Below are 55,257 nucleotides of genomic sequence, written 5' to 3' on the forward strand. Positions count from 1 at the left end.
TCCACCCGCCCGCGCGACCCCCACCGGCCTGCCCCGAGGAGACGCATGTTCGGCCTCACCCGCGCCAGACGGACCGCCGCCGCGGTCGCGTTCGGCGCTGCCGCGGCCGCGCTGCCCACCACCCCCTCCGCGGTCGCCGCCCCCCGGCCCGTCGTCGGCGGCACGCCGACCACGACGGCGGAGTACCCGTTCGTCATGCAGATCACGGACGCGACCGGCGGCCAGTTCTGCGGCGGCACCCTGGTCGCACCAACGAAGGTCGTCACCGCCGCGCACTGCGTGGTCGGCGAGACCGCGGGCAACGTGCGGGTGGTGGGCGGGCGCACCCACCTCAGCGGTACCGACGGCACGGTCGGCGAGGTCAGCCGGATCTGGTTCGACCCCGGCTACACGGACGCGGTCAACGGCGGCGACGTGGCCGTGCTCACCCTGGCCAAGCCGATGCCGTACGCCACGGCGGCATACGTCTCCCCCACCGGCACCGGCGTGTACGCGCCCGGCATGACGGGCCGCATCCTGGGCTGGGGCACCACGGGCAAGAACGGCGGCTCCTCCGACCAGTTGCGGATGGCGACGGCGCCCGTCGTGTCCGACACCGAATGCCGCGACTCCTACGGCTCCGACTTCGTCGCGAGCGACATGGTTTGCGCCGGATACCCGTCCGGCGGCGTCGACACCTGCCAGGGCGACAGCGGCGGTCCCCTGCTCATCGGGGGCGTCCTGGCAGGGATCACTTCCTGGGGCAACGGCTGCGCCGAGGCGGGCCAGCCGGGTGTCTACACCCGGCTGGCCTCCTTCTCCAGCCTCGTGACCGAGCAGGTCCTGACCTGAGCCGTGCCCCGGTGAAAGCCAGGGGGCGTTGCGAGCCACCACGAGCGGCCCGCAACGCCCCCTTTCCATGTCCCCCCATGACCCCCATGACCCCCATGACATCCGTGGTCCCGGCACCCCCACCGCCGGAGTCTCAGCGCCCTACGACGGTCCCGAACCGTATGTCGTACGACGCGCCCGGGTGCAGGGTGGTGAGCATGCGCTCGGCCTCGGCGGTCACGTCCTGCCGCTGGGCCCTGGTCAGCCGGCCGAAGGGCTCGACCACCAGCGTGTCGCCCTCCGGTTTCCACAGCCCCGCCAGGAAGCCGTCGACGAGGAGGGCGCGATGGACCTGGTTGCCCTGCGCATTGCGGCCCCGGTACCGCTCGGGCACCACGCGGGCGCGGTCGGCGTGGGCGAGGAGCAGGTTGTCGAACTCGGGCAGGAAGCGGGGCGGTGCCGGGGTGTCCGGGTCGGGGCGGGGAGCGTCCGGAAGGTCGAACAGCTCGGCGCCGGCGTCGTCCCGGAAGGTGACGAGCCGGGGGCGGAGGCGTTCGAAGACGGGGCGCAGCCGGGTCAGGCCCGCCCAGGTCTGCATGTCCCGGACGGAGGCCGGACCGAAGGCGGCGAGATAGCGCAGGACGGTGGCTTCCAGGGCGACGAGGCCCTCCCCTTCCGAGAGCCCTGGAGAGGAGCCCAGGGGCCGGCCGAGCCAGTGCTCGGCGGTGGTGAGGGCGACCTGTCCGCTTCTGTCCCACAGTCCGCGCGGGGTGACCTGCACCAACGGGAGCCGGCAGCGGGCGGCGATGCCGAGGGCCTGGGGGTCGGCGTCGGGCCACTGGGCGCCGAGGGCGGCGCGCAGTTGAGCCATCGTGCGCGGCTCGGCCTCGACGAGGTCGCGGACGAGCGCGGTGAGCCGGTCGAGGTCGACGCCGTCCAGGCCCTTGCGGAACTGGTTGAGTTCGCGCTCGCGGGCGCCCTGGACGAGCGGTCGCAGGGTGAGGCAGTCGTCGGCGGTGTGGGTGTGGATGGTCGAGCGCAGGGTGACGATGCGGACCACCTCGCGGCCGGCCATCAGCTCCGACAGCCGCTCCGGTGCGAAACCGTCGAGGCGGGCGGCGAGTGCGTAGTACGGCGGCTTGACGTTCTGCGCCTGAAGGCCCACCAGGTGCTCCACGGCAGCCTTCGCCGGCAGCGGCACGCGGCGCAGCAGCAACTGCCGGTCGAGAGTCGCCCGGTTGAGGGCGCGCACGCCCAGCACGGGGGCCGACACGGTGGTCGTCGTCTTCGTCATGTCCGCACGGTAGCGGCCCTTGAGGACAGTTTCTGTCCTCTTTCGCCTGTCCTCTCTCGTCAGGGTCCCGGCAGTCCGTCACCGGGGTCCTGGCCGCCGCGGCCGGCGGCGGGCGGTTCGGTGGCGTACCAGCCCGTCCAGTGGCGGACGGTGATCGCGATCACCGGTCCGTCCGGTGGGATCTCGCGGTACTGCGGGTACTTGCGCAGCAGCCGGGCGAGCGCGGTCCCGTACTGCACCACGGTCCGTTCGTCCTCCGCGTCGGGCGGCACGATCAGGGCGTCGCCGTCGGCGCGGGCCCACCACAGGCGGTTCCAGTCCTCGTCGTAGTCGTCGGCCAGCAGGGACACGAACCCGGTGGCCTCGATGTTTCGCAGGCGCCTGAGCCGGGTCGTGGTCTTCGGCTTGCGGTCGACGGCCGTCACGACGCCGTCCTCGCCGAGGGCGGCGAACACCGTGGGCACCAGGTGCGGGCGGCCGGCCGCGTCCACGGTGGCCAGCCTCGCCACCCGGGCGGCGAGGAACCGGCGGCGGGCCTCGCCGGGGTCCATGCGGGGCACGGGCGTGGCCTCCTCTCAGCCGTCCGTTCAGCCATCCGGTCAGCCGTCTGTCAGGGCCCGCAGCACCTCCTCGTCCGTCAACTGCTCGAAGTCGTCGTACCAGACGCCCACGGCGGTGAAGGTGGGCGGCTGGTGGAGGCAGATCAGTTCGTCGGCCTCGCCGCTCAGCGCGCGGACGGCGTCGGGTGCCCCGACGGGGACGGCGAGGACGGTGCGCGCGGGTGCGCCGCGCCGGACGTGCCTCAGCGCGGCGCGGGCGGTGGAACCGGTGGCCAGGCCGTCGTCGACGACGATCGCGGTGCGTCCGCGCAGGTCCGGGGCGGGACGGCCGTGGCGGTAGCGCCGGGCGCGGCGGCGCAGTTCGGCGCGTTCGCGCTCCACCGCCGGGGCGAGGTCCTCCTCGGTCAGGCCGAGCAGGTCCAGGGCCGTCTTGTCGAACAGCGGCGGGTCGTCCCCGGCGATCGCGCCGAGGCCGTACTCCTCCTGCGAGGGGGCGCCGATCTTGCGGACCACGACCACGTCCAGCGGGGCGTCCAGCGCCCGCGCGACCTCCTGGGCCACCGCGACGCCGCCGCGGGGCAGCGCCAGCACCACGGGGTCGGGCAGTGCACCCTCCTCGTACCGGGAGCGCAGCCGTTCGGCCAGTTGCCGGCCGGCCTGCGCACGGTCGCGGAACCTCATGGGCGTCCCTCCTTCCGCCCTGGTTGCCGGGTACCCCGCGGGGGTCCGGCCGACCACATCCCGCCGGCGCCGTCGGCCCGGCCGGTTAGGCCGAGGTGTGAGGGGCAGTCGGAGAGGACTCACGGCAGACCGGTTCCCCCGTAGGAGCAACAGTGTCGACAGGCCGACTCCCCGATCGCGAACAGCGGATCCTGAACGAGATAGAACGCGCCCTCAGCCGTGACCGCCGTCTGGTCCGGCGGCTGCGGTCGGCGCGCAGACCACCGGCCCTCTCCCGGGTGGCGTCCTACGCTCCTCGACTGTGGACCGTGGTGCTGCTGGTGGCGGCCTCCGCCGCCCTCCTGGCAGCCGGTGCGGTCACCTCGGAGCCGGGCGTGATCTGGGCGTTCGCGGCGGTGTGGCCGGTGGCGCTGTTCTCCGTACTGCGGCTGCTGTGCCGCCGGGCCGAGTCCTGACGCGCCGCCGAGAGGCCCGGATCCCCGCCGTGGCCGCCGTGGCCGCCGTGGCTGCCGTGGCTGCCGTGGCTGCCGTGGTGCCCCTCCGACCGGCCTAGGCCTGCACTTCGATCAGTTATTTCGACCCCGCTATACACTGCGTCTATACACGCTGCATATAGTCCCGGCATGCCTTGTGTGACCAGGAAGACGACGAAAACGGGGGCCCGGTTCCGGGCATTGACGGCACTGACGGCATGGGCGGCCGCGTGTCTCACGCTGGCCGGCTGCGCACGCGACGGCACGGCGCCTAGCGCGGCCCGCGCGCACCCCGCGGCGGGTGCGCCCGCCGCGTTCGGCACGGTGGACTGCCGTCACGCCAAGTGCGTCGCGCTGACCTTCGACGCGGGGCCGAGCGAGAACTCCGCCCGGCTGCTCGACATCCTCAAGGAGGAGCAGGTACCGGCGACCTTCTTCCTGCTCGGCGCCCGGCACATCGAGAAGTACCCGGAGTTGGTCGTCCGCATGGCCGCCGAGGGCCACGAGGTGGCGAACCACACCTGGGACCACCAGATCCTGACCCGGATACCGGCGGAGCGCGTACGCGAGGAGATACAGCGCCCGAACGAGGAGATAGAGCGGCTGACCGGGCAGAAGCCGACTCTGATGCGTCCGCCGCAGGGCCGCACCGACGACACCGTGCACCGGATCTGCAAGGAGCTGGGCATGTCCGAGGTCCTGTGGAGCGTGACCGCCAAGGACTACACCACGACCGATTCCGAGCTGATCACCCGACGCGTCCTCGACCAGACCTCCCGGGACGGGATCATCCTGCTGCACGACATCTACGCGGGTACGGTGCCCGCGGTTCCCGGGATCATCGACGCGCTGAAGGAGCGGGGGTACGTCTTCGTCACCGTGCCGCAGTTGCTGGCACCGGGCAGGGCGGAGCCGGGCAAGGTCTACCGGCCGTAGGACGACCCGCGAAATTGCTTCCCACCGGGCCGCGCTCTCCAGGCGCGCGGCCCGGTTCAGCCGCCGTCGGCAAGGCGGAGCCGGTAGCGCCTGCCCGGCCGCCCGCCGACGATCTCCTCACCCACCGCCCTGAACCCGGTGCGTGCGAGCACGGTCATGGAGGCCGCGTTGTCGAGGGTGGTGACCGCGGTGAGCCCGGTGAGCCGGTACGTCACGACGGCGAGCCGGCTCACCTCCCGCACGGCGGCCGTCGCCACGCCCCGGCCCGCGGCGCGCTCGCCGATCCTGTACCCGAGTTCGGCGCACCCGTCGGCGACGTCGACGAGGTTGACGCGGCCCATCAGTTCGCCCTGTTCGTCCACGACGACGTGGAAGTGACAGACGCCGGCGTCCTGTTCGGCGAGGAGAGCGCGGTGGCGGGCGGCGAATCCGGTGAAGTACGCGTCCCCCCGGTCCGGCACGGAGCGGGCGAAGTAACGACGGTTCTCCCGCTCGAAGGCCAGCAGCGCCTCCGCGTGGTCGAGGCGCAGCCGTTCCAGTATCACCATGATCGGGAGCATACGCGAAAGGACCGGGCGATGAGCCAACCGTGTGAGCGGGGGACGAACCCGTAAGGCGGGGCCACCGATTGCCTACGATCGTGGCGTGGTGAACTTCTCGCTCGAACGCACCGCGCCGCTCCCCCTCGACGAGGCGTGGCGGCGGATCACGCGGTGGTCGCGGCATGCCGACGCGGTGCCGCTGACTCGTATCAACGTGGTCACGTCCGCGCCGACCCGGGAGGGCACGGTGTTCGTGGCCCGTTCGGGGATCGGTCCCCTCGGCTTCGACGATCCGATGGAGGTCACCGTCTGGCGTCCGCCGGCCGACGGCGAGCCGGGGCTGTGCCGGGTGGAGAAGCGCGGCCGAGTGGTGCTGGGCTGGGCCGAGTTCGAGGTGCGGCCCGGCCCCGGGGGCCGTACGCGGGTGGTCTGGCGGGAGGAACTGCGGGTCCGCTTCCTGCCGGGCCTGTTCGACGAACCCCTACGCGGCGCGGCCCGGTCGGTGTTCGGACGCGCACTGAACCGGCTGCTCAGGCAGCCCTGAAAAAGCTGACACTCTGTCAGGCCACTGAGCCGATCCGCTCGGTGGCCTCGGGCACGCCGTCGTGGTGGATCGGGGTGTGCGCGCCGGTGAGGGACACGCCGCTGCCGCCGCGCCGGTCGGCGACGATCTCGGAGGCGATCGACAGGGCCGTCTCCTCGGGCGTACGGGCGCCGAGGTCGAGGCCGATCGGGGACCGCAGCCGCGCCAACTCCAGTTCCGTCAGGCCAACTTCGCGCAGCCGGCGGCTGCGGTCGAGGTGGGTGCGGCGGGAGCCCATGGCGCCGACGTAGGCCACCGGAAGGCGCAGCGCCAGCTTCAGCAGGGGAATGTCGAACTTGGCGTCGTGGGTCAGGACGCACAGCACCGTGCGGGCGTCGACCCCGGTGCGGGCAAGGTACTCGTGCGGCCACTCGACGACGATCTCGTCGGCCTCCGGGAACCGCGCCCGGGTGGCGAAGACGGGCCGGGCGTCGCACACGGTGACGTGGAAGCCCAGAAACTTGCCGACGCGCACCAGCGCCGAGGCGAAGTCGATCGCCCCGAAGACGATCATCCGGGGCGGCGGCACCGCGGACTCGACGAGGACCGTGAGCGGGGCGCCGCAGCGCGAGCCCCGCTCGCCGATCTCCAGGGTGCCGGTGCGCCCGGCGTCCAGGAAGGCGGACGCCTCGCCGACGACCGTGCGGTCCAGTTCCGGGTGGCCGCCGAGGCCGCCCTCCCAGGAGCCGTCCGGGCGGACCAGCAGTGCCCTGCCCAGCAGCCGGGCCGGACCGGACACGATCCGTGCCAGGGCCGCTGCCTCTCCGCGCGCGGCGGCGGCCAGCGCGGACGCGGCCACGGTACGGGCCGGGTCGGCGGCCCGTACCGGTGTGACGAGGATGTCGATGACGCCGCCGCAGGTCAGGCCTACGGCGAAGGCGTCCTCGTCGCTGTAGCCGAAGCGCTCCAGGACGGTTTCGCCGTCCTCCAGCGCCTGCCGGCACAGCGCGTACACGGCGCCCTCCACACAGCCGCCGGAGACGGAGCCGATGGCCGTGCCGTCGGCGTCGACCGCGAGGGCGGCACCCGGCCGGCGCGGTGCGCTGCCGCCGACGGCCACCACGGTGGCCACGGCGAAGTCGCGTCCCTGCGCGACCCACCGGTCCAGTTCCTCGGCGATGTCCAGCATCTGTCGGTCTCCTTGCGGCGGTCGTGGGGAGGGCGCGTCGGCGGCGGGTGGTGGCGCGGCTAACGCACGCCCAGCCAGCTTTCCAGGGGGTTGAGCGCGAAGTACACGAGGAAGACCGCGGTCAGGCCCCACATGAAGGCGCCGATCTCCCGGGCCCTGCCCTGGGCGGCCTTGATGGCGGTGTACGAGATGACGCCGGCCGCGACACCCGTGGTGATGGTGTACGTGAACGGCATCAGGACCACGGTGAGGAAGACCGGGATCGCGGTGGACCGGTCGGCCCAGTCCACGTGCCGGGCGTTCATCAGCATCATGGCCCCGATGACCACCAGCGCGGCGGCGGCGACCTCCTGCGGGACGATCGCGGTGAGCGGGGTGAAGAACAGGCAGGCCGCGAAGAACAGGCCGGTGACGACCGAGGCGAGGCCCGTGCGGGCGCCCTCGCCGACACCGGTCGCCGACTCGATGAACACGGTCTGCCCGGACCCGCCGGCCACACCGCCGATCGCTCCGCCCGCGCCGTCGATGAACAGCGCCTTGGACAGGCCGGGCATGCGGCCCTCGGCGTCGGCCAGCTTCGCCTCGGTGCCGACGCCGATGATGGTGGCCATCGCGTCGAAGAAGCCGGCCAGGACCAGAGTGAAGACGATCATGCCGACCGTCATCGCGCCGACCTGGCCCCAGCCGCCGAACTCGACGTGCCCGAAGAGCGAGAAGTCGGGCATCGACACCGCGCTGCCGTGCAGTACGGGCGCGCCGCCCGCCCAGGCGTCGGCCTTGATGACGCCCGCCCCGTTCAGGACGGCCGCCGCCACCGTGCCGCCGACGATGCCGACGAGGATGGCGCCGGGGACGTTGCGGGCCTGGAGCACGAAGATCAGCAGCAGGGTGCAGGCGAAGAGCAGCACCGGCCAGCCGGCGAGTTCGCCGGCCGGACCGAGGGTGACCGGAGTGGTCTTGCCCTGGTGCACGAAACCGGACTTGTAGAAGCCGATGAGCGCGATGAACAGGCCGATGCCGATGGTGATCCCGTGCTTGAGCGCCTGCGGGATGGCGTTCATGATCATCTCGCGTAGGCCGGTGACGACCAGCAGCATGATGACCACGCCGTAGACCACGCACATGCCCATCGCCTGGGGCCAGGTCATCTGCGGCGCGACCTGCGAGGACAGGACGCCGGAGACGGACAGGCCGGCGGCGAGCGCGAGCGGCACCCTGCCGACGAAGCCCATCAGCAGGGTGGTGAGGGCCGCGGCGAACGCGGTCGCGGTGATCAGGGCCTTCTGGCCGAGGGTGTCGCCGGCGGCGTCCTTGCCGGACAGGATCAGGGGGTTGAGGAGCAGGATGTACGCCATCGCCATGAAGGTGGTGACGCCGCCGCGCACTTCACGCGCGACCGTGGATCCCCGCCGGGATATGTGGAAGTAGCGGTCGAGCCAGGACCGGCCCGCCGGGACGCGGCTGCCCGCGCCCGCGTCCTCGGCGGTGGTCCTCGGCTCCACTGACTGCTGGGTCATGGGGCCATCTCCCAAGGTTCACAGGGACACCCGATGCCTTCGGCGGCATGCGGGATCTGGGAATGGACGACCCGGGGGACGGCCCGAGACGAACAGTTGGGGTCCCCGGGGGGCGAACACCCCCCGGGGGTTCATCGGTTCGGACGCCGTGCGCTCACATGCCGGTGAGGTGTTCCGGCCGGACCGGCGTGCGGTTCAGCTCCAGCCCCGTCGCGTTGCGGATCGCCGCCAGGACGGCGGGTGTGGACGACAGGGTGGGGGCCTCGCCGACGCCGCGCAGCCCGTACGGCGCGTGGTCGTCGGCGAGTTCGAGCACGTCGACGGGGATGGTCGGCGTGTCGAGGATGGTGGGGATGAGGTAGTCCGTGAAGGACGGGTTGCGCACCTTCGCCGTCTTCGGGTCGACGACGATCTCCTCCATGACCGCCACGCCCAGGCCCTGGGTGGTGCCGCCCTGGATCTGGCCGACGACGGACAGCGGGTTGAGCGCCTTGCCGACGTCCTGGGCGCAGGCCAGCTCGATCACCTTCACCAGGCCGAGATCGGTGTCCACCTCGACGACCGCGCGGTGCGCGGCGAAGGAGTACTGCACATGGCCGTTGCCCTGGCCGGTGCGCAGGTCGAAGGGTTCGGTCGGCCGGTGCCGCCACTCCTCCTCCACCTCGACGGCCTCGTTCTCGAGGACGTCCACCAGGTCGGCGAGGGCCTCGCCGCCGTCGGTGACGACCTTGCCGCCCTCCAGGAGGAGTTCGGCGGTGGCCCAGGCCGGGTGGAAGGAGCCGAACTTGCGGCGCCCGATCTCCAGGACCTTCTCGCGCACGAGCTCGCAGGCGTTCTTGACGGCGCCGCCGGTGACGTACGTCTGCCGGGAGGCGGACGTCGAACCGGCGCTGCCCACCTGGGTGTCGGCCGGGTGGATGGTCACCTGCGTGACGCCCAGCTCGGTGCGGGCGATCTGCGCGTGGACGGTGACGCCGCCCTGGCCGACCTCCGCCATCGCGGTGTGCACGGTGGCGACCGGCTCGCCGCCGACGACCTCCATGCGGACCTTGGCGGTGGAGTAGTCGTCGAAGCCCTCGGAGAAGCCGACGTTCTTGATGCCGACCGCGTAGCCCACCCCGCGTACGACGCCTTCGCCGTGCGTGGTGTTGGACAGGCCCCCGGGCAGCTGCCGGACGTCGGCGCCCTCGGAGCTCTCCCACTGGCGCTCCGGCGGCATCGGCATCGCCTTGACGCGGCGCAGGAGTTCGGCGACCGGGGCCGGGGAGTCGACCGGCTGCCCGGTCGGCATGATCGTGCCCTGGGACATGGCGTTCAGCTGCCGGAACTCCACCCGGTCCATGCCGACGGCGTCGGCGAGCTTGTCCATCTGCGCCTCGTAGGCGAAGCACGCCTGGACCGCGCCGAAGCCGCGCATGGCGCCGCAGGGCGGGTTGTTGGTGTAGAGGGCGATGGCTTCGATGTCGACGTCGTCGACCTCGTAGGGGCCGATGCCGAGCGAGGCGGCGTTGCCGACGACCGCCGGGGAGGCGGAGGCGTACGCGCCGCCGTCCAGCACGATCCGGCACCTGACGTGGGTGAGCTTGCCGTCCTTGGTGGCCCCGTGCTCGTAGTACAGCTTGGCCGGGTGGCGGTGGACGTGTCCGAAGAAGGACTCGAACCGGTTGTAGACGATCTTGACTGGCTTGCCGGTGCGCAGCGCCAGCAGGCAGGCGTGGATCTGCATCGACAGGTCCTCGCGCCCGCCGAAGGCACCGCCGACGCCGGCCAGCGTCATCCGGACCTTCTCCGGCGGCAGGCCGAGCACCGGCGCGATCTGGCGCAGGTCGCTGTGCAGCCACTGGGTGGCGATGTAGAGGTGGACGCCGCCGTCCTCCTCGGGCACGGCGAGCCCGGACTCGGGACCGAGGAAGGCCTGGTCCTGCATGCCGAAGTGGTACTCGCCCCTGACGACGAAGTCGGCTCTCCTCGCGGCCTCTTCGGCGTCGCCGCGGACGATCGGCTGGCGGTGGACGATGTTGGGGTGCGAAACGTGGGCCGCGTGGTGGTCGGTGCGGCTCTCGTGGACGAGGACGGCGTCGGGTGCGGTCGCGGAGGCCTCGTCGGTGATCACCGGCAGTTCCCGGTACTCCACCTTGATCTTGGCGGCGGCGCGGCGGGCGGTCTCCGGGTGGTCGGCGGCGACGACGGCGACGGGCTCGCCGTGGTGGCGGACCTTGCCGTGGGCCAGGACCGGGGTGTCCTGGATCTCCAGGCCGTAGTTCTTCACCTCGGTGGGCAGGTCGTCGTACGTCATCACGGCGTACACGCCCGGCATGGCGAGGGCCTCGGCGGTGTCGATCGAGACGATCTCGGCGTGCGCAACCGTGGAGCGCAGGATCTGGCCCCAGAGCATGTCCTCGTGCCACATGTCGGAGGAGTACGCGAACTCGCCGGTGACCTTGAGGATGCCGTCGGGGCGGAGGGTGGACTCGCCGATGCCGCCCCTGGTCTGCGAGCCCTGGGTGACTTTGGTGGGAGCGCCGGTGGGGGTACCACCCTGCTCGAACGTAGCGGATAGCTTGGGGGCCGTCATGCTCAGACTCCCTCGGACTGCCGGGCGGCCGCCAGGCGGACCGCGTCCATGATCTTCTCGTAGCCCGTGCAGCGGCACAGGTTGCCCGACAGGGCCTCGCGGATGTCCGCGTCGGTCGGGTTGGGGTTGCGCTCCAGCATCTCGTCGGCGGCGACCAGCAGGCCCGGGGTGCAGAATCCGCACTGGACGGCGCCCGCGTCGATGAACGCCTGCTGGACCGGCGAGAGTTCGCCCTCCACGCCGGTCTGCGCTCCGGGGCCCCGCGGCTGCCACCGCTGCGCGTCCTCCAGCGCCGTACCGCAGGCGCCCGTGCCGCAGGACCGCTGTCTGGCGTAGTCCGCCAGGCCCTCGACGGTCACGACCTCGCGCCCCTCGACCTGCCCGGCGGCGACCAGGCAGGAGCACACCGGCACGCCGTCCAGGCGCACCGTGCAGGAGCCGCACTCGCCCTGCTCGCAGGCGTTCTTGGAGCCGGGCAGCCCCAGGCGCTCGCGCAGGACGTACAGCAGGGACTCGCCCTCCCAGACGTCGTCGGCCTGCTGGGGGCGTCCGTTGACGGTGAAGTTGACGCGCATCACGCGGCTCCCTCGTTCGTTCGGCGGGCGCCGCGGTACGACTCCCAGGTCCAGGTGAGCGTCCGGCGGGCCATGACGCCCACCGCGTGGCGGCGATAGCCCGCAGTGCCCCGGACGTCGTCGATCGGGTTGCAGGCGGCGGAGCACAACTGCGCGAACTGCTGGGCGACGGAGGGGGTGATGATCTCCCCGCTGTCCCAGAAGCCGCCCTCGTCGAGCGCCGCGTTCAGGAACTCCTCGGCGGCCCTGGCCCGGATGGGCGTGGGCGCGGCCGAGCCGATGCCGGTGCGCACCGTACGGGTCTCCGGGTGCAGGGCGAGGCCGAAGGCGCACACGGCGATGACCATGGCGTTGCGGGTGCCGACCTTGGAGAACTGCTGCGGTCCGTCGGCCTTCTCGACGTGGACGGCGCGGATCAGCTCGTCGGGCTCCAGGGCGTTGCGCTTGACGCCGGTGTAGAAGGCGTCGATCGGGATGCGGCGGGAGCCGCGGACCGACTCCACCTCGACCTCCGCGCCGGCCGCCAGCAGGGCGGGGTGGGCGTCGCCGGCCGGGGAGGCGGTGCCGAGGTTGCCGCCGACGCCGCCTCGGTTGCGGATCTGCGGGGAGGCCACCGTGTGCGAGGCGAGGGCCAGGCCCGGCAGCTCGGCCCGCAGGTTCTCCATGATCTTCGAGTACGGAACGGAGGCGCCGAGCCGCACGGCGTCCTCGCCGACCTCCCACTCGTAGAGGTCTGGGACGCGGGTCAGGTCGAGGAGGTACTCGGGCCGTCGGTGGTCGAAGTTGATCTCGACCATCACGTCGGTGCCACCCGCAATCGGCACAGCGGAGGGGTGCTCGGCCTTCGCGGCGAGCGCCTCCTCCCAGCTGGCGGGGCGAAGGAAGTCCATGACCGGCTCTCTTCTTCCGTCTCGTGAGTCGTACAGATTGAGCCAATCCGTGTGCGGCGGGCCCGGCTCGTTCCTGTCCCTTTTACGCGGAGTGGAGTCAGTACACCGCTGACCGCTCCGGCTCGGTCAGTCACCGAAAACATGAAGGGTTTGGCTGGTCGGCGCGGGCATCTTGTAGATTCGTATGAACCGAGGTCATCAGGAACCTCTTCGGTTCCCCTGGAAACAGAGGCGGCCGAGGGGACGCGGACTCACCTCTTGGCAGAGCTGCTGCCCGGCCGCGCGGCCGGGCCCTCGCCACTTGACCCATCGTAGTTTTCGAGACACAGAACGGCGGCGACGAGAATGCGGCTGCGCGCACTGCTGGACACCGATGCGCTGGGCCTGAAGCTGCTCGGCGGGGAGGACGAGCTGGACCGCACCGTCCGGGGTGTCATGACCACCGACCTGCGCGACCCCAGCCGCTACCTCTCCGGCGGTGAGCTGGTGCTGTCGGGGCTCGCCTGGCGCCGGGACGCCGCCGACTCCGAGCCGTTCGTGCGGATCCTGGTGCGGGCCGGGGTGGCCGCCCTGGCGGCCGGCGAGGCCGAGCTGGGGCCCGTGCCCGACGACCTCGTGGTGGCCTGCGCCCGGCACCGGCTGCCGCTGTTCGCGGTGAACGAGTCGGTGGCGTTCGCGACGATCACCGAGCACGTGGTGCGGCAGGTGTCCGGCGAGCGCGCCGGTGACCTGGCGGCCGTGGTGGAGCGGCACCGCAGGATGATGACGGCCGGCCCGGCGGGCGGCGGCCCGGACGTGGTGCTGGACCTGCTGGGCTCCGACCTGGACCTGCGGGCCTGGCTGCTCTCCCCCACCGGCCGGCTGATCGCCGGGCCCAAGGTGGGGGGCCCGGCGCTGCCCGCCGACGCGTGCGCCCGGCTCGCCGCCGAACACCTGGCGGCCGCCCGCACCGGCCGGCCCGGCCCGCACCGGGTGGCGCTGGGCCCGACGACGTACTCCCTGTTCCCCATCCGCGGCGGCGGCCGCTCCCCGCAGGCCGCGCGGGACGCGCGCGAGACGGTGCTGTCGGACTGGCTGCTGGCCGTGGAGGCGGACGCGGGCGAGTGGCCCGAGGAGCGGCTGGATCTGCTCCAGGGCGTCACCCAGCTGATCGCGGTCGAACGGGACCGCCGGGACGCGGCCCGCACGGTGCGCAGGCGGCTGGCCCAGGAGGTGCTTGAGCTGGTGCAGAGCGGCGCGCCGCCCGCGGAGATCGCCGCGCGGCTGAGGGTCGCCGCGCCGGTGCTGCTGCCCGGCCTCGGGGCGGCCCCGCACTGGCAGGTGATCGTGGCCCGCGTCGAGTGGGACGACGGGCGGAGCGAGGGCGGGCCGATCGCCCAGTCGCTGCTGGAGGAGATCCTCGTCGACCCCCACAGCACCGGTCCCGAGCCCTCCGACCGGATAGCAGTCGCCCACACGGGCGACGAGGCGGTCGCGCTGGTGCCGCTCCCGGCCGTCTCGGCCGAGCACGACGGCTCCGAGACCGGGATGCTCGCCGACGCGCTGCTGGAGGCCGTACGCGACCCGTTGTCGGCCGGTCTCGACGGCGACGGCCGGCTCACCCTGGGCGTCAGCGCGGCCGTGCACTCGGCCGAGGGGCTGCGTGGGGCGCTGGAGGAGGCCCGGCACGCCCGGCGGGTCGCGGCGGCGCGCTCCGGACGCGTCTGCGCGGCCGGGCACCAGGAGCTGGCCTCCCACGTCCTGCTGCTGCCCTTCGTCCCGGACGACGTGCGCCGCGCCTTCACCGCGCGGCTGCTGGACCCGCTGCGGGACTACGACCGCCGGCACCGCGCCGAGCTGATCCCCACTCTGGAGGCCTTCCTCGACTGCGACGGCTCCTGGACCCGCTGCGCCACCCGGCTCCACCTGCACGTCAACACGCTGCGCTACCGGGTCGGGCGTATCGAGCAGTTGACGGGCCGTGACCTGTCCCGCCTCGAGGACAAGCTGGACTTCTTCCTGGCGCTGCGCATGAGTTGAGGCCGTGGCGGACGATCAAGGCACGCCACCTGCGGCCTCCTCCGTCCCACGACTTTGTGAAATTTTTCACCCATCCTCTTGGCCGGGCCACGGATTTCGTGCTGAGATGCCGCAACCACTCAAGGCTCGATGGCGTGCTCGGGGAGGGCAACGTGGCGCATACCGCCATGTCTGGTAACGGAACGACCCCTGGTGACGATCCACTCCAGACCGCGGTATGGCGGCTGCGCTCACGCGCGTGCTGGGCCGACGCGGCAGCGCTGCTCCAATCGGCCACCGCGGCCGCGGCGCTGCAGAGAACCACGCTGCTGGTCGAACGCTGCCTCTACACCGAGGCGGGCTGGGAGGAAGCCGAGGACGCGCTGCGCACCGCCGAGGCGCTGGCCCACACCGACGAGGAGCGGGGCGCCGCCGCTTGTGAACGCGGGTACCTTGCCTACGCGGCCACGCTGCACGGCGTACGGGACCGGGCGGACGAGGCCCGGTCGGCACTCGGCCGGGCCGCGGCGCTGATCCCGCCCGGGGTGCCGGGGCGGGCCCTGCTGGACTTCCGGCGCGGACTGATCGCCGAGAACCTCACCCGCTCCCCGCAGGCCGCGCACGCCGCGTACCGGCGCGCGCACGCGGGCGCGATCGCCCACGCCGATCCGCTGCTGCTCTCCTTCACCTGGCGCCATCTGGCCGGACTGGCGATGCGGGACGGCGAGTTGGCCGAGGCCCGGAACGGGTTCGCCGAGTCGCTGCGGATCCGCGAGGAACTGGGCTACCTCGTCGGCACCGCGCCGGCCCTGGTCTCCCTGGCCGACGCGGAGACCGAACCGGAGGCGTCGCGCCTGCGCGAGGAGGCACGCCGGCTGTTCCGGCTGCTGGGGGGCGTGCCGACCTGGCTGGCACAGCAGTTGAGCCCGGCACCCCCGGCACCGGGCGCGGCCACGGCCTGAGAGACCCACGAGGCGACTGCTCCTCAGAGGAACCTGAGAGGTTGCTGTGCCAGGCTGACCAGCCCCGACGCGCGGACTGCCGACGGTGTCCGCGCGCACCCCCCACGGTCGCTCCGGAGGATCGCCCCGATGAGCCTGGTCAACGGACTTCCCGCGCATGTGCTGCTGGTCCACGCAGTCGTCGTCCTGGTTCCCCTCAGCGCCCTGGCGCTCGTGCTCTGCGCGCTGTGGCCGCACGCCGCCCGGCGCCTCGGTCCCGTGCTGCCACTGCTCGCCCTGGTCACGCTGGTGAGCGTGCCGCTGACCACTCAGGCCGGGGAGTGGCTGGAACGCCATGTGAGCGGCGACGCGCTGGTGCGCCGGCACGCGGAGCTGGGTGACGGACTGCTCCCGTGGGCTCTCGGCCTGTTCGTGCTGGCGGCCGGCGTCTGGTGGATGTCCCGCCGGACGCCCGCACCGGACGGGGGGACGCGCGCGGGCTCGGTGCTCCGGGTCGCCGCGGTCGCCCTGTCCGTGGTGGTGGCCGCGGGTGCGGTCGTCGACGTGTACCGGATCGGCGACTCGGGCGCGAAGGCCGCCTGGCACGACGCCTACTCGAAGACGGCCACGCAGCCGGGCGGCGACGACTGACGGGCGGAACGCCGCCACCACGTGTCACCGCGCGCCGGCCCGACCCGGCCCGCACCGTATGACCGCCCGCTCAGTCCGCTCCCGCGAAGTGTTCGGCGACCAGGGCGCGTACCACGTCGACGTCCCGGGCGATGAGGGCGTCCAGGAGGGCCGTGTGCTCGGCCGCGTCGGCGACGAGGTCGGCGCGGGCGGGGCGCGCGGAGCCGCCGACGAGCGGCCACTGGGCGCGGCGGTGCAGGTCCTCGGCGATCTGGACGAGCTGGTCGTTCCCGGAGAGGGACAGCACCGCACGGTGGAAGGCGCGGTCGGCCTCGGCGTAGGTCGCCCGGCACCCGGAGGCAGCGGCCCGCACGGTGGCCTCGGCGAGCGGGCGCAGTTCGGCCCAGCGCTCGACGGGCACGCGGCGGGCCAGCCGCAGCATCACCGGCACCTCCAGCAGGGCCCGCACCTCGGCCAGTTCGGCGAGCTCGCGGTCGCCGCGCTCGATCACCCGGAAGCCGCGGTTGGGCACGACCTCCACGGCGCCCTCCAGCGTGAGCTGCTGCATCGCCTCGCGCACGGGGGTCGCGGAGACCCCGAACCGCTCGCCGAGCGCGGGCGCCGAGTAGACCTCGCCGGGTTTCAGCTCCCCCGCCACCAGGGCGGTACGCAGGGCCTGCAGGATCTGGCCGCGCACGGAGGAGCGCCGTACGAGGGGCCGGGGGTGCGGGACGGGCGGTTCGCCGTGCGTGTGCTCGCCGCGGACGCCCGTCCGGGGGAGGTCCGCGGCGGCGGGGGCCTCCTGGTCCCGCCGCGGCTCCCCGGCTTCCTGCTCCCGCCGCAGGTCCGCGACCTGCGGCTGGCGCGGCACGCGAGGCACGGCGCCCCGGCCGGCCCCGGGGGTCCGGGTGCCGGTGGAGTCCTGTGCGCCCTGCTTCACGGTTCTCCTCCGGGCTCGCGATGCTTGGGGTACTTGGGGTCATTACGGCGGCTTGTCGCTCTGCCGTCAAGCACCTTAGGCGCTGTAGGCCAAGGCTTCACATTCCGATCAACTGAAGTAAGGTAAGCCTTACCTACAGTCGAACGTGAAAACGGTGGTCCGGCATGCCTGTGCCCTCTTCGGCCGTAGCGGACGCCTACGCCCGCCTCACCGGGGTCTTCCCCGGACTCACGGTGACGGAGGCGGGCCCCGGCGAGAGTGTCCCGGACGGTGGCGGCTGGACCTCGGCCGCCTCCCTCGCGGCGGGCGGCAGCGGCCTGGACGCGTTCCTGGCCTGGGACGACGCCCAGGTGCTGCGGGACTACGGCACGCCCGCACGCCCGGACGTCGTGGCGAGCTTCGGACTGCACCGCTACGCCTGGCCCGCCTGCCTGCTGTTCACCGTGCCCTGGTTCCTGCACCGCCGGGTGCCCCGCCTCCCCGTGACCCACGTCTCCTACGACCGCTCCGCCGGCCGCATGGCCGTACGCCCCGCCGCCTTCGCCTGCCTGCCGGGCGACCCGGCGGCCGCACTGCCCGGCGCGTGCGTCGTACGCGACAAGGAGGCGCTGCGGGCCGAACTCCGCTCGGCCGTCGCCGAGCACCTGGAGCCGGTACTGGCCGGATTCGGCCCCCGTATGCGGCGGCGCGGGCGCGCCCTGTGGGGCATGGCGACCGACGAGGTCGTCGAGGGACTCTGGTACGTCGCCCATCTGCTCGGCGAACAGGAGCGGGCGGTGCGCGAACTGGAGCTGCTGCTGCCGGGGGCGACCCGGCCGTACGTCGGCTCCGCGGCCTTCCGGGAACTGACGGGGCCCGACGGCGAGTCCCTGCCCACCCGCGACCGGGCCAGCTGCTGCATGTTCTACACCGTCCGCCCCGAGGACCTCTGCGTCACGTGCCCGCGCACCCCCGACGCGGACCGGATCGCCAAACTGACCGCCACGGCGGCGGGCTGAGCTACCGTCACATCGGGCCGAACCGTCCCGGCGGTCCGCTGCACCCCCCGCGGTCGCGTAAGATCACTCGCGACTGGGACACCCACAAGGTCACAGGTGATTCACAAATCCCTCACCTGTCGCGGGAACTTTCCGCGGAACCACCAGTATGGGTAGTCTTATTCGAACTCAACTCCCGCCCCTCAAGCGGCAGTTCGAGCAGAACGCCGCCCCGGGCATCCCCTTGCACCTCCTTGGCGGCCTCTTGCCCCGAAACCCCCTGAGGGCCGACGGGATTGGGCCACTATGGCGGGCGTTACGCCCTATCCCAATGCAAGGGACCCCAGATGAGACTGACCGACATATCGCTGAACTGGCTGCTTCCGGGCGCCGTGCTGCTCCTGGGCGTGCTGGCGGCGGTTGCGGTGATCGCGCGCGGCAAGCGCTCCTCCGGGGAGAACGCGAGCGCGGACGACTCGTGGGAGCGCAGCGAGGAGCGCCGCAGGCGCAAGGAGGCCATCTACGGCACGGCCTCCTACGCTCTGCTGTTCTGCTGTGCGGCGGTCGCCGCCGCACTCTCCTTCCACGGCCTGGTCGGCTTCGGCGAGCAGAACCTCGGCCTGTCCGACGGCTGGCAGTACCTGGTGCCGTTCGGCCTGGACGGCGCGGCGATGTTCTGCTCCGTGCTCGCGGTGCGCGAAGCCAGCCACGGTGACGCGGCGCTCGGCTCCCGGATACTCGTGTGGCTGTTCGCCGCCGCCGCGGCCTGGTTCAACTGGGTGCACGCGCCCAGGGGCATCGACCACGCGGGTGCGCCGCACTTCTTCGCGGGCATGTCCCTCTCCGCCGCGGTCCTGTTCGACCGCGCGCTGAAGCAGACCCGCCGGGCCGCCCTGCGCGAGCAGGGTCTCGTGCCGCGCCCGCTGCCGCAGATCCGCATAGTCCGCTGGGTGCGGGCGCCGCGCGAGACCTACAAGGCCTGGTCGCTGATGCTCCTGGAGGGCGTGCGGAGCCTGGACGAGGCGGTCGACGAGGTGCGCGAGGACGAGCGCCAGAAGGCGGAGAGCCGGCGGCAGCGTCGCGATCAGGAGCGCATGGAGCGGGCGCAGTTGAAGGCGCTCAGCCGGGGCCACCGCGGCTTCATCGGCCGGGGCGGCCGGCAGGTCGAGCAGCAGGCCCTGGAGCGCGGCTCCACGCAGGTCACCGCGGAGCCTGCCATAGCGGCGGCGGAGCTTCCCGTACGCGCGCGTCCGTCCCTCCAGCCCGTCCGCAAGGGGTCCGAGAGTTCCACCCTCGACCTCACCGCGGAGGACGACACAATGGCCCTGCCGCGCCTCGACTCCCTGGAGCGCAAGCTCAAGGACCTGGAGCAGCAGTTCGGCTAGGAACGACTCGATTGGACCGGTGAACGGGTTGGGGGGCGCGGCCTGCGGGCCGCGCCCCCCAACCGTTCACGCGGCGTCCGCGCCCAGTTCGAACCAGACGGACTTTCCGACCCCGTGCATGCACACGCCCCAGGCGTCCGCGAGGGACTGCACCAGGACCAGGCCCCGGCCGCCGGTGCCGTCGCCCGTCCCCGGTGTCCGGGGTCTGGGCCGCCGGGCCACGAAGTCCCGCACCTCCACGCGCAGTCCGCGCGGTGACACGGTGGCTGTCAGGATCGCGTCGTCGTCGGTGTGGACGAGCGCGTTGGTGACCAGTTCGCTGGTGAGCAGTTCCGCGACCTCCGACGTGCCGGGCCTGCCCCAGTGGCGCAGCAGCGCGCGCAGCGCCCGCCGTGCCTCGGGCACCGCCTTGAGGTCGGCCCGCCCCAGCCTGCGTCTGAGCTGCGGCGGGACCGGCCGTCCCGGGAGGCCGTCCGCCTCTCCGCCCGCCGGTCTCTGCGTGTGTTCCTCCGTCGTCCGAGCCGAGGAGGCCCCGACCGTCGCGGGACCGCCCCCTCGTGCCTGCCTCTTCATGTCCCCCGTCCGCGTGCCGATGTCGGTTCCCCTCCGGTTCGAACACGTCCACGGAGATCCATGCCCCGTCGGGCGTGGGCCAGTCATGCGGAATGGCCCACGCCCAATTGTCCGGCGCTCCCCTGTCCCGACGGGCTTACGGCCGGGGCACGTTGCGCAGGTTGGAGCGCGCCATCTGCACCATCCGGCCGACGCCTCCGTCCAGCACCATCTTCGAGGCGGACAGCGCGAACCCGGTCACCATCTCGGCCTTGATCTTCGGCGGGATCGACAGGGCGTTGGGGTCGGTGACGACGTCCACGAGGGCGGGACCCTTGTGGCTGAAGGCCTCCTTCAGGGCGCCGGCGAGGTGCCGGGGCTTCTCCACCCGGATGCCGTGGGCGCCGCAGGCTCGGGCGACGGCGGCGAAGTCGGGGTTCTTCATGGCCGTCCCGTAGGCGGGCAGGCCCGCGACCATCATCTCCAGCTCCACCATGCCCAGCGAGGAGTTGTCGAACAGGACCACCTTCACCGGCAGGTCGTACTGCACCAGGGTCAGGAAGTCGCCCATCAGCATGGCGAAGCCGCCGTCCCCCGACATGGACACCACCTGGCGGCCGCGGTCGGTGAACTGCGCGCCGATCGCCATCGGCAGCGCGTTGGCCATCGAGCCGTGCGAGAAGGAACCGATGATGCGGCGGCGCCCGTTGGGCGAGATGTAGCGGGCGCCCCAGACGTTGCACATGCCCGTGTCGATGGTGAACACGGCGTCGTCGTCGGCCACTTCGTCCAGGACGGCGGCCACGTACTCGGGGTGGATCGGGACGTGCTTGTCCACCTTCCTCGTGTACGCCTTGACGACCCCCTCCAGGGCGTCCGCGTGCTTCTTGAGCATCCGGTCCAGGAAGCGCCGGTCCATCTTGTCCCGCACCCGCGGCACGAGACAGCGCAGGGTCTCCTTCACATCGCCCCACACCGCGAGGTCGAGCCTGGAGCGGCGGCCGAGGTTCTCGGGCCGGACGTCGATCTGGGCGATCTTCACATCGGTGGGCAGGAAGGCGTTGTACGGGAAGTCGGTGCCGAGCAGGATCAGCAGGTCGCACTCGTGGGTGGCCTCGTAGGCGGCGCCGTAGCCGAGCAGTCCGCTCATGCCGACGTCGTACGGGTTGTCGTACTGGATGAACTCCTTGCCGCGCAGCGCGTGCCCGACCGGGGACTTGATCCGCTCGGCGAACTCCATCACCTCGGCGTGCGCGCCCGCCGTGCCGCTGCCGCAGAACAGGGTGACCTTGTCGGCCTCGTCGATCATCTCGACGAGCCGGTCGATCTCGGCGTCGCCGGGCCGGACGGTGGGCCGGGAGGTGACGATGGCGGTCTCGGCGGCCCTCTCTGGCGCGGGCTCGGCGGCGATGTCGCCGGGCAGCGACACCACGCTGACGCCGCTGCGGCCCACCGCGTTCTGGATGGCCGTCTGGAGCAGCCGGGGCATCTGCTTCGGGTTGGAGATCAGTTCGCTGTAGTGGCTGCACTCGGCGAACAGCCGGTCGGGGTGGGTCTCCTGGAAGTACCCGAGGCCGATCTCGCCGGAGGGGATGTGCGAGGCGAGCGCGAGGACCGGGGCCATGGAGCGGTGGGCGTCGTACAGGCCGTTGACGAGGTGCAGGTTGCCGGGACCGCAGGAGCCGGCGCAGGCCGTCAGACGGCCCGTGATCTGGGCCTCGGCGCCGGCCGCGAAGGCGGCGGTCTCCTCGTGGCGGACGTGGATCCAGTCGATGGCGGCGTTGCGGCGGACCGCGTCGACGACCGGATTGAGGCTGTCCCCGACCACGCCGTACAGGCGTTTGACGCCGGCGCGGACGAGGATGTCGACGAACTGCTCTGCGAGGCTCTGCTTGGCCATGGCGCTCGGGCTCCCCTTCGGTCTGCCGCGGACCCCTCCGCCTCCATGAAGGCACAGCCCCGGCGCTCACGCCTCCCACACGGCGGCGGCCGTACGGTCATCCGCGTAGCCCTTGACCCGCACCTGGGCGTCCGCCAGGAACGCGGCGAGGCCGGGTGGGTCGGGTTCGGACCACCGTCGCGCGAGGTGGGCGCACAGCTCGGGCTCGCCGCGCAGCGGGTCGGTCAGACCGGCGGTGCACATCAGGAGCGCGTCACCCGGTTGGGCCACGGACGCGCGGAAGCGGAAGGGTTCGCGGGGCGGTTCCGGGGCCGGGTCGTACGGGTTCGGCGGGACGGTGATGCCGAGGTCCATGGTGAGCCGGTCGCCGTCCGGGGGCTCAGGCGGCGGCGAGCCGAAGCCGACCAGGGGGTGGCCGGGCGTCTCGGCGACACCGGGTTCGATGTCCTGCCACTCGCCCTCGCGCAGCCGGAACAGGCCGCCGGCGCCGACGCCGAAGAAGACCCGGACGCGGCAGTCGGGGTCGGCGGGCAGGAGCAGGCAGCGCAGGGTGGCCGTGTACTGCTCCGGGTCGACGCCCTGTTCGGCGGCGCTGGCGCGGAGTCTGCCGAGGCTGCGGTCGGTGAGGCGGTGCAGCCCCGACTTCAGGTCGCCGCGCCGGGCCGCGCGGATGTCCTCGGCCAGCCGTGCGTGGCTGCGCCCCACGGCCTCGGCGATCCACTGGCACACCTCGTCGGCCGCGCGGTGCGCGCCCGGGGTGGCGCGGGCGCCGGTCGCCATCGCGACCAGCACCAGCGCCTGATCCCCGGCGCCGAAGCGTGCGGTGAGCAGCGCGTCGCGCCGCGGCTCGCCCCGGTACCGTGCGGAGTCCCCCCGGATCGACACCGCGCGTAGCGTGCACGCCCCGTAGGCGGCCCCGTCCAGCACGGTGTCCGGCACCGCGACGTCCAGCCCGTCCGGCTCGGCCACGGGCAACGCGGTGGGCTCGGCCGCGTAGGTGGGCGGCCGGGAGCCGACATACCCGACAGGAACGCCGCCGCCCCGGACACGCGGTGCGGCGTACGCCGCGGAGGCGGGCGGTGCGACATGCGCCTCCCCGGCGCCCGGTGCGTCGTACGTCTCCGCCTCCGCGCTGCCCGATGCGGCTTGCGCCTCCTCGGCGGACGGTGCGGCATGCGCCTCCCCGGCGGACGGTGCGGCATGCGCCTCCCCGGCGGACGGTGCGGCATGCGCCTCCCCGGCGGACGGTGCGGCATGCGCCTCCCCGGCGGCCGGACCGGCCTCCGCTTCCGCGCCGCCCGATTCGGCTTGCGCCTCCACAGCGGGCGGTGCGGCATGCGCCTCCCCGGCGCCCGATACGGAGTCCGCCTTACCGGCGGCCGGCGCGTCGCACGCCTCCCTGGCGGCCGGTGCGTCGTACGCCTCCGCGCCAGACGGTGCGGCGTACGCCTCCACACCAGGCGGTGCGGCGTACGCCTCCCCGGCAGCCGGTGGCTCGTACGCCTCGCCAGCGCCCACCTCACGTCCGGAGCCGCCCACGGCTCCGACAGATGGAGGCTCCGGCGGCGAAGGAACCGCAGAAGGCGGCGGGGGTGCGGAGGAACGCGGAGAAGCGAACGGAGGTGGAGGGGCGGACGGACGTGGAGGGACGGACCGAGGTGGAGGGGCGGACGGAGGTGCGGAAGGGGGCGAGGGCGTGGACGGGGGCGGAGAAGCGGGTGCGGGCGCGGACGGAGGCGAAGAAGGTGACGGGGGCGCGGGAGGAGGCGGGGGCGTGGACGGAAGCCGCCTCGCGGCGGGGCCGGCCGGGTCAGCGGCGTCCCTGGGCGAGGGACCGCCCGAGCCGGAGCCGGTACCGGCCCAGCGGGTCGACTCGGCGGAGCCCGACGACCAGCCGTCGCCCGTCCCCTCGGAGGAGACGGGAGGCTGAGCCGGCTTCACCGGCGCGGAACCCCAAGCCGCCCCCGCGGCGGGCCCCTCAGCTGGCGCGGACGACCGAGATGGCCGCCCAGGCTCCCCCGGCCCGGAACTCCAAGCGCCCCCCGCAGACGGCCCCTCGGCCGGAGAGGGCGTCCCAGGCAACCGCTCGGACTCCCCCGGCCCGGAGCCCCAAGCAACCCCCGAAACCGGCGCGGGCGGCTGAGACGGCCGCTCCGGCGTCCCCATCCCGGAATCCCGGTCAGCCCCCGAAACCGGCGCGGGCGGCTGAGACGGCCGCTCCGGCGTCCCCATCCCGGAATCCCGGTCAGCCCCCGAAGCCGCCCCCTCCGCCGGTACGGACGACCGAGGCGACCGCTCAGACTCCACCGACCCAGAACCCCGGTCAGCCCCCGAAGCCGGTCCCTCAGCCCGTGCGGACGACCGAGGCGACCGCCCAGGCTCCACCGGCCCAGAACTCCAAGCATCCCCCGCAGACGGCCCCTCGGCCGGTGCGGGCGGCTGAGATGGCCGCTCCGGCGTCCCCATCCCGGAATCCCGGTCAGCCCCCAAAGCCGCCCCCTCCGCCGGTGCGGACGACCGAGGCGACCGCCCGGGCTCCACCGGACCGGAGCCCCAAGCAACCCCCGAAGCCGGTGCGGGCGGCTGAGACGGTCGCTCCGGCGTCTCCGTGCCGGGATCCCGGTCGACCTCCACAGCCGTCCCCTCGGCGGGAGAGGCGGACCAAGGCGACCGCTCCGACTCCACCGGACCGGAGCCCCGTGCAACCCCCGAAGCCGGCTCCGCCGGTTCGGAGCCCCGGTCGGCCGCCGACGCCGTGTCCTCGGGGGTGCTGCGCCACCAGTCCGGGGCCGGGTCCGGTGAGTGTGGGATGGGTGGGGGTGCGCCCCCGGAGGGGCCGCCGACCGTTCCGGACGCCGAGGCGAAGCGGTCGTCCAGGGAATCGGAAACCCCGGCCGCGGAGCCGGTGTCCCCGGCGGAGTCGTCGTACAACTGCCCCCACCAGTCGTCCTCTTGACCGGTGGGCCTTCCCCCCTGCTGGCTCATGCCGCCAATTGTCCACCGCAGGGGCCCGGTGGGAACGGGGCATCGGCAAATCCGGCGGACCGAACCGCCCCGCGGCGCGACGAAGTCGCCGGACGGCTCCACCCCCCACGGAGGAGCCGCCCGGCAACACCCGGGTGATCCTGGTCCGGATCACGGTCCGGTCGGCCGAAACACCGCCGTCCGGAACACCCCGACGCGGCCCGCGGTGCCCGGCCCGGACGCCGCGGGCCAGGGCCGCCAGTTGCACCGGCCACCCGCACGGGGTGCGTATCCGTGCAGGCCACGCCCATGGCTGGACACCGGGCACCCATCGGTGCTTCGGTGGCGCCACCTTGTCAGAGTGACCGGCGGTACAGCGATGATGTGCCGCGGCGGTTTTGCGCCGTGGCTGTTTCCCGCCACCGCCGACGCGCCGCGGAACGTGATGCCGGGGATCTGAAAGGGGAGGGACAGCAGCTGATGCTGGCAGCGATAGGTCTGGACGAGACGCACGAGGCGGCGTACCGGGCCCTGGTGTCCGTGGGCGCCGCCGAAGTGCCCGATCTCGCACGGCGGCTGATGCTCGGCGAGCGGGACACCGAGCACGTCCTGCGCCGCCTGGAGCGGCACGGACTCGCGGCCCAGTCCTCGGCCCGGCCCGGCCGCTGGGTGGCCGCGCCGCCCGGGGTCGCGCTGGGCGCACTGCTCACCCAGCACCGCCACGAGCTGGAGCGGGCGGAACTGGCCGCCGCGCTGCTCGCCGAGGAGTACCGGGCGGCGGCCTCCGAGCCCGCGGTGCACGACCTGGTCGAGGTGGTCACCGGCGCCCCCGCGGTCGCCCAGCGCTTCCTCCAGCTCCAGCTCGGGGCGAGCGAGGAGGTGTGCGCGCTGGTCACGGGCAACCCGATCGCCGTCTCCTCGATGGAGAACCACGCCGAGGAGCAGGCGGCCGCCCGCGGGGTCCGCTACCGGGTGGTGCTCGAACGCGCCGTGCTGGACAAGCCGAACGGCGTCACGGAGCTGACCGCCGCGCTCGGCCGCGACGAACAGGTGCGGGTCGTCGAGACCGTGCCGACCAAACTGGTCGTCGCCGACCGGACGCTCGCCATGGTGCCGCTCACGTCGCACACCCCGGAGCCCACCGCGCTGGTCGTGCACGCCAGCGGCCTGCTGGAGCTGCTGTACGAGCTGTTCGAGTCGGTGTGGCGGGAGGCGCTGCCGCTGCGGCTCGGGGCGTCCGGCGTGACCGAGGAGGGCCGGCACGGCCCCGACGCCATCGACCTGGAGGTGCTGTCGCTGCTGCTGGCCGGTCTGACGGACGCGAGCGTCGCCAAGCAACTCGACCTGGGTCTGCGGACCGTGCAGCGCCGGGTGAAGCGGCTGATGGAGCTGACCGGGGTGAGCACCCGGCTGCAACTGGGCTGGCACGCCTACGAACGGGGCTGGGTGGCCCGCGAGCGGCACGGCTGACCGCGCCGGCGTCTACAGCGCGCCCTCCAGCGTCAGCAGCCGCACCTTCCGCTCCAGACCGCCCGCGTAGCCGGTCAGGGAACCGTCCGCGCCGATCACGCGGTGGCAGGGGCGCAGCACCAGGAGCGGGTTGGCGCCGATGGCTCCGCCGACGGCCCGAACGGCGGCGCGGGGAGCGCCGATCCGCGCGGCGATCTCGCCGTACGTGGTGGTCGAGCCGTACGGAACGTCGTCGAGGGCGGCCCACACCCGCTCCCGGAACGCGGTGCCGGAGGTGCGCAACGGCAGCCGGAACTCCTTGAGTTCACCGGCGAAGTAGGCGCGGAGCTGTTCCTCCGCCTCGCGGAACGGCCCGGCGTCGTGGCGCCAGTCGGCCTGGGCCTCGCGACCGCCCTTCTGGCCGGGCACGGACAGCGAGGTCAGTGCGCCGGACGAGTCGGCGGTCAGCAGCAGGGGGCACAGCGGGCTGTCGAGGGTGGTCCAGTAGGTCGTACCGGTGGGGGTCGCGGGCACGTGCGTGGTCATGGGATGGTCTCCAGCTCTTCGGCGGCACGCAGGTGCCGCAGGGCGTACGAGCGCCAGGGGCGCCAGCTTTCGGGAGTGTCCGCGCCGGGCGGGGCCACGTCGGGGTCGCCGAGGGCCCGGGTGCGGATGGCGGCGGCCGTGGCCGGATCCAGACCGGGCAGGGCGAGCAGCGCCCTGTGCGTGTCGTCGCGGTCGGCGCCCGGGTCCAGCCGCACCGTTCCGTCGGCGAGGGCGGCGGCCAGCGCGCCCAGGGGGCCGTCCGGCTCGGCCTCGGCGAGGACGGCCGGCTCGGGGAAGAGGTGGGTCAGCGTGCCGGTGGGAGCGTCCAGCGCCTTGCCGTAGCGCCGTACCAGCTCCGCGGCGGCCGCCGGTCCCACCAGCGCCCGGACCGCCGTCTCCGGCGGGTCCGCCGAGCCCGGCGAGCGCAGGCCGGGCCGGGCGGCGACCAGTGGAGCCAGCCGCGGGTCCGCGCCGAGCCGCTCGTCGACGGCGTACGGGTCGGCGTCCAGGTCGAACAGCCGGCGCAGCCGCTGTACGGCCGTGGTCAGATCGCGTGGGTCGGTCAGGTGGAGCCGAGCCTCCAGCCAGCCGCCGGGATGCGCGCCGGATCCGGTCCGCGGTGCGCCGGAGCGCTCGTCCACGGCGGCGGTCCCGGTGCCGTACGGCAGGCGAAGGGTGCGCCGGTAGGTCCGTCGGCCGGGCGCGCCGTCGATCTCCTCGACGCCGGGCACGGCCTCGCGTTCCAGCAGGTCGAAGACGGGGCCGGCCTGGTAGGGGCCTCGGTGGGCGAGCCGCAGCGGGATCCCGGCGGTGGGCGCCGCGGGGCGGCGGCCCCGTGCCCTGCGGGCGGTGGCGCGCAACTCGCTGGGGGTCGCGGCGTAGACGGACCGCATCGTGTCGTTGAACTGCCGCACGCTGGCGAACCCGGCCGCGAACGCGATCTGGGTGACCGGCAGGTCCGTGGTCCGGAGCAGGACGCGCGCGCTGTGCGCCCGCTGGGCGCGGGCGAGCGCGACGGGCCCGGCGCCCAGCTCGGCGGTGAGCTGCCGGCGCACCTGCCGCTCGCTGTAGCCGAGCCGCGTGGCGAGCCCGGCGACGCCCTCCCGGTCGATCACGCCGTCGCCGATCAGCCGCATGGCCCGCCCGACGGCGTCCGCCCGTACGTTCCAGTCGGCGGAGCCGGGCACCGCGTCCGGCCGGCAGCGCCGGCAGGCGCGGAAGCCCGCGCCCTGCGCGGCGGCGGCCGTGGGGTAGAACCGCACGTGGTGCCGTTTGGGGGTCACGGCCGGGCAGCTGGGACGGCAGTAGATCCCGGTCGTCTCCACGGCGAAGAAGAACTCCCCGTCGAACCGGCCGTCCCGGCTGCGTACGGCCTCGTACCTGGTGTCCTCGTCCATCACGCCGTCCAGTGTCCGCCCCCGCGCGGGGATGCCGCTGGCGGAAATCGGACACCACGGCTCACATGACGGGCTGGGGTCTTTCGTTTGGATCAGGCCGGATCAGGGAGCGGGGTCTGGTGCCGTGCATCGCAAGGCGAAGGAGGGCGGCAGGGCGGAGCCCTGCCAACCGACGACAACGCGGCGAGGCACGGTGCCAGGGCCTGCGAGCCCGGCATGATCCAAACGAGAGGCCCTAGTGCCGGCGCCCCCGCTTGGCCTCCATCGCGGCCCGGCCCTCGGCGCCCTTGCGCTTCCAGTCCCGCCGGATCTCCGCGCGCAGCCGCGCGTCGGTCTTGGCGACGATCCACTGGTTCTCGCGCAGGAGCTTGCGGTAGCTCTCCAGCCGCCGCTGGGGCAGCTCACCGGCGTCGACGTCGGCGAGCACCGCGCACCCCGGCTCGCTGTCGTGGGCGCAGTCCTGGAACCGGCACCGCCCGGCCAGCTCCTCGATCTCGGAGAACACCTGTCCGACGCCGCTCTCGGCGTCCCACAGGCCCACTCCGCGCAGCCCCGGGGTGTCGATCAGCACACCGCCGCCCGGCAGCGCGAGCAGGTTGCGGGTGGTGGTCGTGTGCCGGCCCTTGCCGTCGACGTCCCGTGCGGCCTGTACGGTCATCACGTCCTCGCCGAGCAGCACGTTCGCGAGCGTGGACTTGCCCGCTCCGGACGACCCGAGCAGCACGGACGTGCCCGAGGAGACGACGGCGAGGAGTACGTCGAGCCCGTCGCCGGTAACAGCGCTGACGGGCAGCACCGGCACACCGGGCGCGCTCGTCTCCACGTCCTGGACGAGATACCCCAGTCCCGTCGCGTCCGGCACGAGGTCGGCCTTGGTCAGCACGATCAGCGGCTGCGCGCCGGATTCCCAGGCCAGCGCCAGGTAGCGCTCGATGCGGCCGAGGTCGAGTTCGACCGCGAGGGACACCGCGACGATCGCGTGGTCGACGTTGGCGGCGAGGATCTGGCCCTCGGACCGCTTGGACGAGGTGGAGCGCACGAAGGCGGTGCGCCGGGGCAGCGTCGTGCGGACGTAGCGCGGGTTGCCGCCGGGTTCGACGGCGACCCAGTCGCCGGTGCACACCACCCGCATCGGGTCGTGCGGGGTGACGAACGCGGTGTCGGCGCGCAGCACACCGCCGGCGGTGACGACGTCGCACTGCCCCCGGTCGACGCGGATCACCCGGCCCGGCAGCAGGCCTTCGGCGGTGTACGGGGTGAAGCCCGACTCCCAGCCCTCGTCCCAGCCGTAGGGGGCGAGTGGGTGCGGCGAGACGGAAGAGGGAACGGAAGAAGCGGAGGAACGCAAGGGGGAACCCTTCACGAGGGCGGCCCCGACTGCCCGCGACGGTGCGCGCGGGCGTGCAGGAGGTGTCAGCCGGTGGCCGCGGAGGTGGAGTGGATGGTCCTGTCGTTGCGGGCAGCGCCCATTACCGAGACAGCCATGGGTCACACCTCCTCTTTCTCCGCGAGAACTCAGCGCACTCAGCGCCCTCAGCGAACTCTGTGAACCGGCAGCGTCGGCCGCCGGCCTCCGCGTGATGCGAGCCTCACCGTAGGGGAGCGCGGGGAAGCGGCGCCACCGAATTACGCTGGCGCCGCCCGCCGTCACCCGATGCGCTCCCAGCCGCGCCGGGGCGGGCTTCCGCTCGGGTGAAGAGCCGGCGTGAGCGCACCAGCGCCTGCGTCACTTCACCGTCCAGGCCCGGCTTTGGGGTTCAGCATGTGCGCTTCGACACCGGGTCGGTCTCGTTGACCACCGCGCACCAAACGAAGATGTGGGCCAACAGGCCCTAACGGCGGGCCGGGTGCGCGGCGACCATGGGAGCGTGTCCGACAATGATGGCTTTCGCTCGATGGACCGGCAGGAGTGCCTGCGCCTGATGGCCGAGGTACCGGTGGGCCGTGTCGTCTACACGCGGCAAGCGCTGCCCGCGGTGCTGCCCGTCAACTTCGCCCTGGCGGCGGACGCGTCCGTGCTGCTGCGCACCTCCGCCGGTTCCGACCTCGTCCGCGCCGTGGACGGGGTCGTGGTCGCCTTCGAGGCGGACGCGTTCGACGCGGAGAGCCGGTCGGGCTGGAGCGTCGTCGTCACCGGCCGGGCCACCGTGGTGACCGATCCGGTCGAGCACGAGCGTCTCATGCGGACCGGGCCGCGCTCCTGGATGCCGATCGAGGAGGACGTCTTCATCCGCATCGAGGCCACCATGGTCACCGGACGGGAGCTCACGGATCTACGCGTCGCCAATTGAGCGGTCGCGCGTCTCCGGTTGACGGCACGGAGGTTGACGGCACGAAGGTTGAGCCCACGGAGGGGCCGGGCTGCGCGTACGGTGCGCCGCCCGACCCCCTCGTCGTGTGCGTTCAGCCCGTGGGGTCCGCCGGTGTCTCCTCCGTGGGGGTCAGCCGGGTGGCCGCGCGCGGAGTGCGGCCGCCTTCCGGGCCGTAGCCGAAGCGGATCAGCAGGTGGGGGTGGCACCGGAGCCTCGGGGCGGCGATCGCCGCCCGCAGGTCGGGCCACTCCATCGCCTGGTGCAGCATCGAGGTGCGCACCCCGTACCGGGTGGCCACCAGCAGGGCCCGCTCCATCGCCTGCCCCGCGCGCAGCCAGTCCTCCCGCCGGTCGTGCGGGGTCCACAACAGGGCCACCTGCGCATGCCGTTCGAAACGCAGGACGGGCGGGCGCAGCCCGGGCAGCGGCCCTGTGAAGTCCCGCATCGGCATCCGCCCGGCCGTGTCCCGGGGGCCCAGCGAGGTGAGCGGAATGCCGTGCGGGAGGCGCATGTCCGGCGTGTTGACCCAGGCCCTGGTCTCGGCGGTGCGGGCCGGGTCGGCGGCGTTGCGCGTCTCGGCCTGCGCGGTCAGGCTCAGCAGGCGCCGGGTGCCGGCGAAGTCGGGGACGTCCAGGTGCGCCCCCTCGATCCGCGCCGCCTTGACCATCTCCAGCACGATGTGCTCCGGCACCGGCCGCCCGGTGAAGGGCATCCGGCTGGTGTGCCGGCGCGCGACCGCGTCGTACAGGCAGCGGTACGACGGCTGTGCGTCGGGGGCCGCCACGAACAGCCGGACGGTGGCCAGCAGGCCGGGGTCGCGCGGGTCGGGCAGGAGCGTTACGAGCGGGTCCCAGCCGAGGTGTGCCGCCGCGACCCGGAGGTTGAAGACGGCCGCGCCCACGGAGAGGTGCTGGGCGCGCTGCCGCGGATCGGTCAGCGGCAGGGACCGCGACTCGGCGCGGACGTGGATGGACCGGGTGTCGGCGTCCAGGCCGAACCGCCAGGGCTGGGTGTTGTGGATCGACGGAGCCGCCACGGCCGCGTACAGCAGGCTCTCCAGGGTGGTCGCGTCGACTGCCGATGTCCGCATGACGGCTCCTCCATGGGCTCCCTTGTCGCTTGCCCGTCCACCCTCCTTCGCCGCCCGGCCGGGGCGGAAGGGCTCAGCGGGCCCTCGGCAGGGCCGCAGGTCCCGACCGGGCCGCGGCTGGTGCCGATCAGCCGGGGGCAGCCGTCCCGTGCCGCCGTCGATCCACGGCATGACCGGCCACCGCCGCGATCACCGGCCTGGACAGACGCATCCGGGTCGGCCCCCTCGGCCCGTCGCCGTCCTCCGCGACCCGGTTGCCCCGCCCGGTGCCGACCGCCTTCAGGTCCGCCGCGGCCGCCACAGCCCTGGTGCCGCGGCGGCCCGTGTGGTGTCATGAAAGTGACGGGAAGGACCGGAAGACGCGGGGAAGCGGCGGAAAAGCCGTGCACCGCGCAATCAGGATCCGCGAGAAGTGGATTGTCCTTCCCGTCCATTCGTGTCCGGCCGAACCCCCGCCCCGCTCACCGGTCCGCGGGAGTGATGCGGCGTCCCGTCAGACGAGCGGGGCGGATGCGCACCCAGAGGGTCCGCGGCCCGCCCGCCCAGGGGTCGGAGTGGACCCGCTGCTCCAGCCGGCGCACCGCTTCGGCATTCGTGACCACTTCGGCGCGGCCGACCGCCAGCACACTCCAGCCCTGGCTCATCGTCTCGTCGACCTGGTCCACCTCGAAGGCCACCTCGTGCCCGACGGCCGCGGCGGGGACCGCGTCGGGCGCGGTGCGGAAGACGAGCGCGCCGTCCACCACGTCGTAGTTGACCGGGAAGACCGCGGGCCCGTCCGGGCCGGTCAGCGCGATACGCCCCACTCCGTGCGTGGACAGCAGCGCCCGGCACTCGTCCGGGCCGAGCTCGGACAGCCGAGGGTGGAGCAGTGCCTGTCCCTGCCCGGCTGGCAGGTCCTGGTCGCCGCCGCTCAGCGTGATCAGTGTGGTGCCCAGCGCGTCGGCCAGCCGCACGAGGGTCCCCGTGCCCGGCGCCGACGGGCGCTGCTCGAGATAGGCGAGGTACTGCGGGGACATCCGGGCCCGGCCCGCCGTCTCCTCCAGGCTCAGTCCCCGCTCCCTGCGGGCGGCCGCCAGACGCCTACCGAAGTCCCCCGGCCGGCCCGGCCCGGCGCCGGAGGGTTCCGCGGGGGCCTGTCCGCCGGCCGTGGTCTCCTCGTCCCCCGGGTGCCGGACGTGCGCGTCGGGCCCGGGGAACACCAGCGTGACCTCGCCGGTGTCGGACCAGCGCACGTCGTACGGCGGGGTGCCGTCCTCGTGGTGCAGGCCGACGATCTCGCCGTCGCGCCGTACGTCGCCGGTGACCGGGCTTTCGACGACCAGTCGGTCGCCCAGCTGAGCGTGCATGGCGATGCCTCCCTCATGGGGGTCCGCCCTCCAGGATCGCCCGTCCCCGCCGCCCGCACCAACGGACCCGAGGTCCCTCGCAAAAGGGACGAACGGCGCCGCCTCCGTGCGCGATGGGCCCAAGCCGGCGCGGGTGCGCCGCCGCCACCATGGAGAGTGCGGGCCCGCGTGTGAACCGCGGACCGGCGCACCCGAACCGGTCGGACGGACCGAAGGGAGAGACGTCATGCGACACCGTACGGTGGAGGACCTCATGACCCGCGGAGTCGTCCGGGTCCGCCGGGACGCGCCGTTCAAGCAGGTCGCCAGGGTGCTGGCCGACAACGAGGTGACGGCCGTGCCCGTCGTCGACGAGCTGGACCGTCCCGTGGGGGTGGTCTCCGAGGCGGACCTGCTGCGCACGGTGGCCGGGCGCCCGGACCCGGCCGGCCTGCTGTCCGGGACCCGGGCGGAGGACGCCGGGCACAGCGGCTCCGCCGCCGGCACCGCCGAGGGCCTGATGACGGCGCCGGCGGTGTGCGCGCGCCCCGAGTGGACCGTCGTGGAGGCCGCGCGCCTGATGGACGGGCACCGGGTCAAGCGGCTTCCCGTGGTCGACGAGGGCGGCACCCTGGTGGGCGTCGTCAGCCGCGGCGACCTGCTGCGTGTCTTCCTCCGCCGGGACGAGGCCGTCTTCGAGGAGATCACCCAGGACGTGCTCGCGCGGACCCTGGGGCTGACCCCGGCGGACGTGACGGTCGGGGTGTCCGACGGCCGGGTCTCGCTCAAGGGGACCGTGCGGGCCAGGAGCCTCATCCCGGTGATCGAGCGGCTGTGCGGCGGGGTCGACGGCGTGGTGTCGGTGAGCACCGACGTCATCCACCGGTGCGACGACACCGGCGGACACACCGCCGGCGCATGAGGCACCGGCACCGCCGGACGAAGGTCAGGAGGTCCCGGTCAAAAAGGCCGCAGTCATGAATTCCCGCGTCAGGAGGTCCCGCGCAGCCGGTCCTTGGCCTGGGTGGCGATGACGGCGGCCTGGATGCGCCGCTCCACGCCGAGCTTGGCGAGCAGGCGGGAGATGTGGTTCTTCACCGTCTTCTCGGCCAGGTAGAGGCGCTGGCCGATCTGGCGGTTGGTCAGGCCCTCGCCGATCAGCGCCAGGATCTCCCGTTCCCGGTCGGTCAGTCCGGGCAGCACGTCCGGCTCCTCCTGCGGCTGCTGTCCGCCGCGCAGCCGGGCCATCAGCTTCGTGGTGGCGCTGGGGTCGAGCAGCGACTGGCCGCTCGCCACCGTGCGCACCGCCGAGACCAGGTCCGAGCCCCGGATCTGCTTGAGCACATAGCCGGAGGCTCCCGCCATGATCGAGTCCAGCAGCGCCTCCTCGTCGTCGAACGAGGTCAGCATCAGGCAGGCCAGTTCCGGCAGGCGGGAGCGCAGCTCGCGGCAGACGGTCACGCCGTCGCCGTCCGGCAGCCGGACGTCGAGCACCGCGACGTCCGGTCGCAGGGCGGGGACGCGCACCAGTGCCTGGTCGGCGGTGGCGGCCTCGCCGACCACCGTGATGTCCGGTTCGTCGTTCAGCAGGTCGTGCACCCCACGACGTACCACCTCGTGGTCGTCGAGGAGGAAGACCCGGATCGGGGTGTCGGGTCCGGCCTGCTCACGGTCCGCCATCGGTCGCTCCTTGTGATGTATCGGCTTTCCTCAAGGATCCTTCCCCGAAGCGCGGGCGCGGACCAGGGCCGACCGGCCCTGGTCCGCGCCCGCCGGGGATGGGATCCTGCCCGCCGCCCCACACTCCGGGGGCACGTCCCGGTCAGCCGTCCCAGGACCAGTCCGCCACCTCGGGCAGGTCCACGCCGTGTTCCCGGATCCAGGCGTGGTGGCGCAGCCGGGCGTCCTCCATCCGCTGGCGGACGGCCGCGGCGCGCACCGCGAGGCCGGGGACGCGGTCGATGACGTCCATGACCAGCCGGTAGCGGTCCAGGTCGTTGCTCACCACCATGTCGAACGGCGTGGTCGTGGTGCCGATCTCCTTGTAGCCGCGCACGTGCAGGTGGGGGTGGCCGGCCCGCCGGTAGGCCAGTCGGTGGATCAGCCACGGGTAGCCGTGGTAGGCGAAGATCACCGGCTTGTCCCGGGTGAACAGCCCGTCGTACTCGAAGTCGGTCATCCCGTGCGGGTGCTCCCCGCTGGGCAGCAGCCGGGCGATGTCCACGACGTTGACCACGCGCACGGCCAGGTCGGGCAGGTGCCGGCGCAGCAACTGGGCGGCGGCCAGCACCTCCTGGGTCGGCACGTCGCCCGCGCAGGCCAGCACCACGTCCGGTTCGCGGCTGCCGTCCTCGGTGCCGGCCCACTCCCAGATGCCGGCGCCGCGCGCGCAGTGCACCGCTGCCTGCTCCATGGAGAGCCAGTCGAAGCAGGGCTGCTTGCCGGCGACGATCACGTTGACGTAGTCGCGGCTGCGCAGCGCGTGGTCGGCCACGGACAGCAGGGTGTTGGCGTCCGGCGGGAAGTAGACCCGGACCGCTTCGGGGCTCTTGTTCAGGATGTGGTCGACGAAGCCGGGGTCCTGGTGGGAGAAGCCGTTGTGGTCCTGGCGCCACACGTGCGAGGTCAGCAGGTAGTTGAACGAGGCGATCGGGGCGCGCCAGGGCAGCCGGCGGGTGGTGCGCAGCCACTTGATGTGCTGGTTGACCATCGAGTCGACGATGTGCACGAAGGCCTCGTAGCAGGAGAACAGTCCGTGTCGGCCGGTGAGGAGGTAGCCCTCCAGCCAGCCCTGGCAGGTGTGTTCGGACAGGATCTCCATCACCCGGCCGTGCGGGTCGAGGTGCTCGTCCACCGGCAGGGTCAGGGCCTGCCAGGCCTTGCCGCTGGCGCCGTAGACGGCCTGGAGGCGGTTGGAGGCGGTCTCGTCGGGGCCGACGAGCCGGAAGTCGCGCCGGTCGGTGGTGGCGGCCATGACGTCCTCGAGCATGTCGCCGAGGACGCGGGTGGGCTCGTGCAGGGTCGCGCCGGGCTTGTCGACCTCGACGGCGTGCTTCTCCAGCGGGGGCAGGGGCAGTTCGCGCAGCAGGAGCCCGCCGTTGGCGTGCGGGGTGGCGCCGAGCCGGCGGGTGCCGTGCGGGACGCAGGCCAGCACGTCGGGGCGCGGGGCGCCGCGCTCGTCGAACAGTTCCTCGGGGCGGTACGAGCGCAACCACCGCTCCAACTGCCGCAGGTGTTCCGGGTTGTCCCGGACACCGGCCAGCGGGACCTGGTGGGCGCGCCAGGTGCCCTCCACGGGCAGCCCGTCGACCTCGGCGGGTCCGGTCCAGCCCTTGGGGGTGCGCAGCACGATCACGGGCCAGCGGGGCCGCTCGGTGGCGCCGTCGGTGCGGGCGGCGCGCTGGAAGGCGGCGATGCGGTCGAGCGCGGTGTCCATGGCCGCGGCCATGGCGCGGTGCACGACGGCCGGGTCGTCGCCGGTGACGTGGATCGGGTCGTGGCCGTAGCCCCTGAGCAGGTCGTCGAGTTCCGCCTCGGGGAGGCGGGCCAGGACCGTCGGGTTGGCGATCTTGTAGCCGTTGAGGTGCAGGATCGGCAGGACCGCTCCGTCGTGGACCGGGTCGAGGAACTTGTTGGAGTGCCAGGACGCGGCCAGCGGGCCGGTCTCCGCCTCGCCGTCGCCGATCACGCAGGCGACGACCAGGTCCGGGTTGTCGAGCGCGGCACCGTAGGCGTGGGAGAGGGAGTAGCCGAGTTCGCCGCCCTCGTGGATGGAGCCCGGTGTCTCGGGGGCGACGTGGCTGGGCACCCCGCCGGGGAAGGAGAACTGCTTGAACAGCCGCGCCATGCCGGACGTGTCCCGGGTGATGTCCGGATAGGTCTCGGTGTACGAGCCCTCCAGCCAGGAGTTGGCGAGCACGGCGGGCCCGCCGTGGCCCGGACCCCAGATGCACACGGCGTTCAGGTCGCGAGCCTTGATGGCGCGGTTGAGGTGGGTGTGGACCAGGTTGAGGCCGGGCGAGGTGCCCCAGTGGCCGAGCAGGCGCGGCTTGATGTGTTCCGGGCGCAGCGGTTCGGCCAGCAGCGGGTTGCCCATGAGGTAGATCTGGCCGACGGAGAGGTAGTTCGCGGCGCGCCAGTGGGCGTCCAGCGTCGCGAGCTCCTCGTCCGTGAGCCCGGCGGCTGCCTGCTGCGTCTCGACGGACATCGGGTTTCCTTCCGGGTCGGGACAGCGGTCGGGGGTACCGCGTACGGGTCGGGGGTACCGCGTGCCGGTGGCACACGCTCCCACCCTCCATGCCCCGCCCGGGTACCCGACAGGGCCGTTCGGGTCACTCCTCGGACCGGGCCGTCGGGCCGCCACGCCACCGGGCCGTCCGGGGCTCCGGGCCGATCGCGGCCCCGGGATCAGGCCGTCGCGCAGCTGTGGCCGTTGAGCGTGAAGTCGTACGGCGTGGAGTTGCGGCCGTGCCAGGTGCCGAGGAAGCCGAAGGACAGGGTGCCGTTCGCGGGGACGGACTTGTTGTATTCGGCGGCGGTGGCGATGACGCGGGGGCCGTTCTGGGCGACGGTCGCGTCCCACATCTGGCCGACCTGCTGCCCGTCGGGGAAGGACCAGGCGACGCGCCAGGTGTCCAGGGAGCGGGCGGTGGTGACGGTGACCTTGGCCTGGAAGCCGTCGGTCCACTCGTTCGTCAGGTCGTAGTCGACCCGGCAGACCCCCGTCCCGCTGTTCCCCTGCCCGCCCGTCGCCGGGTCGCCCGCCCCGGGCGCGTCCGTCGCGGGATCGGGCGAGTCGCCCCCGTCGGCGGTGGCCGAGGCGGTGCCCTGCGGCTCCGGGTCGGGGTTCTCGCGGCCGGACCGGGTCGCCGCGCCGCTCGCGGACGACTCGTGGGCCGCGGACACGGAAGCCGCGACGGAGGCGGACGGCATGGGGTCGGCGGCGGGCGGAGCGGCGGGCGGGTCGCCGACCGGGCGGCCGCCGGCGACCTGCCGGCGGCTGTCGTCGCCGCGCTCGGCGTCGTTCGCGGAGCTGCCGAAGGGCATCATCGACACGGCCAGCGCCAGCCCGGACAGGGCGACCGCCGCGGCGAGCAGGCCGCCGCGCACGACCCGCGCCCGAGCGGCGCCCTCCTGCGGCTCCCCGCCCATGTCCGCCGCCGCGGAGCGGTGGGTGCCGAGGCGCACCTCGGCGGCCCGGCGGCGGCGCTCCAGGTAGGCCAGGCCGCCCCAGCCGATGACGCCGCCGGCCAGCGCGGTGGGCAGTCCGCCGCCGTGCGGCCGCAGGCAGGCGGCGGCCTGGGCGCACCCCTCGCAGGTGGCGAGGTGCCGGGAGAGGTCCTCGGGGGTCTCGGCGGCGGACCCGGGCCGGGTGACCGCGTCCAGCAGCCCGGCGTAGCCGCGGCACTCCGCGTCCATCGGGGTGTCGAGGTGGTTGCGGCGGCAGCGGTCCCGGAACAGGGCCCGCACCTGGTCGAGTTCCTCGGACACGCGCGCGGGGTCGAGGCCCAGCCGGCGGGCCACCACGGTCGACGGCAGCGCCTCCACCTCGGCCAGCCACAGCAGCGCGGCGTCCGGTTCCTGGAGGTCCCGCAGGGTGCGCAGGGCGAGCGGGCGGTGCGGCGGCGGGCCGGTGTAGCGGGCGGCCTTGTCGGAGTTGAGCCACAGCCGTAGGTCCGGGTCGAGCCGGTCGCCGAGTCCGCCGGCCTCCCAGGACGCGGCGGTGGCGCGCACGGCCGTCAGCGTCAGCGGGATCGCGGGCAGGCGGGGTGTACGGCGGCCCCGGGACGCACCGGCCTCGGCGGCCCGGACCTCGCGCAGACCCGCGGCGAACGCCTCCGTGGCCAGCTGCCCGGCCGCGCCGGAGCCCGCCGTGCACAGGTCGGCGTAGGAGAGCACCGCGTCCCAGCATTCGGAGAACAGCGCGGCCTCGGTCGCGTCCTTGGGGCTCGGCAGGTCGGGCATGGGTCTCCTGCATCCACGGGCGAGGTCAACTCTCTGCGCACAGGGAGGAGTTGGGGGGAACCTTCCGGCAGAGCACGAGCTTTTCACGCCTTTGACACAACTGACAAGCCACGCATGCAATTGTCGTGACGGATCCCGTGGTCCTCAACTCCGCTCCGTAGTACGGACCGAAGCCCCCATTCGGCTCACGGGATCCGAAAACGCGCCGCGGAGGACTACCGCGCCGCCCCGCCGGCCCCCTGCTCCGCGGTCTCTCGCAACGCCGGCTCCGCCGGCAGGCTGTCCATGAAGGAGCTGACCGAGAAGACCGCGTTGCCGGGGCCGGCCGGGCCGTAGCCGGGGGGCGAGGAGAGGCCGAAGTCGTCCATCGTGGCGCGGTAGGCCTCAAGCAGCCGGATGTGGTACTCCAGCGGCGCGCCCTGCGGGTTGGCCTTGCCCAGCGGGGTGGTGGGCTCCGGGCACCAGGTGGTGAAGCGGGGCGTGATGCCGTGCGACATGAAGAAGCGCAGGCCCTCGGTGGTGGACGCGATGGCCTCGTCGACGGTGGTGAAGCCGAAGGGCTCGGCCATCTCCACGCCCGCCACGAAGTTGGGGATCACATTGCGCGCGCCGAACACCTCGGCGGAGTCCAGGATGCGGCGGTGCCACTCGTCGCGGCCGACGTAGCGCTCCTTGCCCGGGCAGTAGAGCTCGAACAGACGGCGGTCCCACACCTCGAAGTTGGGGTGGTAGATCTGCACGCCGTAGTCCTTGAACCGCTGCACGTCCGGCTTCGGCAGCGCCTGTGCGACGACCTTGCCGATCCAGCGGCCCGGGAAGCGCTCCTCGATGGCCTTGGCGTAGTGGCCGTAGAAGTCGGCCTCGTCGCGGCCCGCCACCTTGGAGGTGACGGCGCCACCGGTGAGGGTGTAGGCGGTCGACGCCTTCTGGGTGTCGTACCGGTCGATGATCTCCAGCGCCTCCAGGACCTCCTCGACGTCCTTGACGCCGGTGTAGGGCCGGCCGGCCGCCTTGTGCTGGCGCCAGTTGTGGTTGATGTCGCAGTACTGGCACTCCTCCTTGGCGCCGAAGTACTGGCAGACCCGGAAGACGGTGAGGTAGATCAGGTAGCCCCACTGGATGGTCGGGGCGACCTCCATCACCGACTTCCCGTTGGACAGCTTGTGCCGGTAGTACTCGGGCATGGGCGGCACGCCGACGTCGGCGATCCGCTTCCCGTCGAGGTAGAGGCCGAGCATCCCCTCGTCGTCGGCGGCCACGCGGTAGGGCGAGGCGGGGTTCACCCGTACGGAGACGACGGTCCGCCGCAGGTCGTACGGTCCGCCGGTGAGGATGATCTCCTCCGGCGGCCGCCGCAGCGCGGCCTCCCCCAGCTCGGGCAGGGTGCCGTGGTCGAAGGAGAAGATGAAGTACGACTTCGGCTTGACCTCGCCGCTCTCGTTGTCACTCAGCGCGGAGGGGTCGAAGGCCACACCGCCCCGGAGCAGGTCCTCCTTGAAGACGGCCTCCCGCGGCACATGCGGGAAGCGCTCCATCAGATCCTCGACCAGCTCGGTACGGCTGTCCATCCCGTTGACTCCTCCCGACTCGCGTGTACGACTTCTCACGGTATGCCTACGCTCGCGCGCGGGTCGTGCCGGGTCCCCCGCACGGAGGCTGCGAACCCCTGCCCGGCGGCCGTCGGGTAGGTTCGCCCGGTGACCTTGTGGGTCGTGGCGTGAGGGCGTGAGGGGCAGGAACAGCGGGATGACCGGGACGACCGTGACCAACTGGGCGGGGAACATCACCTACAGCGCCGCGGAGGTGGACCGGCCGGGCTCGCTCGACGCGGTGCGGGAGCTGGTCGCCCGCAGTGCGCGGGTGCGGGTGCTGGGCAGCGGGCACTCCTTCAACGAGATCGCCGACCCGGGCGCCGGGGGCACCCTGCTCTCCCTGGAGGCGCTGCCCGCCGAGGCGGACGTCGACACGGCGGCCCGCACGGTCCGGGTGGCCGGCGGCCTCCGGTACGCGGAACTGGCCCGCCGGGTGCACGCGCACGGCCTCGCCCTGCCCAACATGGCCTCCCTGCCGCACATCTCCGTGGCCGGCTCGGTGGCGACCGGCACCCACGGCTCCGGCGTGGGCAACGGTCCGCTGGCCGCCCCCGTGCGGGAGGTGGAGATCGTCAGCGCGGACGGCTCGACGGTCGTCATCGGCCGGGGCGACCCGCGGTTCGGCGGGGCCGTCACCTCCCTCGGCGCGCTCGGCGTGGTCACCGCGCTCACCCTGGACCTGGAGCCCGCCTACGAGGTCGAGCAGCACCTGTTCACCGAACTCCCCCTGGAGGGGCTGGACTTCGAGGCGGTGGCGGCCGCCGCGTACAGCGTCAGCCTGTTCACCGACTGGCGCGACCCGGGCTTCCGCCAGGTGTGGCTCAAGCGGCGCACCGACGAGCCGCTGCCCGCCTTCCCCTGGGCGGTACCGGCCAAGGTCGCGCTGCACCCGGTGCCGGGCATGCCGGCGGAGAACTGCACGCAGCAGTTCGGCGTGCCCGGACCCTGGCACGAGCGACTGCCGCACTTCCGCGCCGAGTTCACCCCGAGCAGCGGCGCCGAGTTGCAGTCGGAGTACCTGCTGCCGCGCCGGTACGCCTCCGACGTCCTGCACGCGCTCGACGGGATCCGGGAGACGGTCGCCCCGGTGCTCCAGACGTGCGAGATCCGCACCGTCGCCGCCGACGAGCAGTGGCTGAGCCCCTCCTACGGCCGGGACACCGTCGCCGCGCACTTCACCTGGATCGAGGACACCGCCGCCGTGCTGCCGGTGGTGCGCCGCCTTGAGGAGGCGCTGTCGGACCTCGCCCCCCGCCCGCACTGGGGCAAGGTGTTCACCACACCGTCGGCCGTACTGCGCGACCGGTACCCGCGCCTGGACGACTTCCGCGCGCTGGCCCGGGAGTTGGACCCGGCCGGAAAGTTCACGAACGCCTTCCTCGCGGACCTCCTGGCCCCGTGACCCGCACCTCCGCCCACACCACCTTGTAGGCACGGCCCGCCCGCGGCTCCACGCCCCACCGCTCGGACACGGCCGCCACCAGCAGGAGCCCGCGCCCGCCCTCGCCGTCCGGCTCCCGCAGCACCGGGAGCCGTTCGGTCCGCGCGTCGGCCACCTCCACGCGGACGACCGCGCCCTCCCACAGCGGCCGGACGCGGACGTCCCGCCCGGGGACGCGGCCGTGCCGGACGGCGTTGGCGGCGAGTTCGGCGACGACCAGGGTCACGTTCTCGCCCACCTCGCTCCCGTACGGGAACCCCCAGGCGTCCATCCGATGCGCCACGAGCCGCCGCGCGAGCCGGGCACCTCGCAGATCATGCCGAAGTCGCGTGGCGTCCACGCAGGCATCGACGGTCCCATCCAGTTGCTGGAGACCCCGGAGAACGAGTGGTTCGCCTACTGCGAGGCACAACGAAGCGGCCCACTCCTCGTGGACCCGAAATCGATCAGCGTGCTCCACATGCGTTATGCGAAACTGCGCTCACAGGCTCTCTCTCCGGGCGACACCCGGAGCCTGCTGGAGCGGATGAGAGGAGCGCTAGGAGCACCGACGAACTGTCCTGGTTCAAGAGCAGCTACAGCAGCGGCACCGACGGCGACTGCGTCGAAGTGGCCCTCGCCTGGCGCAAGTCCACGTACAGCGGTGATGACTCCGGCGACTGCGTCGAGGTGGCCAGCTGCCCCACCACCATCCACGTACGCGACTCCAAGAACACCGCCGGCGCTCAGCTCGCCCTCTCCCCCACCGCCTGGTCGGAGTTCATAGGATTCACCGCAGGCGGCCGTCACGGCTGAAGCCGTTGGTGCCGCCAACCTTTTCATAGCGCAGCCGGTCGGGGCTGCCGTACCAGAACTCGATGGACTCGGGTCGTAGCAGATAGCCGGTCCAGCCCTCGGGGCGGGAGACCCTTGCGGGTGCCGCTGAAGCTGGTGGACAGCAGCCGCCCCCGGTCGTCCATCTCCTTGAGCAGCAGCCTCCGGCCGGAGGGCCGTCCAGCGCCGCCCGCTCCCTTTCACTCTTCTCGCGCTGCGCCGCCGAGAGGATCCCGCACGCAGTCTTGTCAGGGACATGCGTCGCTTCTATAGTCCCGTTTCAAACGATGGGAGCGCTCCCATAGAGGCGCAAGCGGGAGCACTCCTCCCTCCGACGTCGCCCTCGAAGAGGCCCCTATGCGACTGCTGCCCCATCGGCTCGACCCCGCGCGCGGCTTACTGTGCGCGCTGCTCACCGCTCTCGCCCTGGTCGCCGCCTTCCTGGCGGCCGCTCCGGCGGCGCACGCCGACACACAGATCTGCGACGCCTTCGGAACGACCACGATCCAGGGCCGCTACGTCGTCCAGAACAACCGCTGGGGCACCGACGCCGCCCAGTGCGTCACCGTCACGGACTCCGGCTTCCGGATCAACCGGGCCGACGGCTCGGCGGCCACCAACGGTGCTCCGAAGTCGTACCCGTCCGTCTACAACGGCTGTCACTACACCAACTGTTCACCGGGCACCTCGCTCCCGGCCCGGCTGGACACCATCTCCAGCGCGCCCACCAGCATCTCGTACGGCTACGTCAGCGACGCGGTCTACGACGCCGCCTACGACATCTGGCTGGACCCGACGCCCCGCAAGGACGGCGTGAACCGGACCGAGATCATGGTCTGGTTCAACAAGGTCGGACCGATCCAGCCGGTGGGTTCGCAGACCGGCACGGCCACGGTCGCCGGCCGGTCCTGGCAGGTGTGGTCCGGCAGCAACGGCTCCAACAACGTGCTGTCCTTCGTCGCCCCGTCGGCGATCACCAACTGGAACTTCGACGTGATGGACTTCGTCCAGCAGGCGGTCTCCCGACAGATGGCCGCGAGCAACTGGTACCTGACGAGCATCCAGGCAGGCTTCGAGCCCTGGCAGAACGGTACCGGGCTCGCCGTGACGTCGTTCTCGTCGGAGATCCGCACGGGTGGCAACGGGGGCGGTGGAGGCGGCGGGGGCGGCAACCCCGGTGGCCAGGCCGCCTGCTCGGTGACGTACGCCACGAACGTCTGGCCGGGCGGGTTCACCGCCGACGTCACCGTCCGCAACACCGGTTCGGCGACGGTGGACGGCTGGCAGCTCGGCTTCACCCTGCCCTCCGGGCAGCGCGTCACCAGCGCCTGGAACGCCACGGTGAACCCGGCCTCGGGTGCCGTCACCGCGACCGCCCTGTCGCACAACAAGGGGATCGCGCCGGGCGGCAACCAGACGTTCGGCTTCCAGGGCACCTACAGCGGCACGTTCGCCGCACCGGGCGCCTTCACCCTCAACGGCACCGTCTGCACGACCGCCTGACGCACCACCACCCCCACAAGGAAGGAAGGACCGAACGTGGCTCGACGCAGCAGACTCTTATCGGTGGCGGCGGCCTTCGCCACCCTTCTCACGGCACTGGGCCTGACCCTGCTCGGACAGGGCCGTGCCGAGGCGCACGGCGTGGCGATGACGCCCGGTTCGCGCACCTATCTGTGTTACGTGGACGCCCGCACGGCGACCGGCAGTCTCGACCCGACGAACCCCGCGTGCCGGGACGCCCTGAACAAGAGCGGCGCCACGCCCCTGTACAACTGGTTCGCGGTGCTCGACTCCAACGCCGGCGGCCGGAACCAGGGTTACGTGCCGGACGGCACCCTGTGCAGCGCGGGAGACCGCTCGCCGTACGACTTCTCCGCCTACAACGCCGCCCGCGCCGACTGGCCCCGGACCCATCTGACCTCCGGGTCCTCGATGCAGGTCCAGTACAGCAACTGGGCCGCCCACCCGGGCGACTTCCGCGTCTACCTGACCAAGCCCGGCTGGTCGTCCACGTCCCAGCTGCGCTGGGCCGACCTGGACCTGATCCAGACGGTCAGCAACCCGCCGCAGGTCGGGTCGCCCGGCACCGACGGCGGCCACTACTACTGGAACCTCGCGCTGCCCTCCGGCCGTTCGGGCAACGCGCTGATCTTCATCCAGTGGGTGCGCTCCGACAGCCAGGAGAACTTCTTCTCCTGCTCGGACATCGTCTTCGACGGCGGCCACGGCGAGGTGACCGGCATCCGGAACTCCGGCTCGCCGAACCCGACTCCGACTCCCACCCCGACCCCCACTCCGACGGATCCGCAGACCGGCTCCTGCATGGCCGTGTACAACGTGGAGAACTCCTGGGGCGGCGGCTTCCAGGGCTCCGTGGAAGTGATGAACCACGGCACGGCACCGCTGAACGGTTGGACGGTGACCTGGAAGCCAGGCGCCGGCACCAAGATCGGCAGCGCCTGGAACGGCAACCTGACCACGGCCGGGGACGGCACGATCACGGTCAAGAACGCCGACTACAACCGGACCGTACCTCCCAACGGCAGTGTCTTCTTCGGATTCACCGCCACATCCACCGGCAACAACTATCCGGTCGGCTCGATCAGCTGCACCACGAGCTGACACCCGCACCGTCCCGCACCGGGCGCGCCGGCACCCCGCCGGCGCGCCCTCTCAGGTGCGCCGGGGAACTCCGCTACGCGGGCCCTTCCTGGGCGCTGAGCGCCTGCACCTCCGCGTACGAGGGAGCGGCGCCCCGCGGAGCACGCCCCTCCGCGACGGCGGCCATCGCCTCCACGGCCGCGCCCAGCGCCCGCCGGTACAGCAGGGAGCCGAGGCTGATCCGGCGTACGCCGAGGTCGGCGAGGTGGGGGACGGCGGGGCCGGTCGGGGAGCAGAGGATGTTGAGGGGCGCGTCGAGGTGCTCCACGAGGGCGGCGATCGCCTCGGGTGCGGTCAGTCCGGGGACGAACACCCCGTCGGCGCCAGCCTGTTGGTAGACGTCGAGCCGGCGCAGTGTCCGCGTGACGTCTCCGTCATCCAGCCAGTACGTGTCCGTGCGCGCGTTGACGAACAGGCCGGGCACGGCGGACTTCACCGCGGTGATCTTCGCGGCGTGCCGGTCGGGCGGCCCGAGTCCGTCCTCCAGGTTGATGCCGCGGGCCCCCGCCTCCCACAGCTGCCGGGCGAACTCGGCCACCTCGTCCGGGTCTTCGCTGAACCCGCCCTCCGCGTCGACGGAGAGCAGGAAGGGCTGCGAGCCGAGCAGGAGGGCGAGGCGGAGGGTGAGTTCACGGGTCGCGGCGGCACCGTCGGGCAGTCCGGCGGAGGCGGCGACGCCGAGGCTGGTGGTGCCGATGGCCGGGAATCCGCGGTCGGCGAGCAGCAGGGCGGAGGCCGCGTCCCAGGCATTCGGAAGCAACAGGGGCGCGTCGGCCTCGTGGAGGTCGGCGAAGGCGGTCATGACAGGTCTCCGACGGCGTCGGCGTAGTACGTGGATCCCGCGAGGTGGCGGGCGAGTTCGCGGAAGCTCCAGCCCTCGCCCGGCGAGTGGTCGAGCTGCTCGTCGGTGAGCGCGTCCAGGCGGTTGGCCCAGATCCGGGCCAGTCGGGTCAGACGGCTGCGCGTCTCGTCGAGATCCGCGGGGGTGAAGGGGGCACGGTCGGACTCGGTCGTGATCGCGGAGGCGTGCCAGCAGTCGGGCTGGGGCTTTTCTCCGGCCAGCCGCGCCTCCAGTTCGGCCAAGTGGTCGATCATGTGGTCGGCGACGCGGCGGATCGCCTTGTGCGGGGTGTACACCCGATCGTCGACGCGCGCGGGCGTGCCGTCCCAGGCGGTCCAGGTGGCGGCCAGTTCGAGCACGTGGTCGACCATGGAGGTGACGGCTGCGGCGGGTGTCTCGTAGGCGGTCTCGCTCATGCGGCCCACGCTAGGGGCCGGTTGTTTCGGTACCGGCCGAACCGTTCGAGTCAGCCCGTCCGCTCCCCCGTGCCGCGCTCCACGCAGAACTCGTTCCCCTCCGGGTCGGCGAGCACCACCCAGCCCGTGCCGTCCCGGTTGCGGCGGTCGGCGACCAGGGTCGCGCCGAGGCCCAGCAGCCGCTCCACCTCCTCGTCGCGGGTGCGGTCCTGCGGCTGGAGGTCCAGGTGCACGCGGTTCTTGGCCGTCTTGTCGTCCGGCACCGTGACGAAGAGCAGGCCGGCGCCCTCGATCAACGCCTCGTCGTCACCCGGCTCGTCGTCCTCGTGCACGGGCAGGTCCAGGACCTTGGACCAGAAGGTGCCCAGGGCGTGGGCGTCGGCGCAGTCGATCGTGACATGGCGTATGGCGGAGGTCATACGGGGATGATGTCAGGGCGTCCTGGGCCGTGCAGGGGAGTTTCGCGGGGCCCGATCGGCTAGCGTCGCGTCATGGACAGCGTCATCCCCAGCGTCACCTCCCCCGCCCTCGCCGACGCGCTCGACGGCGGGGCGGTCGTGCTCGACGGTGGTATGTCGAACCAGTTGGAGTCGGCCGGGTACGACCTGAGCGACGAGCTGTGGTCGGCGCGGCTGCTGGCCGAGCGGCCGGAGGCGGTCACTCAGGCGCACCTGGCGTACTTCGAGGCCGGGGCGAGCGTGGCGATCACCGCGAGCTACCAGGCCACCTTCGAGGGGTTCGCGCAGCGGGGGATCGGACCGGAACGGGCCGCCGGGCTCATGCGGCTGAGCGTGGAGTCGGCGCGGGAGGCGGCGCGGCGGGCGCGCGCGCTCGGGGTGGTACGGCCGTTGTGGGTGGCCGCGTCGGCGGGTCCTTACGGGGCGATGCTCGCCGACGGCTCCGAGTACCGGGGCCGGTACGGGCTCACCGTCGACGAGCTGGAGCGCTTCCACCGGCCCCGCCTGGAGGTGCTGGCCGCCGCCGGGCCCGACGTGCTGGCGCTGGAGACGGTGCCCGACACGGACGAGGCGCGGGCGCTGCTGCGGGCGGTACGCGGGCTGGGGGTGCCGGCCTGGCTCTCGTACACCGTCGCCGGTGACCGTACGCGGGCCGGGCAGCCGTTGGAGGAGGCGTTCGCCCTGGCCGCCGACGTGGACGAGGTGATCGCGGTCGGCGTGAACTGCTGTGCGCCCGGCGACGCGGCGGTCGCCGCGCGGACGGCCGCTCGCGTCACCGGCAAGCCGGTCGTGGTCTACCCCAACAGCGGCGAGTCCTGGGACGCCGAGGCCCGCGCCTGGACCGGCCGCTCCACCTTCACCCCGGACCAGGTCGAACGCTGGCGCGCCTCCGGCGCCCGCCTGATCGGCGGCTGCTGCCGGGTGGGCCCGGGGGCGATCTCGGAGATCGCCCGCGTGCTGTCGCCCCGGTAGCGGCCCCACGGCACCCTCACGGGGCCGACGGACACCCGCGGCCCTTCCAACAGCGGGCGGGTGGCGACTCCTGCCGGACGGAACCCGGCGATCACGGTGGTGGCCCGCGTACCGACCGCCACCGTGGCCGCGCCACCGCTTCCCCGGCACAATCCACCGGACGGCACACCAGTGCCCGGTCCGACACCAGCCCCGGTCGGCGGCGGCTCCTGCCGGGCCCGGCGCCGGGCGAACACAGCGATCGCCCGGTTGCTGTCGGCCCCGGCCGGTCGCCCGAGCCCCCGCCCAGGTTCCGGCCGTAACCCCCCTCCCCCGGCAGGAGATCGTCAGTGGCCGCTCACCCCGCCCGGGCGGCGCAGGCGTCGTACCACCGTGCGGAGTTCCGCGGCGCGGGCTCGGGTGCCGTCCGGGGCGGGGGGTGACTCGGGGGCGGCCGTCCAGAGGGCGAGTTCGGCGTCGCGCGGGCCGGGGACGGTGTGCGGAGGGCCGTCGCCGAAGACGTGTACCGGGTGGGTGGCGTCCCAGGGCCGCCAGCCGGGGTCGCCGTCGGTGGCGAAGCGGACCCAGGCCGTGTGCATGGCGTCGGCCAGCTCCTGCGGGGCGCCCTCCCCGGCGAGCCTGCGGGAGTCGGGGACGTCGCCGGTGTCGAAGACGAAGCCGAGTTCCAGGGCGTGGCAGGCGCCGAGGTCGGGCAGCAGCGAGGGCCAGGCGAACTCGTAGACGTACGACGAGCCCGGACGCGCGTCGGCCAGGCGGTGCAGCGGGCGGCGCAGCAGGTGGTCGGTGACCAGTTGGCCGACGATCTCGGCGGTACCGGCCCCGGGGCGCAGCGCCCGGTAGCCGCGGACCACCTCGTGCCCGCAGTGGCAGCGGGCCATGGCGCCGGCCAGCGCGACCGGGCCGAGCCGGTCGACGCGCTCCAGCAGCCCGCCGGGGACCAGCCACAGCCGGTACTCGTCGCGGGTCCAGCCCATGAGCAGGTCGGCTCCCCGCGCCGCGTCGCCCTCCACCAGGGCCTGGAGCGGGTCGCGCGGGACGAGGTCGCCGTCGACGACGATGCCGAAGGCGGGCCCGCCGAGGACGGGGCTGCTGAGCCGGCCGACCTCGGCCTGGGTGCGCAGCAGCAGGTCCCGGTCGACGGCGGCGAACGCCTCGGCGGTGGCGGGCGCCTTCAGCCGGGTCGCCATGCGCCGCACCATCCGCCGTACGTTGCCGCGCTCGGCGGCCTCCGGCGGCCCGCTCTGGAGGACCGCGCGCCGGAACAGGCCCTGGGCCTGCGGGGCGGCGATCAGGGCGCCGATGCTGATGGCCCCGGCCGACTGGCCGCACAGGGTGACCCGGTCCGGGTCGCCGCCGAAGGCCGCGATCGACTCGTGGACCCAGCGCAGGGCGGCGAGCTGGTCGCGCAGGCCGGGGTTGGCGGGGGCGTCCGGGAACAGTCCGAAGCCCTCCACGCCGAGCCGGTAGTTCACGGAGACCAGGACGACGCCGTCACGGGCGAAGGCACGCCCGTCGTACACGGGCACGGCGGAGGAACCGCGGGTCAGCGCGCCGCCGTGCAGCCACACCATGACGGGGAGCCGGGCGCCCGGGTCCGGGTCGGGCGTCCACACGTTGAGGTTGAGGCAGTCGTCGCCGGGGACGACCGGATCGGACAGGTACCGGGCGAAGGCCTCGGAGTACGGGGGCTTCGGCGCGGTCGGGCCGAAGAGGGCGGCGTCGCGCACACCGTCCCAGGGCTCGGGCGGCACCGGCGGCCGGAACCGCCGGGGGCCGAAGGGGGGTGCGGCGTACGGGACGCCGCGGAACACGGCCACTCCGTGCTCGTGTCTGCCTCGCACCGCCCCGTAGGGGGTGGTGACCACGGGGTCCGATCTGTCGGCCGTCATGCGCCCACCAGCCCTTCGCCGCGACTTGCACCGGTATCACCGAAGCGCACCGCCGTCTTCCGGTATTCCGGGCGCGGGATGCCGGCACCGGCGTCCGGTGGAAGTCCGGTGGAGCGCTAGCGGTGCTCGCTGCGGCCGAACCTGAGGTAGGCGACCAGGCCGATCACATTGCCGAAGGCGCAGACGGCCAGCCACGCCAGGGGCGAGAGCTGCCTGGTGTCGGGGTGCCGCGAGATGTCGATCATGCAGTAGACGGCGGGGACGAGCGCGACCAGCGGCACTGTCGCCGTCCACGGGGTGGGGGACGACACGGGGAAGGAGTCGGCGAGCACAAAAGGTCTCCTTCTCGAAGGGCGGACGTGGTGGTCATGGGCGGGGTACCGGGTCGGTACCAGTAATGATCGGCCCCGGCAAGGGGAACGGTGGCGGCGGCCGTGGCGCCCCGGGCCGGACCTCACCCGGCGACGGACCCTGCCGCCCACTCGATCCCGCCGCGCAGATGGGCCCGGAAGTCCGGGTCCGCGTAGGCCTCGGAGGCGTGGCCGAGCGCCGTGTAGAAGACGCGGCCCCGGCCCTGTTCGCGGCACCACACCAGGGGGTGGTCGGGGCCCATGCCCCCGCCGCGGTACGACGACTCGTCGGCGCGTGCCAGGACCCGTACGGTGCCGCGGGGGTTGATGCGGAAGTCGTACCACTCGTCGGTGAAGGCCCACTCGGCGGGCAGGTGCCGGGTGGCCGGATGGTCGGGGTCCTCGACCAGGACCCGGCCCGGCTGGTACTCCGGGTGCCGGGCGAACCGGGCGCCGAGCAGTTCGCCGTAGTACGGCCAGTCGTACTCCGTACAGGCCGCCGCGTGCACACCGACGAACCCGCCGCCCCGCTCGACGTACGCGGCGAGGCGCTCCCGGCCGGCCGGGGTGAGCACCTCGCCGCTGGTGGAGAGGAAGACGACGGCGGCGTAGCGCTCCAGGGGCCGGGCGAAGGCCTCGGGGTCCTCGGTGTGCCCGACCTCGAAACCGTCGAGGGCCCGCAGCGCGGCGACGGCGTCCGGGATGGAGTCGTGGCGGTAATCCGCGGTGCGGGTGTGGACGAGGAGTCGGCGGTCCATGGCGGACGACCCTACGCCGCCGGGGCCCGACGGGAGGCGCCGGGCGGCCCGGCAGCCCGGCGTCCGGTCACTCCTTCGACGAGCCGTTCTGGTCGTCCTTGTGCGGGCTCCGCGCATGTGTGGTCTTCACATGGGCCCGCAGCCGTGCCGTCACGTCCTCCGGGGGCAGGAAGCGCGACCACCGCTCGGGGAACTCCGCGGGCATGTCGGGGTCCTCCGGGTCGTCGGGCTCGTTCTCGCGGGTCGCGGCGGAGCGGGCGACGTACTCGGCGATCTGCGCCTCGCGCACCCGCTCGTTGGCGGCGCGGGCCAGGGCCGTGGCGGCGGCCGGCCAGACCCGGTCGATGGCGGCGTTGACCGCCGCCCCAACGAGCACGGCGAACGCGGACACACCGATCCACAGCAGCACGGCGACCGGCGCGGCGAGTGAGCCGTAGATGGTCGGGCCCTCCACGGTGCTGGTGAGGTAGATGCGCAGCAGGAAGCTGCACACCACCCACATGGCGAGGGCGACCAGGGCGCCGGGCACGTCCTCGATCCACGCGGAGCGCACCGGCACGGACACGTGGTACAGCGTGGTCAGGAACACGACGGACAGCACGATCACGACCGGCCAGTACAGGATCTGCACGAGCGTCGTCGACCACGGCACGATCCGCACCACCGCGTCCGGGCCGGCCACCATCAGCGGCAGCGCGATCGAGCCGATCAGCAGGGCCACGATGAACAGACCGAAGGCCAGCAACCGGGTCTTGACGATGCCGCGCACGCCGTCGAGGCCGTACATGACGGTGATGGTGTCGATGAAGACGTTCACCGCGCGCGAGCCCGACCACAGGGCGAACACGAACCCGATGGAGATCACGTCGGGCCGGCCGCCCTTCATGACGTCCCGCAGGATCGGCTGGGTGATCTCCTTGACCCCCTGGTCGGACAGGACCGTGCGGGAGGCGTCCAGGATGTTGCGCTCCAGGCTGGCGATGGTGTGCGCGCCGGTCCAGGTGTCGACGTAGAAGAGCAGTCCGATCAGGCTCAGCAGCAGGGGCGGCACGGACAGCAGGGAGAAGAAGGCCGCCTCGGCCGCCAGTCCCAGGATCCGGTACTCCATGCACGAGTTGACGGTGTCCTTCAGCAGCAGCCAGGCGGTCCTGCGTTTGGATACGTTCCGGTAGAGGGCTCGTGCCCGGTGGAGGCGGCCGGACGGCCTTTCGGGGGTTTCGCTGGCTGACTGCTGCACGAGCCAAAGGTATCTCCGTCGGCTCCCTCCCCCGCACCCGCCGGGGGTCTGGCCACCAGGCAGGACACCTGCGGGGGCCCGGCGGGCCCGGTACGGGGCGGCTGTGTGATGCCCGGTGGCGTACCGCGGGGTAGGTTCCGTCGTATGGCACCCAGCACGCACACCGTGACCAACCAGCCGCCGCCGCTGGTCGGATACGACGTCTTCGCCGCCGATCAGGCCCTGGCCGAGGCGGTCGGACGGCACGTGGAGACGGGGCTGCTCGACGAGGTGCGCGCGGAGCTGACGACGCTCGGGCGGGCCGCCGGCTCCGCCCAGGCGCAGGAGTGGGGGGCGCAGGCCAACGAGAACCCGCCGAGGCTGCGCACCCACGACCGCTACGGTCACCGCGTCGACGAGGTCGAGTTCCACCCGGCCTGGCACCGGTTGCTCGGCAAGGGCGTCTCGGCCGGGCTGACCGCGGCCTGGAACCGTCCGGCCGGTCATGTGCGGCGGGCGGCCGCCTTCCTGGTGTGGACGCAGGTCGAGGCCGGCACCTGCTGCCCGCTGTCGATGACCCACGCGGCCGTGCCCGCGCTGCGCACCGACCCGGAGCTGTCCGCCGAGTGGGAGCCGCGGCTGACGTCCGCGGTCTACGAGCGCGAACTGCGGCCGGCGCACCTGAAGGCCGGGGTGCTGTTCGGCATGGGGATGACCGAGAAGCAGGGCGGCAGCGACGTACGGGCGGCCACCACCGCGGCCAGGCCGCTCGCCGAGGCCGGCGCCTACGAGCTGACCGGGCACAAGTGGTTCTGCTCGGCGCCGATGTCGGACGGGTTCCTGGTGCTGGCGCAGGCCCCTGGGGGTACCTCGCGTGCCGAGGGCGACGGGGGAGGGCTGACCTGCTTCCTGGTGCCGCGGGTGCTGGCGGACGGCACGCGCAACGTATTCCTGATCCAGCGGCTCAAGGACAAGCTGGGCAACCGGTCGAACGCCTCCGCCGAGGTCGAGTTCGACGGAACCTGGGCGCGCCGGGTCGGCGAGGAGGGGCGCGGGGTGCGCACCATCATCGAGATGGTCGCGGCGACCCGGCTGGACTGCGTGCTCGGGTCGGCGGGGCTGATGCGGCAGGCGGTGGCGCAGGCGGTGCACCACTGCGGGCACCGCGAGGCGTTCGGCGGCAAGCTCGTCGACAAGCCGCTGATGCGCAACGTGCTGGCCGACCTCGCGCTGGAGTCGGAGGCGGCGACGACGCTCGCGCTGCGCCTGGCGGCCGCCTACGACGACGGGGGCGAGCAGGAGCGGGCGCTGCTGCGGATCGCGGTGCCGGCCGCCAAGTACTGGGTCACCAAGCGGTGCGCGCCGGTGGCGGTGGAGGCCTCCGAGTGTCTGGGCGGCAACGGGTACGTGGAGGAGTCCGGGATGCCCCGCCTGGTGCGCGAGTCGCCGCTCAACTCGATCTGGGAGGGCGCCGGGAACGTACAGGCACTGGACGTGCTGCGGGCGCTGACGCGGGAGCCGGGGGCGCTCGACGCCTATCTGCGGGAGGTGGGCCTGGCGCGCGGCGCCGACCACCGTCTCGACGCGGCGATCAAACAGTTGCTCACCGAACTCGCCGATCTGGAAGGCGTCGAGGCCCGGGCCCGGCGGCTGACCGAGCGGCTGGCGCTGGTGCTCCAGGGGGCGCTGCTGGTGCGGTTCGCGCCGCCGGACGTCGCCGACGCGTTCTGCGCCTCGCGGCTGGGCGGCGAGTGGGGCGCGGCCTTCGGGGCGCTGCCGCACACCCTGAACCTGGCGGCGGTGGTGGAACGGGCGCGTCCCGCGCACTGAAGCGGGGGTGGTGCTGCGCCGACACGGCACCACCCCCGCGCTTCAGGCCCGTTCCAGGCCGTATACGCCGCACACGGCGGCATTGCACAAGTTTCAAGGAACTCAGGTCTGTTTCACCAGGGTTGCAAGGGGTTGCAACTTGCGCGTCCGCGTGAGAGGACGGCGCCCTTCCGGCAGGGGCCGGGCGGCACGGTGCGCGGGGCGGCCGGGAGGGACGCCACCGTGCGCGACCGCATGGCCGGGGCGCCCCGGGGAAGCCGGTTGCCCGGACCCCTTTCACGGGAGGACCCAGTGGCGAAGGCGTCGGTGGACGTGGCTCCTGGAACCACGAACTGAGCCCGCGCCACGCCGAATTGCTCTACCTTCTCGCCGTGCACCGCACCGGCCGCAGCGCCTCGCAGCCGGCCGAGGCCGTGTTCGGCGATCCGGCCCGCAGGGTGACCGTCCGCGCCGAGATGTCACGGGGTGCTCCGCCCGGACGACCCGACCGGCCTCCTCCCGCACTCGGCGGCACCGGCGGTACGAGGGGAGCGTGTCATCACGGTGCCGTGAGTGGCGCGGGTGGGTGACCCCGGTGACTCCGGTAGGTCAAGGGTTCGGCCCCCGGGGGGGCATCTTCCGCATAATTGCAGGGTCTTCGACCTGTCGCGGGGCGGACTGCCGTAGCATCGCCCCAGGGTCGCCCCAGCCGCTACTCGGTCAACGCTCGGACCTCCCGGAGCAGTTGGCCCGTGCGCGCGGAACAGGCGTCCCGGAGGCGGACCGAGCCCTGAAAAGGGGGCTGTATGAAGCAGCGCGGCAGACACCGCAGGCGCAGACGGGGCAGGGCGCTGCGCGCGGTCCTGGCCGGGGCCGGCCTCGCGCTGACCGCTGCCGCCACCATGATCAGCACCTCGCAGGCCACCGTCGCCGACGACCCCGGAGCCCTGAAGCCGCTCACCTCGTCCGCCGAGCTCGACCGGCTGCGGCTGACCGAGCAGCCGGTGCCGCAGCGGTCCCTCGACCGGCTCGCCGCGGCGATGGGCCGGCCCGTCGGTGTCGGCACGGTGCTCAGCGGCGCCGACCGCTCGCTGCGCGAC

50 protein-coding genes and 3 pseudogenes (1 of these 53 only partly in view) are annotated in these 55,257 nt (G+C 73.3%); 21 read left to right on the plus strand and 32 right to left on the minus strand.

Annotated features, from left to right (window positions below; genetic code table 11):
• Positions 1-45: 45 nt before the first annotated feature.
• On the plus strand, positions 46-831 hold the full coding sequence (locus ABZ818_RS08415; RefSeq protein WP_361412273.1) for a serine protease: 786 nt from the start codon (positions 46-48) through the stop codon (positions 829-831).
• Positions 832-964: 133 nt separating this feature from the next.
• Here ABZ818_RS08415 and ABZ818_RS08420 read toward each other — a convergent pair whose 3' ends face one another.
• From ABZ818_RS08420 to ABZ818_RS08430, 3 genes are read right to left on the minus strand one after another with little or no spacing between them, the layout of a single operon-like run.
• Positions 965-2,104: a winged helix DNA-binding domain-containing protein gene (locus ABZ818_RS08420; protein WP_361412275.1), complete on the minus strand. Its 1,140-nt coding sequence runs from the start codon at positions 2,102-2,104 to the stop codon at positions 965-967.
• Between the two features lie 59 nt (positions 2,105-2,163).
• On the minus strand, positions 2,164-2,664 hold the full coding sequence (locus ABZ818_RS08425) for a TIGR03668 family PPOX class F420-dependent oxidoreductase (protein WP_361412277.1): 501 nt from the start codon (positions 2,662-2,664) through the stop codon (positions 2,164-2,166).
• A gap of 39 nt (positions 2,665-2,703) precedes the next feature.
• A complete protein-coding gene (locus ABZ818_RS08430; protein ID WP_361412279.1) occupies positions 2,704-3,345 on the minus strand; it encodes a phosphoribosyltransferase family protein in 642 nt (213 codons plus the stop codon).
• Positions 3,346-3,497: 152 nt separating this feature from the next.
• On the opposite strand from ABZ818_RS08430, the gene ABZ818_RS08435 reads away from it, so the two are divergent.
• Both ABZ818_RS08435 and ABZ818_RS08440 read left to right on the plus strand, forming a co-directional pair.
• Positions 3,498-3,800, plus strand: a complete 303-nt coding sequence (locus tag ABZ818_RS08435; protein ID WP_361412281.1) for a DUF3040 domain-containing protein — start codon at positions 3,498-3,500, stop codon at positions 3,798-3,800.
• A gap of 168 nt (positions 3,801-3,968) precedes the next feature.
• Positions 3,969-4,754, plus strand: coding sequence for a polysaccharide deacetylase family protein (locus ABZ818_RS08440; protein ID WP_361412283.1), 786 nt, complete (start codon positions 3,969-3,971; stop codon positions 4,752-4,754).
• A gap of 56 nt (positions 4,755-4,810) precedes the next feature.
• Here ABZ818_RS08440 and ABZ818_RS08445 read toward each other — a convergent pair whose 3' ends face one another.
• Entirely contained in the window at positions 4,811-5,302 is a 492-nt protein-coding gene (locus ABZ818_RS08445) for a GNAT family N-acetyltransferase (protein ID WP_361412285.1), read from the minus strand.
• 97 nt (positions 5,303-5,399) lie between these two features.
• Between ABZ818_RS08445 and ABZ818_RS08450 the strand changes: the two genes are divergently transcribed.
• The gene (locus tag ABZ818_RS08450) at positions 5,400-5,840 is read left to right on the plus strand and encodes an SRPBCC family protein (RefSeq protein ID WP_225078309.1); all 441 of its coding nucleotides are present in this window, start codon (positions 5,400-5,402) and stop codon (positions 5,838-5,840) included.
• Between the two features lie 16 nt (positions 5,841-5,856).
• Here ABZ818_RS08450 and ABZ818_RS08455 read toward each other — a convergent pair whose 3' ends face one another.
• From ABZ818_RS08455 to ABZ818_RS08475, 5 genes are all read right to left on the minus strand, one after another.
• On the minus strand, positions 5,857-7,008 hold the full coding sequence (locus ABZ818_RS08455; protein WP_361412287.1) for an XdhC/CoxI family protein: 1,152 nt from the start codon (positions 7,006-7,008) through the stop codon (positions 5,857-5,859).
• A gap of 59 nt (positions 7,009-7,067) precedes the next feature.
• A complete protein-coding gene (locus ABZ818_RS08460; RefSeq protein WP_361412289.1) occupies positions 7,068-8,525 on the minus strand; it encodes an NCS2 family permease in 1,458 nt (485 codons plus the stop codon).
• 154 nt (positions 8,526-8,679) lie between these two features.
• A complete protein-coding gene (locus ABZ818_RS08465) occupies positions 8,680-11,100 on the minus strand; it encodes a molybdopterin cofactor-binding domain-containing protein (RefSeq protein WP_361412291.1) in 2,421 nt (806 codons plus the stop codon).
• Between the two features lie 2 nt (positions 11,101-11,102).
• Complete coding sequence (locus ABZ818_RS08470) at positions 11,103-11,675, minus strand: (2Fe-2S)-binding protein (RefSeq protein WP_361412293.1); 573 nt, start codon at positions 11,673-11,675, stop codon at positions 11,103-11,105.
• A complete protein-coding gene (locus tag ABZ818_RS08475; protein ID WP_361412295.1) occupies positions 11,675-12,565 on the minus strand; it encodes a xanthine dehydrogenase family protein subunit M in 891 nt (296 codons plus the stop codon). Before ABZ818_RS08475 ends, ABZ818_RS08470 begins: the two co-directional genes overlap by 1 nt.
• A 345-nt stretch (positions 12,566-12,910) precedes the next feature.
• Here ABZ818_RS08475 and ABZ818_RS08480 point away from each other — a divergent pair, with 345 nt between their 5' ends.
• From ABZ818_RS08480 to ABZ818_RS08490, 3 genes are all read left to right on the plus strand, one after another.
• Positions 12,911-14,584, plus strand: a complete 1,674-nt coding sequence (locus tag ABZ818_RS08480; protein ID WP_361412297.1) for a PucR family transcriptional regulator ligand-binding domain-containing protein — start codon at positions 12,911-12,913, stop codon at positions 14,582-14,584.
• Positions 14,585-14,751: 167 nt separating this feature from the next.
• A complete protein-coding gene (locus ABZ818_RS08485; RefSeq protein WP_361412299.1) occupies positions 14,752-15,525 on the plus strand; it encodes a hypothetical protein in 774 nt (257 codons plus the stop codon).
• A gap of 129 nt (positions 15,526-15,654) precedes the next feature.
• Positions 15,655-16,155: a DUF2231 domain-containing protein gene (locus tag ABZ818_RS08490; RefSeq protein ID WP_361412301.1), complete on the plus strand. Its 501-nt coding sequence runs from the start codon at positions 15,655-15,657 to the stop codon at positions 16,153-16,155.
• Between the two features lie 70 nt (positions 16,156-16,225).
• On the opposite strand, the gene ABZ818_RS08495 is transcribed toward ABZ818_RS08490, so the two are convergent.
• On the minus strand, positions 16,226-17,074 hold the full coding sequence (locus ABZ818_RS08495; RefSeq protein WP_361412303.1) for a GntR family transcriptional regulator: 849 nt from the start codon (positions 17,072-17,074) through the stop codon (positions 16,226-16,228).
• A 164-nt stretch (positions 17,075-17,238) separates the two neighbouring features.
• Between ABZ818_RS08495 and ABZ818_RS08500 the strand changes: the two genes are divergently transcribed.
• Together ABZ818_RS08500 and ABZ818_RS08505 are read left to right on the plus strand one after the other, a co-directional pair.
• Positions 17,239-18,072, plus strand: a complete 834-nt coding sequence (locus ABZ818_RS08500) for a (2Fe-2S)-binding protein (RefSeq protein ID WP_361412305.1) — start codon at positions 17,239-17,241, stop codon at positions 18,070-18,072.
• A gap of 326 nt (positions 18,073-18,398) precedes the next feature.
• Complete coding sequence (locus ABZ818_RS08505; RefSeq protein WP_361412307.1) at positions 18,399-19,436, plus strand: DUF2637 domain-containing protein; 1,038 nt, start codon at positions 18,399-18,401, stop codon at positions 19,434-19,436.
• 66 nt (positions 19,437-19,502) lie between these two features.
• On the opposite strand, the gene ABZ818_RS08510 is transcribed toward ABZ818_RS08505, so the two are convergent.
• The 3 genes from ABZ818_RS08510 to ABZ818_RS08520 form a co-directional block, all read right to left on the minus strand.
• Positions 19,503-20,009 (minus strand): ATP-binding protein, encoded by a 507-nt coding sequence (locus tag ABZ818_RS08510; RefSeq protein ID WP_361412309.1) that lies wholly within the window; start codon positions 20,007-20,009, stop codon positions 19,503-19,505.
• Between the two features lie 136 nt (positions 20,010-20,145).
• Positions 20,146-21,888: a pyruvate dehydrogenase gene (locus ABZ818_RS08515; RefSeq protein ID WP_361412311.1), complete on the minus strand. Its 1,743-nt coding sequence runs from the start codon at positions 21,886-21,888 to the stop codon at positions 20,146-20,148.
• A gap of 66 nt (positions 21,889-21,954) precedes the next feature.
• Positions 21,955-24,873 (minus strand): protein phosphatase 2C domain-containing protein, encoded by a 2,919-nt coding sequence (locus ABZ818_RS08520; protein WP_361412313.1) that lies wholly within the window; start codon positions 24,871-24,873, stop codon positions 21,955-21,957.
• Positions 24,874-25,332: 459 nt separating this feature from the next.
• Between ABZ818_RS08520 and ABZ818_RS08525 the strand changes: the two genes are divergently transcribed.
• Positions 25,333-26,322 (plus strand): helix-turn-helix domain-containing protein, encoded by a 990-nt coding sequence (locus tag ABZ818_RS08525; protein ID WP_361412315.1) that lies wholly within the window; start codon positions 25,333-25,335, stop codon positions 26,320-26,322.
• 12 nt (positions 26,323-26,334) lie between these two features.
• Here ABZ818_RS08525 and ABZ818_RS08530 read toward each other — a convergent pair whose 3' ends face one another.
• The 3 genes from ABZ818_RS08530 to rsgA form a co-directional block, all read right to left on the minus strand.
• Positions 26,335-26,847 (minus strand): methylated-DNA--[protein]-cysteine S-methyltransferase, encoded by a 513-nt coding sequence (locus ABZ818_RS08530; protein ID WP_361412317.1) that lies wholly within the window; start codon positions 26,845-26,847, stop codon positions 26,335-26,337.
• Entirely contained in the window at positions 26,844-28,244 is a 1,401-nt protein-coding gene (locus ABZ818_RS08535; protein WP_361412470.1) for an AlkA N-terminal domain-containing protein, read from the minus strand. Before ABZ818_RS08535 ends, ABZ818_RS08530 begins: the two co-directional genes overlap by 4 nt.
• Before the next feature lie 235 nt (positions 28,245-28,479).
• Positions 28,480-29,592 (minus strand): ribosome small subunit-dependent GTPase A, encoded by a 1,113-nt coding sequence (rsgA, locus tag ABZ818_RS08540; RefSeq protein ID WP_361412319.1) that lies wholly within the window; start codon positions 29,590-29,592, stop codon positions 28,480-28,482.
• A 520-nt stretch (positions 29,593-30,112) separates the two neighbouring features.
• Between rsgA and ABZ818_RS08545 the strand changes: the two genes are divergently transcribed.
• Entirely contained in the window at positions 30,113-30,535 is a 423-nt protein-coding gene (locus tag ABZ818_RS08545) for a pyridoxamine 5'-phosphate oxidase family protein (protein ID WP_361412321.1), read from the plus strand.
• Positions 30,536-30,647: 112 nt separating this feature from the next.
• Here the strand turns inward: ABZ818_RS08545 and ABZ818_RS08550 are convergent, their stop codons facing one another.
• The 3 genes and pseudogenes from ABZ818_RS08550 to ABZ818_RS08560 form a co-directional block, all read right to left on the minus strand.
• The gene (locus ABZ818_RS08550) at positions 30,648-31,646 is read right to left on the minus strand and encodes a hypothetical protein (protein ID WP_361412323.1); all 999 of its coding nucleotides are present in this window, start codon (positions 31,644-31,646) and stop codon (positions 30,648-30,650) included.
• Between the two features lie 163 nt (positions 31,647-31,809).
• Positions 31,810-31,941, minus strand: a pseudogene (locus ABZ818_RS08555) (enoyl-CoA hydratase); the annotation flags it as partial.
• Positions 31,942-32,107: 166 nt separating this feature from the next.
• Complete coding sequence (locus tag ABZ818_RS08560; RefSeq protein WP_361412325.1) at positions 32,108-32,995, minus strand: pyridoxamine 5'-phosphate oxidase family protein; 888 nt, start codon at positions 32,993-32,995, stop codon at positions 32,108-32,110.
• 226 nt (positions 32,996-33,221) lie between these two features.
• Here ABZ818_RS08560 and ABZ818_RS08565 point away from each other — a divergent pair, with 226 nt between their 5' ends.
• Complete coding sequence (locus ABZ818_RS08565) at positions 33,222-33,896, plus strand: CBS domain-containing protein (RefSeq protein ID WP_361412327.1); 675 nt, start codon at positions 33,222-33,224, stop codon at positions 33,894-33,896.
• Between the two features lie 68 nt (positions 33,897-33,964).
• On the opposite strand, the gene ABZ818_RS08570 is transcribed toward ABZ818_RS08565, so the two are convergent.
• The 4 genes from ABZ818_RS08570 to ABZ818_RS08585 form a co-directional block, all read right to left on the minus strand.
• Positions 33,965-34,654: a response regulator transcription factor gene (locus tag ABZ818_RS08570; RefSeq protein ID WP_361412329.1), complete on the minus strand. Its 690-nt coding sequence runs from the start codon at positions 34,652-34,654 to the stop codon at positions 33,965-33,967.
• 142 nt (positions 34,655-34,796) lie between these two features.
• Positions 34,797-37,181, minus strand: coding sequence for a phosphoketolase family protein (locus ABZ818_RS08575; RefSeq protein ID WP_361412331.1), 2,385 nt, complete (start codon positions 37,179-37,181; stop codon positions 34,797-34,799).
• 200 nt (positions 37,182-37,381) lie between these two features.
• Positions 37,382-38,938 (minus strand): cellulose-binding domain-containing protein, encoded by a 1,557-nt coding sequence (locus tag ABZ818_RS08580; RefSeq protein ID WP_361412333.1) that lies wholly within the window; start codon positions 38,936-38,938, stop codon positions 37,382-37,384.
• A gap of 215 nt (positions 38,939-39,153) precedes the next feature.
• Positions 39,154-40,506 (minus strand): radical SAM protein, encoded by a 1,353-nt coding sequence (locus tag ABZ818_RS08585; protein ID WP_361412335.1) that lies wholly within the window; start codon positions 40,504-40,506, stop codon positions 39,154-39,156.
• A 178-nt stretch (positions 40,507-40,684) separates the two neighbouring features.
• Here ABZ818_RS08585 and ABZ818_RS08590 point away from each other — a divergent pair, with 178 nt between their 5' ends.
• Entirely contained in the window at positions 40,685-41,932 is a 1,248-nt protein-coding gene (locus ABZ818_RS08590; RefSeq protein ID WP_361412337.1) for a D-arabinono-1,4-lactone oxidase, read from the plus strand.
• On the opposite strand, the gene ABZ818_RS08595 is transcribed toward ABZ818_RS08590, so the two are convergent.
• On the minus strand, positions 41,895-42,311 hold the full coding sequence (locus ABZ818_RS08595; protein ID WP_361412339.1) for an ATP-binding protein: 417 nt from the start codon (positions 42,309-42,311) through the stop codon (positions 41,895-41,897). The genes ABZ818_RS08590 and ABZ818_RS08595 overlap by 38 nt on opposite strands.
• On the opposite strand from ABZ818_RS08595, the pseudogene ABZ818_RS08600 reads away from it, so the two are divergent.
• Together ABZ818_RS08600 and ABZ818_RS08605 are read left to right on the plus strand one after the other, a co-directional pair.
• A pseudogene (locus ABZ818_RS08600) lies at positions 42,282-42,512 on the plus strand (Scr1 family TA system antitoxin-like transcriptional regulator); the annotation flags it as partial. The gene ABZ818_RS08595 and the pseudogene ABZ818_RS08600 sit on opposite strands and share 30 nt — an antisense overlap.
• A 14-nt stretch (positions 42,513-42,526) precedes the next feature.
• Positions 42,527-42,766: a DUF397 domain-containing protein gene (locus ABZ818_RS08605; RefSeq protein ID WP_361412472.1), complete on the plus strand. Its 240-nt coding sequence runs from the start codon at positions 42,527-42,529 to the stop codon at positions 42,764-42,766.
• Here ABZ818_RS08605 and ABZ818_RS08610 read toward each other — a convergent pair.
• The gene (locus ABZ818_RS08610) at positions 42,741-43,055 is read right to left on the minus strand and encodes a pyridoxine 5'-phosphate oxidase C-terminal domain-containing protein (protein ID WP_361412474.1); all 315 of its coding nucleotides are present in this window, start codon (positions 43,053-43,055) and stop codon (positions 42,741-42,743) included. The genes ABZ818_RS08605 and ABZ818_RS08610 overlap by 26 nt on opposite strands.
• An 86-nt stretch (positions 43,056-43,141) precedes the next feature.
• On the opposite strand from ABZ818_RS08610, the gene ABZ818_RS08615 reads away from it, so the two are divergent.
• Together ABZ818_RS08615 and ABZ818_RS08620 are read left to right on the plus strand one after the other, a co-directional pair.
• Positions 43,142-44,287: a cellulose binding domain-containing protein gene (locus ABZ818_RS08615; protein ID WP_361412341.1), complete on the plus strand. Its 1,146-nt coding sequence runs from the start codon at positions 43,142-43,144 to the stop codon at positions 44,285-44,287.
• 36 nt (positions 44,288-44,323) lie between these two features.
• A complete protein-coding gene (locus tag ABZ818_RS08620) occupies positions 44,324-45,409 on the plus strand; it encodes a lytic polysaccharide monooxygenase (RefSeq protein ID WP_361412343.1) in 1,086 nt (361 codons plus the stop codon).
• A 73-nt stretch (positions 45,410-45,482) separates the two neighbouring features.
• Here the strand turns inward: ABZ818_RS08620 and ABZ818_RS08625 are convergent, their stop codons facing one another.
• The 3 genes from ABZ818_RS08625 to ABZ818_RS08635 are packed head-to-tail and all read right to left on the minus strand — an operon-like array spanning position 45,483 to position 47,124.
• Positions 45,483-46,250: an isocitrate lyase/phosphoenolpyruvate mutase family protein gene (locus tag ABZ818_RS08625; RefSeq protein WP_361412345.1), complete on the minus strand. Its 768-nt coding sequence runs from the start codon at positions 46,248-46,250 to the stop codon at positions 45,483-45,485.
• The gene (locus ABZ818_RS08630) at positions 46,247-46,705 is read right to left on the minus strand and encodes a hypothetical protein (RefSeq protein WP_361412347.1); all 459 of its coding nucleotides are present in this window, start codon (positions 46,703-46,705) and stop codon (positions 46,247-46,249) included. Before ABZ818_RS08630 ends, ABZ818_RS08625 begins: the two co-directional genes overlap by 4 nt.
• A gap of 50 nt (positions 46,706-46,755) precedes the next feature.
• A complete protein-coding gene (locus tag ABZ818_RS08635; RefSeq protein WP_361412349.1) occupies positions 46,756-47,124 on the minus strand; it encodes a VOC family protein in 369 nt (122 codons plus the stop codon).
• 72 nt (positions 47,125-47,196) lie between these two features.
• On the opposite strand from ABZ818_RS08635, the gene mmuM reads away from it, so the two are divergent.
• Positions 47,197-48,135, plus strand: coding sequence for a homocysteine S-methyltransferase (mmuM, locus tag ABZ818_RS08640; protein WP_361412351.1), 939 nt, complete (start codon positions 47,197-47,199; stop codon positions 48,133-48,135).
• Positions 48,136-48,461: 326 nt separating this feature from the next.
• Here the strand turns inward: mmuM and ABZ818_RS08645 are convergent, their stop codons facing one another.
• The 4 genes from ABZ818_RS08645 to ABZ818_RS08660 form a co-directional block, all read right to left on the minus strand.
• Positions 48,462-50,024 (minus strand): carboxylesterase family protein, encoded by a 1,563-nt coding sequence (locus tag ABZ818_RS08645; protein WP_361412353.1) that lies wholly within the window; start codon positions 50,022-50,024, stop codon positions 48,462-48,464.
• Positions 50,025-50,140: 116 nt separating this feature from the next.
• The gene (locus ABZ818_RS08650; RefSeq protein WP_361412355.1) at positions 50,141-50,356 is read right to left on the minus strand and encodes a PLD nuclease N-terminal domain-containing protein; all 216 of its coding nucleotides are present in this window, start codon (positions 50,354-50,356) and stop codon (positions 50,141-50,143) included.
• Positions 50,357-50,478: 122 nt separating this feature from the next.
• A complete protein-coding gene (locus tag ABZ818_RS08655) occupies positions 50,479-51,132 on the minus strand; it encodes a ThuA domain-containing protein (protein ID WP_361412357.1) in 654 nt (217 codons plus the stop codon).
• Between the two features lie 67 nt (positions 51,133-51,199).
• Positions 51,200-52,369 carry a YihY/virulence factor BrkB family protein gene (locus tag ABZ818_RS08660; protein WP_361412359.1) on the minus strand — a complete coding sequence of 390 codons (1,170 nt, stop codon included), beginning with the start codon at positions 52,367-52,369 and terminating at the stop codon, positions 51,200-51,202.
• A 144-nt stretch (positions 52,370-52,513) separates the two neighbouring features.
• Between ABZ818_RS08660 and ABZ818_RS08665 the strand changes: the two genes are divergently transcribed.
• The 3 genes and pseudogenes from ABZ818_RS08665 to ABZ818_RS08675 form a co-directional block, all read left to right on the plus strand.
• Complete coding sequence (locus ABZ818_RS08665; protein ID WP_361412361.1) at positions 52,514-54,178, plus strand: acyl-CoA dehydrogenase family protein; 1,665 nt, start codon at positions 52,514-52,516, stop codon at positions 54,176-54,178.
• A 314-nt stretch (positions 54,179-54,492) separates the two neighbouring features.
• Positions 54,493-54,730: pseudogene (locus tag ABZ818_RS08670) on the plus strand (transcriptional regulator); the annotation flags it as partial.
• A gap of 233 nt (positions 54,731-54,963) precedes the next feature.
• A protein-coding gene (locus tag ABZ818_RS08675; protein ID WP_361412363.1) for a hypothetical protein crosses the window boundary here: on the plus strand, positions 54,964-55,257 show its 5' portion. Its footprint extends 1,044 nt past the window's final position; the window shows 294 of its 1,338 coding nt (coding positions 1-294); the start codon lies at positions 54,964-54,966; its stop codon lies off the right edge, out of view.

Source organism: Streptomyces sp. NPDC047453 (assembly GCF_040643155.1).
Classification (GTDB): domain Bacteria; phylum Actinomycetota; class Actinomycetes; order Streptomycetales; family Streptomycetaceae; genus Streptomyces.

Excerpts from the sequence above, each read along its gene's own strand:
- ABZ818_RS08560 (WP_361412325.1), bottom strand. The coding sequence starts at position 32,995 with ATGCACGCTCAGCTGGGCGACCGACTGGTCGTCGAAAGCCCGGTCACC.
- ABZ818_RS08665 (WP_361412361.1), top strand. The coding sequence starts at position 52,514 with ATGGCACCCAGCACGCACACCGTGACCAACCAGCCGCCGCCGCTGGTC.
- ABZ818_RS08580 (WP_361412333.1), bottom strand. The coding sequence starts at position 38,938 with ATGCCCGACCTGCCGAGCCCCAAGGACGCGACCGAGGCCGCGCTGTTC.
- ABZ818_RS08455 (WP_361412287.1), bottom strand. The coding sequence starts at position 7,008 with ATGCTGGACATCGCCGAGGAACTGGACCGGTGGGTCGCGCAGGGACGC.
- ABZ818_RS08655 (WP_361412357.1), bottom strand. The coding sequence starts at position 51,132 with ATGGACCGCCGACTCCTCGTCCACACCCGCACCGCGGATTACCGCCAC.
- ABZ818_RS08520 (WP_361412313.1), bottom strand. The coding sequence starts at position 24,873 with ATGAGCCAGCAGGGGGGAAGGCCCACCGGTCAAGAGGACGACTGGTGG.
- ABZ818_RS08505 (WP_361412307.1), top strand. The coding sequence starts at position 18,399 with ATGAGACTGACCGACATATCGCTGAACTGGCTGCTTCCGGGCGCCGTG.
- ABZ818_RS08445 (WP_361412285.1), bottom strand. The coding sequence starts at position 5,302 with ATGGTGATACTGGAACGGCTGCGCCTCGACCACGCGGAGGCGCTGCTG.
- ABZ818_RS08615 (WP_361412341.1), top strand. The coding sequence starts at position 43,142 with ATGCGACTGCTGCCCCATCGGCTCGACCCCGCGCGCGGCTTACTGTGC.
- ABZ818_RS08565 (WP_361412327.1), top strand. The coding sequence starts at position 33,222 with ATGCGACACCGTACGGTGGAGGACCTCATGACCCGCGGAGTCGTCCGG.
- ABZ818_RS08550 (WP_361412323.1), bottom strand. The coding sequence starts at position 31,646 with ATGCGGACATCGGCAGTCGACGCGACCACCCTGGAGAGCCTGCTGTAC.
- ABZ818_RS08585 (WP_361412335.1), bottom strand. The coding sequence starts at position 40,506 with ATGGACAGCCGTACCGAGCTGGTCGAGGATCTGATGGAGCGCTTCCCG.
- mmuM (WP_361412351.1), top strand. The coding sequence starts at position 47,197 with ATGGACAGCGTCATCCCCAGCGTCACCTCCCCCGCCCTCGCCGACGCG.
- ABZ818_RS08460 (WP_361412289.1), bottom strand. The coding sequence starts at position 8,525 with ATGACCCAGCAGTCAGTGGAGCCGAGGACCACCGCCGAGGACGCGGGC.
- ABZ818_RS08430 (WP_361412279.1), bottom strand. The coding sequence starts at position 3,345 with ATGAGGTTCCGCGACCGTGCGCAGGCCGGCCGGCAACTGGCCGAACGG.
- ABZ818_RS08645 (WP_361412353.1), bottom strand. The coding sequence starts at position 50,024 with ATGACGGCCGACAGATCGGACCCCGTGGTCACCACCCCCTACGGGGCG.
- ABZ818_RS08440 (WP_361412283.1), top strand. The coding sequence starts at position 3,969 with ATGCCTTGTGTGACCAGGAAGACGACGAAAACGGGGGCCCGGTTCCGG.
- ABZ818_RS08635 (WP_361412349.1), bottom strand. The coding sequence starts at position 47,124 with ATGACCTCCGCCATACGCCATGTCACGATCGACTGCGCCGACGCCCAC.
- ABZ818_RS08470 (WP_361412293.1), bottom strand. The coding sequence starts at position 11,675 with ATGCGCGTCAACTTCACCGTCAACGGACGCCCCCAGCAGGCCGACGAC.
- ABZ818_RS08535 (WP_361412470.1), bottom strand. The coding sequence starts at position 28,244 with ATGGACGAGGACACCAGGTACGAGGCCGTACGCAGCCGGGACGGCCGG.
- ABZ818_RS08500 (WP_361412305.1), top strand. The coding sequence starts at position 17,239 with ATGCCTGTGCCCTCTTCGGCCGTAGCGGACGCCTACGCCCGCCTCACC.
- ABZ818_RS08625 (WP_361412345.1), bottom strand. The coding sequence starts at position 46,250 with ATGACCGCCTTCGCCGACCTCCACGAGGCCGACGCGCCCCTGTTGCTT.
- ABZ818_RS08525 (WP_361412315.1), top strand. The coding sequence starts at position 25,333 with ATGCTGGCAGCGATAGGTCTGGACGAGACGCACGAGGCGGCGTACCGG.
- ABZ818_RS08630 (WP_361412347.1), bottom strand. The coding sequence starts at position 46,705 with ATGAGCGAGACCGCCTACGAGACACCCGCCGCAGCCGTCACCTCCATG.
- ABZ818_RS08415 (WP_361412273.1), top strand. The coding sequence starts at position 46 with ATGTTCGGCCTCACCCGCGCCAGACGGACCGCCGCCGCGGTCGCGTTC.
- ABZ818_RS08530 (WP_361412317.1), bottom strand. The coding sequence starts at position 26,847 with ATGACCACGCACGTGCCCGCGACCCCCACCGGTACGACCTACTGGACC.
- ABZ818_RS08575 (WP_361412331.1), bottom strand. The coding sequence starts at position 37,181 with ATGTCCGTCGAGACGCAGCAGGCAGCCGCCGGGCTCACGGACGAGGAG.
- ABZ818_RS08465 (WP_361412291.1), bottom strand. The coding sequence starts at position 11,100 with ATGACGGCCCCCAAGCTATCCGCTACGTTCGAGCAGGGTGGTACCCCC.
- ABZ818_RS08420 (WP_361412275.1), bottom strand. The coding sequence starts at position 2,104 with ATGACGAAGACGACGACCACCGTGTCGGCCCCCGTGCTGGGCGTGCGC.
- ABZ818_RS08510 (WP_361412309.1), bottom strand. The coding sequence starts at position 20,009 with ATGAAGAGGCAGGCACGAGGGGGCGGTCCCGCGACGGTCGGGGCCTCC.
- ABZ818_RS08570 (WP_361412329.1), bottom strand. The coding sequence starts at position 34,654 with ATGGCGGACCGTGAGCAGGCCGGACCCGACACCCCGATCCGGGTCTTC.
- ABZ818_RS08490 (WP_361412301.1), top strand. The coding sequence starts at position 15,655 with ATGAGCCTGGTCAACGGACTTCCCGCGCATGTGCTGCTGGTCCACGCA.
- ABZ818_RS08485 (WP_361412299.1), top strand. The coding sequence starts at position 14,752 with ATGTCTGGTAACGGAACGACCCCTGGTGACGATCCACTCCAGACCGCG.
- ABZ818_RS08475 (WP_361412295.1), bottom strand. The coding sequence starts at position 12,565 with ATGGACTTCCTTCGCCCCGCCAGCTGGGAGGAGGCGCTCGCCGCGAAG.
- ABZ818_RS08590 (WP_361412337.1), top strand. The coding sequence starts at position 40,685 with ATGACCGGGACGACCGTGACCAACTGGGCGGGGAACATCACCTACAGC.
- ABZ818_RS08515 (WP_361412311.1), bottom strand. The coding sequence starts at position 21,888 with ATGGCCAAGCAGAGCCTCGCAGAGCAGTTCGTCGACATCCTCGTCCGC.
- ABZ818_RS08480 (WP_361412297.1), top strand. The coding sequence starts at position 12,911 with ATGCGGCTGCGCGCACTGCTGGACACCGATGCGCTGGGCCTGAAGCTG.